The 57671-nt window shown below is 41.6% G+C and carries 56 protein-coding genes (2 of these 56 cut by a window edge); all 56 read right to left on the minus strand.

Going from position 1 to position 57671, the window contains the following annotated elements:
• Window positions 1-1961, minus strand: partial view of a DNA translocase FtsK gene (locus tag AC1DIV_RS12720; RefSeq protein WP_340875787.1) — the 5' portion only. Its footprint begins 367 nt before the window's first position; the window shows 1961 of its 2328 coding nt (coding positions 1-1961); it begins with the start codon at window positions 1959-1961; its stop codon lies beyond the left edge, outside the window.
• A 238-nt stretch (window positions 1962-2199) separates the two neighbouring features.
• Window positions 2200-2427, minus strand: coding sequence for a YlzJ-like family protein (locus AC1DIV_RS12725; RefSeq protein ID WP_340875786.1), 228 nt, complete (start codon window positions 2425-2427; stop codon window positions 2200-2202).
• Window positions 2424-3170, minus strand: coding sequence for a ClpP family protease (locus AC1DIV_RS12730; RefSeq protein WP_034313566.1), 747 nt, complete (start codon window positions 3168-3170; stop codon window positions 2424-2426). Before AC1DIV_RS12730 ends, AC1DIV_RS12725 begins: the two co-directional genes overlap by 4 nt.
• Before the next feature lie 122 nt (window positions 3171-3292).
• Complete coding sequence (locus AC1DIV_RS12735; protein ID WP_477576527.1) at window positions 3293-4963, minus strand: ribonuclease J; 1671 nt, start codon at window positions 4961-4963, stop codon at window positions 3293-3295.
• 280 nt (window positions 4964-5243) lie between these two features.
• Window positions 5244-6113 carry a 4-hydroxy-tetrahydrodipicolinate synthase gene (gene dapA, locus AC1DIV_RS12740; protein ID WP_048684746.1) on the minus strand — a complete coding sequence of 290 codons (870 nt, stop codon included), beginning with the start codon at window positions 6111-6113 and terminating at the stop codon, window positions 5244-5246.
• Between the two features lie 47 nt (window positions 6114-6160).
• Window positions 6161-7387, minus strand: coding sequence for an aspartate kinase (gene dapG, locus AC1DIV_RS12745; protein ID WP_063596245.1), 1227 nt, complete (start codon window positions 7385-7387; stop codon window positions 6161-6163).
• 97 nt (window positions 7388-7484) lie between these two features.
• Window positions 7485-8540, minus strand: a complete 1056-nt coding sequence (asd, locus tag AC1DIV_RS12750) for an aspartate-semialdehyde dehydrogenase (protein ID WP_053534389.1) — start codon at window positions 8538-8540, stop codon at window positions 7485-7487.
• A gap of 211 nt (window positions 8541-8751) precedes the next feature.
• Window positions 8752-9354: a dipicolinate synthase subunit B gene (locus tag AC1DIV_RS12755; protein ID WP_034313581.1), complete on the minus strand. Its 603-nt coding sequence runs from the start codon at window positions 9352-9354 to the stop codon at window positions 8752-8754.
• Entirely contained in the window at window positions 9351-10253 is a 903-nt protein-coding gene (dpaA, locus tag AC1DIV_RS12760) for a dipicolinic acid synthetase subunit A (protein WP_048684752.1), read from the minus strand. Before dpaA ends, AC1DIV_RS12755 begins: the two co-directional genes overlap by 4 nt.
• A gap of 228 nt (window positions 10254-10481) precedes the next feature.
• Window positions 10482-10751, minus strand: a complete 270-nt coding sequence (locus AC1DIV_RS12765; protein WP_048684753.1) for a YlmC/YmxH family sporulation protein — start codon at window positions 10749-10751, stop codon at window positions 10482-10484.
• Between the two features lie 158 nt (window positions 10752-10909).
• Window positions 10910-12136 (minus strand): M16 family metallopeptidase, encoded by a 1227-nt coding sequence (locus AC1DIV_RS12770; protein ID WP_034313588.1) that lies wholly within the window; start codon window positions 12134-12136, stop codon window positions 10910-10912.
• Window positions 12137-12182: 46 nt separating this feature from the next.
• The gene (locus AC1DIV_RS12775) at window positions 12183-13142 is read right to left on the minus strand and encodes a polysaccharide deacetylase family protein (RefSeq protein ID WP_340875781.1); all 960 of its coding nucleotides are present in this window, start codon (window positions 13140-13142) and stop codon (window positions 12183-12185) included.
• A 158-nt stretch (window positions 13143-13300) separates the two neighbouring features.
• Window positions 13301-15418, minus strand: coding sequence for a polyribonucleotide nucleotidyltransferase (gene pnp / locus AC1DIV_RS12780; RefSeq protein WP_034313594.1), 2118 nt, complete (start codon window positions 15416-15418; stop codon window positions 13301-13303).
• Between the two features lie 319 nt (window positions 15419-15737).
• Window positions 15738-16007 carry a 30S ribosomal protein S15 gene (rpsO, locus tag AC1DIV_RS12785; RefSeq protein WP_034313598.1) on the minus strand — a complete coding sequence of 90 codons (270 nt, stop codon included), beginning with the start codon at window positions 16005-16007 and terminating at the stop codon, window positions 15738-15740.
• Window positions 16008-16142: 135 nt separating this feature from the next.
• Window positions 16143-17093: a bifunctional riboflavin kinase/FAD synthetase gene (gene ribF / locus AC1DIV_RS12790; protein WP_251538995.1), complete on the minus strand. Its 951-nt coding sequence runs from the start codon at window positions 17091-17093 to the stop codon at window positions 16143-16145.
• Between the two features lie 33 nt (window positions 17094-17126).
• The gene (gene truB, locus AC1DIV_RS12795) at window positions 17127-18047 is read right to left on the minus strand and encodes a tRNA pseudouridine(55) synthase TruB (RefSeq protein ID WP_340875780.1); all 921 of its coding nucleotides are present in this window, start codon (window positions 18045-18047) and stop codon (window positions 17127-17129) included.
• A gap of 152 nt (window positions 18048-18199) precedes the next feature.
• Window positions 18200-18568, minus strand: coding sequence for a 30S ribosome-binding factor RbfA (rbfA, locus tag AC1DIV_RS12800; RefSeq protein ID WP_034313607.1), 369 nt, complete (start codon window positions 18566-18568; stop codon window positions 18200-18202).
• Window positions 18569-18585: 17 nt separating this feature from the next.
• A complete protein-coding gene (locus AC1DIV_RS12805; protein WP_034313609.1) occupies window positions 18586-18867 on the minus strand; it encodes a DUF503 domain-containing protein in 282 nt (93 codons plus the stop codon).
• Window positions 18864-21017 carry a translation initiation factor IF-2 gene (gene infB, locus AC1DIV_RS12810; protein ID WP_048684762.1) on the minus strand — a complete coding sequence of 718 codons (2154 nt, stop codon included), beginning with the start codon at window positions 21015-21017 and terminating at the stop codon, window positions 18864-18866. Before infB ends, AC1DIV_RS12805 begins: the two co-directional genes overlap by 4 nt.
• A gap of 19 nt (window positions 21018-21036) precedes the next feature.
• The gene (locus AC1DIV_RS12815; RefSeq protein ID WP_034313614.1) at window positions 21037-21342 is read right to left on the minus strand and encodes a YlxQ family RNA-binding protein; all 306 of its coding nucleotides are present in this window, start codon (window positions 21340-21342) and stop codon (window positions 21037-21039) included.
• A gap of 4 nt (window positions 21343-21346) precedes the next feature.
• A complete protein-coding gene (gene rnpM / locus AC1DIV_RS12820) occupies window positions 21347-21622 on the minus strand; it encodes an RNase P modulator RnpM (RefSeq protein ID WP_034313617.1) in 276 nt (91 codons plus the stop codon).
• A 16-nt stretch (window positions 21623-21638) separates the two neighbouring features.
• Window positions 21639-22769 carry a transcription termination factor NusA gene (nusA, locus tag AC1DIV_RS12825; RefSeq protein WP_048684764.1) on the minus strand — a complete coding sequence of 377 codons (1131 nt, stop codon included), beginning with the start codon at window positions 22767-22769 and terminating at the stop codon, window positions 21639-21641.
• 43 nt (window positions 22770-22812) lie between these two features.
• Window positions 22813-23286: a ribosome maturation factor RimP gene (rimP, locus tag AC1DIV_RS12830; protein ID WP_048684765.1), complete on the minus strand. Its 474-nt coding sequence runs from the start codon at window positions 23284-23286 to the stop codon at window positions 22813-22815.
• 192 nt (window positions 23287-23478) lie between these two features.
• The gene (locus tag AC1DIV_RS12835) at window positions 23479-27801 is read right to left on the minus strand and encodes a PolC-type DNA polymerase III (protein ID WP_063596249.1); all 4323 of its coding nucleotides are present in this window, start codon (window positions 27799-27801) and stop codon (window positions 23479-23481) included.
• Between the two features lie 165 nt (window positions 27802-27966).
• A complete protein-coding gene (locus AC1DIV_RS12840; protein WP_323598868.1) occupies window positions 27967-29667 on the minus strand; it encodes a proline--tRNA ligase in 1701 nt (566 codons plus the stop codon).
• A gap of 270 nt (window positions 29668-29937) precedes the next feature.
• On the minus strand, window positions 29938-31206 hold the full coding sequence (gene rseP, locus AC1DIV_RS12845; RefSeq protein ID WP_048684772.1) for an RIP metalloprotease RseP: 1269 nt from the start codon (window positions 31204-31206) through the stop codon (window positions 29938-29940).
• A gap of 7 nt (window positions 31207-31213) precedes the next feature.
• Complete coding sequence (gene dxr / locus AC1DIV_RS12850) at window positions 31214-32374, minus strand: 1-deoxy-D-xylulose-5-phosphate reductoisomerase (RefSeq protein WP_251538993.1); 1161 nt, start codon at window positions 32372-32374, stop codon at window positions 31214-31216.
• A gap of 43 nt (window positions 32375-32417) precedes the next feature.
• Window positions 32418-33215, minus strand: a complete 798-nt coding sequence (locus AC1DIV_RS12855; protein WP_063596537.1) for a phosphatidate cytidylyltransferase — start codon at window positions 33213-33215, stop codon at window positions 32418-32420.
• A 25-nt stretch (window positions 33216-33240) separates the two neighbouring features.
• Window positions 33241-34014: an isoprenyl transferase gene (locus tag AC1DIV_RS12860; RefSeq protein WP_477576529.1), complete on the minus strand. Its 774-nt coding sequence runs from the start codon at window positions 34012-34014 to the stop codon at window positions 33241-33243.
• A 400-nt stretch (window positions 34015-34414) separates the two neighbouring features.
• Complete coding sequence (gene frr, locus AC1DIV_RS12865) at window positions 34415-34972, minus strand: ribosome recycling factor (protein WP_048684777.1); 558 nt, start codon at window positions 34970-34972, stop codon at window positions 34415-34417.
• A 3-nt stretch (window positions 34973-34975) separates the two neighbouring features.
• Window positions 34976-35698 carry a UMP kinase gene (gene pyrH, locus AC1DIV_RS12870; RefSeq protein WP_034313639.1) on the minus strand — a complete coding sequence of 241 codons (723 nt, stop codon included), beginning with the start codon at window positions 35696-35698 and terminating at the stop codon, window positions 34976-34978.
• 125 nt (window positions 35699-35823) lie between these two features.
• Window positions 35824-36708, minus strand: coding sequence for a translation elongation factor Ts (tsf, locus tag AC1DIV_RS12875; protein ID WP_034313641.1), 885 nt, complete (start codon window positions 36706-36708; stop codon window positions 35824-35826).
• Window positions 36709-37016: 308 nt separating this feature from the next.
• Window positions 37017-37730: a 30S ribosomal protein S2 gene (gene rpsB, locus AC1DIV_RS12880; RefSeq protein ID WP_034313644.1), complete on the minus strand. Its 714-nt coding sequence runs from the start codon at window positions 37728-37730 to the stop codon at window positions 37017-37019.
• 154 nt (window positions 37731-37884) lie between these two features.
• Window positions 37885-38499: a DUF6115 domain-containing protein gene (locus tag AC1DIV_RS12885; protein WP_477576530.1), complete on the minus strand. Its 615-nt coding sequence runs from the start codon at window positions 38497-38499 to the stop codon at window positions 37885-37887.
• A gap of 261 nt (window positions 38500-38760) precedes the next feature.
• Window positions 38761-39525, minus strand: a complete 765-nt coding sequence (locus tag AC1DIV_RS12890; RefSeq protein WP_477576531.1) for a FliA/WhiG family RNA polymerase sigma factor — start codon at window positions 39523-39525, stop codon at window positions 38761-38763.
• A 122-nt stretch (window positions 39526-39647) separates the two neighbouring features.
• Window positions 39648-40151, minus strand: coding sequence for a chemotaxis protein CheD (locus AC1DIV_RS12895; protein ID WP_477576532.1), 504 nt, complete (start codon window positions 40149-40151; stop codon window positions 39648-39650).
• Entirely contained in the window at window positions 40144-40782 is a 639-nt protein-coding gene (locus AC1DIV_RS12900) for a chemotaxis protein CheC (protein WP_477576534.1), read from the minus strand. Before AC1DIV_RS12900 ends, AC1DIV_RS12895 begins: the two co-directional genes overlap by 8 nt.
• A gap of 4 nt (window positions 40783-40786) precedes the next feature.
• Complete coding sequence (locus AC1DIV_RS12905) at window positions 40787-41242, minus strand: chemotaxis protein CheW (protein ID WP_477576535.1); 456 nt, start codon at window positions 41240-41242, stop codon at window positions 40787-40789.
• Window positions 41243-41344: 102 nt separating this feature from the next.
• On the minus strand, window positions 41345-43387 hold the full coding sequence (locus AC1DIV_RS12910) for a chemotaxis protein CheW (protein ID WP_477576537.1): 2043 nt from the start codon (window positions 43385-43387) through the stop codon (window positions 41345-41347).
• A gap of 21 nt (window positions 43388-43408) precedes the next feature.
• Window positions 43409-44506, minus strand: a complete 1098-nt coding sequence (locus AC1DIV_RS12915) for a protein-glutamate methylesterase/protein-glutamine glutaminase (protein ID WP_477576539.1) — start codon at window positions 44504-44506, stop codon at window positions 43409-43411.
• Window positions 44507-44566: 60 nt separating this feature from the next.
• Window positions 44567-45376, minus strand: coding sequence for a MinD/ParA family protein (locus AC1DIV_RS12920; protein WP_477576541.1), 810 nt, complete (start codon window positions 45374-45376; stop codon window positions 44567-44569).
• Window positions 45360-46517, minus strand: coding sequence for a flagellar biosynthesis protein FlhF (flhF, locus tag AC1DIV_RS12925; RefSeq protein ID WP_477576542.1), 1158 nt, complete (start codon window positions 46515-46517; stop codon window positions 45360-45362). Before flhF ends, AC1DIV_RS12920 begins: the two co-directional genes overlap by 17 nt.
• Window positions 46514-48550 carry a flagellar biosynthesis protein FlhA gene (flhA, locus tag AC1DIV_RS12930; protein ID WP_249594959.1) on the minus strand — a complete coding sequence of 679 codons (2037 nt, stop codon included), beginning with the start codon at window positions 48548-48550 and terminating at the stop codon, window positions 46514-46516. Before flhA ends, flhF begins: the two co-directional genes overlap by 4 nt.
• A 41-nt stretch (window positions 48551-48591) precedes the next feature.
• Window positions 48592-49674, minus strand: coding sequence for a flagellar biosynthesis protein FlhB (flhB, locus tag AC1DIV_RS12935; RefSeq protein WP_252269211.1), 1083 nt, complete (start codon window positions 49672-49674; stop codon window positions 48592-48594).
• 1 nt (window position 49675) lies between these two features.
• Window positions 49676-50452: a flagellar biosynthetic protein FliR gene (fliR, locus tag AC1DIV_RS12940; RefSeq protein ID WP_252269209.1), complete on the minus strand. Its 777-nt coding sequence runs from the start codon at window positions 50450-50452 to the stop codon at window positions 49676-49678.
• A gap of 3 nt (window positions 50453-50455) precedes the next feature.
• Window positions 50456-50725, minus strand: coding sequence for a flagellar biosynthesis protein FliQ (gene fliQ, locus AC1DIV_RS12945; protein ID WP_048684818.1), 270 nt, complete (start codon window positions 50723-50725; stop codon window positions 50456-50458).
• A 13-nt stretch (window positions 50726-50738) separates the two neighbouring features.
• Window positions 50739-51404: a flagellar type III secretion system pore protein FliP gene (gene fliP, locus AC1DIV_RS12950; protein ID WP_323598857.1), complete on the minus strand. Its 666-nt coding sequence runs from the start codon at window positions 51402-51404 to the stop codon at window positions 50739-50741.
• Window positions 51401-52060 (minus strand): flagellar biosynthetic protein FliO, encoded by a 660-nt coding sequence (locus AC1DIV_RS12955; RefSeq protein ID WP_142953068.1) that lies wholly within the window; start codon window positions 52058-52060, stop codon window positions 51401-51403. The genes fliP and AC1DIV_RS12955 overlap by 4 nt, the downstream gene beginning before the upstream one ends.
• A gap of 15 nt (window positions 52061-52075) precedes the next feature.
• The gene (locus tag AC1DIV_RS12960; protein WP_048684828.1) at window positions 52076-52438 is read right to left on the minus strand and encodes a response regulator; all 363 of its coding nucleotides are present in this window, start codon (window positions 52436-52438) and stop codon (window positions 52076-52078) included.
• 17 nt (window positions 52439-52455) lie between these two features.
• Window positions 52456-53673: a flagellar motor switch phosphatase FliY gene (fliY, locus tag AC1DIV_RS12965; protein WP_318291408.1), complete on the minus strand. Its 1218-nt coding sequence runs from the start codon at window positions 53671-53673 to the stop codon at window positions 52456-52458.
• Window positions 53663-54661: a flagellar motor switch protein FliM gene (gene fliM / locus AC1DIV_RS12970; protein WP_477576544.1), complete on the minus strand. Its 999-nt coding sequence runs from the start codon at window positions 54659-54661 to the stop codon at window positions 53663-53665. Before fliM ends, fliY begins: the two co-directional genes overlap by 11 nt.
• A gap of 52 nt (window positions 54662-54713) precedes the next feature.
• Window positions 54714-55142, minus strand: coding sequence for a flagellar basal body-associated protein FliL (fliL, locus tag AC1DIV_RS12975; RefSeq protein ID WP_477576545.1), 429 nt, complete (start codon window positions 55140-55142; stop codon window positions 54714-54716).
• The gene (locus AC1DIV_RS12980; protein WP_207117682.1) at window positions 55139-55375 is read right to left on the minus strand and encodes a flagellar FlbD family protein; all 237 of its coding nucleotides are present in this window, start codon (window positions 55373-55375) and stop codon (window positions 55139-55141) included. Before AC1DIV_RS12980 ends, fliL begins: the two co-directional genes overlap by 4 nt.
• Before the next feature lie 26 nt (window positions 55376-55401).
• A complete protein-coding gene (locus tag AC1DIV_RS12985) occupies window positions 55402-56667 on the minus strand; it encodes a flagellar hook protein FlgE (RefSeq protein WP_477576546.1) in 1266 nt (421 codons plus the stop codon).
• Between the two features lie 71 nt (window positions 56668-56738).
• Window positions 56739-56888 (minus strand): hypothetical protein, encoded by a 150-nt coding sequence (locus tag AC1DIV_RS12990; RefSeq protein ID WP_340875756.1) that lies wholly within the window; start codon window positions 56886-56888, stop codon window positions 56739-56741.
• Window positions 56889-57051: 163 nt separating this feature from the next.
• Window positions 57052-57671: the 3' portion of a flagellar hook assembly protein FlgD gene (gene flgD / locus AC1DIV_RS12995; RefSeq protein WP_289349448.1), read on the minus strand. 16 nt of this gene lie beyond the right edge of the window; the window shows 620 of its 636 coding nt (coding positions 17-636); its start codon lies beyond the right edge, outside the window — the gene reads right to left on this strand; the stop codon is at window positions 57052-57054.

Raw genomic sequence — 57671 nt, forward strand, 5'->3', positions numbered from 1 at the left:
GAAGGCAGGAAGAGCATGTCACCCCGGCCTAACAGTTTTTCGGCCCCGCCCATGTCGAGGATCGTTCTCGAATCGGTCATTGATGAGACACTAAAAGCTATCCGAGATGGGATGTTCGCTTTAATGACCCCTGTAATTACATCTACGGATGGCCGCTGAGTGGCAATTATCAAGTGGATGCCAGCAGCACGAGCCATTTGTGCAAGCCTTGTGATGGCATCCTCTACATCGTTAGAAGCGACCATCATCAAATCTGCCAGCTCATCGACAATGACTACGATATAAGGCAAGAGCGGTTGTTTGGCGTCTTCTTCAATGTTATACCGGTTAATGTAATCATTGTAACCTTCAATATTTCGCGTACCGGAATGAGAAAATAGCTCGTAGCGCCTTTCCATTTCACTGACCACTTTTTGCAAAGCCTGTGCGGCTTTCTTTGGATTGGTCACTACAGGTGCAAGTAAGTGGGGAATTCCATTATAGACATTCAACTCGACCATTTTTGGATCGATCATCATCATTTTCACTTCATGCGGTTTTGCCCGCATCAGAATACTCGTGATAATCCCATTGATACAAACGGATTTCCCGCTGCCCGTAGCACCAGCCACTAGTAAATGCGGCATTTTATTGAGCTCCGCCTTAACCGCTTCACCGGAAATATTCCGCCCTAAGCCTATTTGCAGTTTTGCGTCAGGCTTGTCAACTTCTTTGGCCTCTAAAACTTCCCTTAATGAGACCATCGCCACTTCGGAGTTAGGCACTTCTATTCCGATTGCCGATTTTCCGGGAATCGGCGCTTCGATCCTAATATCCTTTGCGGCAAGTGCAAGGGCCAAGTCATCGGATAGGCTGACAATTTTACTTACCTTCACACCTACATCCGGATGTACTTCGTATTTGGTTACGGCTGGGCCTAAATGAACTTGAGTGACTCTCGCTTTCACTCCAAAGCTATGAAAGGTGCGCTCAAGTTTTGCCGCATTTTCATGAATCAATTGGTACTCTCCGCTTTGGTCGGTTTTTTTAGGCTGCAATAACAAGGAAAGAGGCGGTAAAAGATATTCTTTATTCTCCACTTCCGTAAAATTCATAGGCGGAACGGCATCATCCTGGTCCTCTGCATTTTCAGCTGCAGGTTCCGTAACAACGGGAATTACTTCGTTTTCGTCGCTATATGCTTTATCAGCAAAGCTGGAAATGATCCGTTCCGTCGCCATTTCCTGTGTTTCCTCTTCTAGAGGGGTCTGATCCGTTTCTTCCACCGGTTCGTTTTGCCGTTTCTTCTTTTTCACGGGATTCTTTTTCTTTTCTTTTTTGTCTTCATTCCACGTTTTCACATCATCTCTGAATGCGGACCATTGCTTTTTGAAAAAGCCGCCAAGACCCCTGAAAAACTTCCCGAGGGTTTCACCTAACGTTTTCCCGGTCAATAGGACGGCACCTACAATGATAAAGAGGAATGAAACGATTTTCGATCCAGCTTCGTCGAATAGAAAGTAAGAAGCTGCAAATAATATCGCTCCAATCATACCGCCCCCAAGGTCCTTTGAGCTGGCCTTGCCGGTCACTTCCATCCAAAATAGTTCCCATGTATTCGAAATGACGCTGGGCTTCGTAAATGGTCCTCCATCTGCAAGCATGTTAAACAGGGTCACATGACTTAGCAGGAGCATGCTCGCAACAAGGAAGTACATCCCGACCAATTGCCGTTTCAACAGGTACGGGACCTCTCTCTTTATCATCAAATAGAACCCAGCTGCAATTGCTCCCAACAAAAAGAGGATATACCATTCCCCCATGAAGAAGCGGATTAAAAAGACCGTCCCGTTTCCAACTGCTCCAAGCTTGGCAATGGCAATGATGGCCAAACCTATTATAGTGAGGCCAATCAATTCATATTTAAGCGTTAGTTTTAACTTCTCTGTACTATTCTTTTTTCTGCGTTTCTTCTTTGCCATAATATCACCTGATTCTTCATGAAACTATTCTAACTTTCCTATTCAACATCACTACATGATTTCCCTTCACAAAACAAACGTTCGCTACTGATTATACCAAATAAATATGGCCGTGTCCTTGATATATATACCATTCATTCTTTAGGCGGACATTTTTCCCATATAATGAATAAAGCAGCCAAGCGGCTGCTGATTTTCATTCCAGTATATCATAATTTACCTCAGTTAGTCGTTTTTACTAATGGTTCATATGTTCGAACACATTTATGACAGCTCCCGGCTGAATGTGTACATTCATATAATCTACAGGATCGGTGCTGACTATTCGATCAATGCGAAACGTACGGCCACCGTCATGTTCAACCATCACATGTACACCATTGTAGATCATTTCTATTAAATTTGCCGTCTTCTCATGGTGATGAGGGAAAATTATTTCTTCAGGAACGATCGTGTAAAGCGTCATTGCAGAAGCCCCTCCTCTTCCCCGGCAATTTTTGGCCTTCTTTCTTCCATGAAGCTATTTAGTTTTCTCATGGCCTGGCCCACTCCTCCTACATCATCGATCATACCGATTTCAACTGCCTCGGCCCCGATAACATTCGTACCGATATCACGGGTCAAGTTTCCTTTGGCAAACATTAAATCCTTAAAACTTTCTTCCGTAACGTTGGAGTGGCGCGTAACAAATTTAATGACTCTTTCCTGCATCTTATCCAAGTATTCAAAGGTTTGAGGCACGCCAATGACTAGCCCTGTCAAACGAATTGGATGAATCGTCATCGTTGCTGTTTCTGCTATATAGCTATGGTCACACGAAACCGCAATCGGCACACCGATCGAGTGCCCTCCCCCAAGTACAATCGAGACGGATGGCTTTGATAGGGAAGCCAGCATTTCTGCGATTGCCAGTCCCGCTTCGACATCTCCTCCGACTGTATTTAATATGACAAGCAGCCCCTCTATATTGGGATTTTGTTCAATTGCCACAATTTGCGGAATAACATGTTCATATTTGGTCGTTTTATTTTGAGGCGGCAGCTGCATATGTCCTTCAATTTGTCCAATGATCGTCAAACAATGGATTTTTGAGTCTTGAGATAGTTGCGGAACATTAGTAGCCCCCAGCTGCTGGATCTTTTCGATTAAAGTTGAATTCTTACCTTCCTGCTTGCCTTCATTTTCATTTGGTAATGGTGCATTATCCACTATGCCAACCCCTTTCTCTTTTAGCCTATAGCTTTATTATGTCTCGAGTCTCGGACTTCATTCTTCAAGATATAAGAGTCAGAAAAAAGAACCCCTGACTGTTCAAATCAGGGGTTCCTTTCTTAATATTCCATTATGATCGGTAAAATCATTGGGCGGCGTTTCGTTTTTTCATAGAAGAATTGGTTTAACGCATCACGCATTTCCTGCTTCAGCGTGGACCAATCAAAAGGCTGGCGCGACCCATTTTTCTTTACGATTTCACTTACTATTTCAGTTGCTTCCGCAATCATTTTTTCTGATTCGCGAACATATACGAAGCCCCTTGAAATGATTTCAGGGCCTGCTGCAATGCTTTTATCCTGACGGTTCAACGTGACGACTACAATCAAAATGCCATCTTGGGATAACAAGCGACGATCACGAAGAACGATATTACCTACATCTCCAACACCGCTGCCATCTATCAGGATATTTCCTGCAGAGACTTTGCCGGAAAGCCCCATTTTATTGCCCTTTAGTTCGATGACATCCCCTTTTTCGGCAATTATGATGTTTTCACGCTTAATTCCCGCAGCAACCCCAACTTTTTGATGGGCATATAAATGGCGGTATTCCCCATGTACAGGGATTAAGAATTTAGGATTCATCAAATTGATCATCATTTTAAGCTCTTCCTGGCTGCCATGCCCTGTTACGTGCACTTTATATTTATTGGCAGATACCACTTCAGCACCTACCCTGTATAGCAAATCGACGGTTTTGGATAAAATAAGTTCACCGCCCTGCAGGGGTGATGCACTGATCAAAACGGTGTCTCCCTTTTTGATCGTTACCTGCTTGTGGGTCTGCTTTGCCATTTTTTGAAGTGCTGCAATGGGTTCGCCCTGATGACCTGTCGATAACACGACTATTTCACGGTCGTCATACTGGCCAATTTCATTAATCGGGATTATCAGCTCTTCTTCGACCTTTAAGTAGCCAAGATTCAAGGCTGTTTCATAAACTCGTTGCAGGCTTTTTCCTACAACTGCCACTTTTCTGCGACTTGCTGCCGCTGCATTGAAAACATGTTGAATCCGGTTGATGTTCGAAGCGAAGCACGCAACGATGATCCTTCCGGAGGCAGCATGGAAAGCCTCTGTAATATCTTTGGCCACAACTGCTTCTGAAGTCGTATAACCTGGCCTCTCGGCACCGGTACTATCCGAAAGCAGGCATAGGACACCATCTTCACCGATACTGGCCATCTTACCGATTTCCGGTTTATATAGATCCGTTGCTGCCTGGTCGAATTTGAAATCCCCTGTATAAACGATTGCACCTTCACGAGTGTGGATCACGACTCCGACGGAATCGGGAATACTATGGTTAGTCCTGAAAAAGGACACGGCTGCTTGAGGGAAACTTAAAAGGGAATCCGAATCGATTTCAGTGAAAGTTGCCCTACCGTTAAAGCCATCTTCCTTTAATTTCGTTTTGATTAAAGCAAGTGTAAGCTTAGTTCCATAAACAGGAGCTGGTAAATATTTCAAGACATAAGCAAGCGCTCCCATATGGTCTTCATGACCATGGGTTATGAATATCCCCTGCACCCGTTCCTTATTATCCATCAAATAAGAAATATCTGGGATAACCGCATCGATTCCGAGCATTTCGTCTTCCGGCAGCATTAATCCTGCATCAAGAAGATAGATGTCCTCGTTCACCTCAACGACGTACATATTTTTACCAAGCTCCCCTTGTCCTCCAAGAGAAATCACTTTTATTCCATTATTTTTATCTTTACCCAATCGAATATCCTCCTTAAAAAATCCCGTTCATAATTTCCCAATGATTTCATTATAACCGATGTTCAAAAAACATGACAACACTTACCATTTTCAGAGGGACTTTTTCATATAATTCAAAAAAACAACCTATTATGTAAGAGATCCTTTGTACTTTTACCATTTTCGATTGATCATAATAAAATCCAATATTTTATCCCGAAATCGGAAAGTATATCCCGTTCATATACATCATTATGTAAAAACAAGCCAATCTTCAACGATCAGCTTGTTCCGTGTCTTTTTATTTTTTTAATACCTTGGTTAATGCCAGGCGTTCCTGCTCCGTCAATGGCACGATTGGAAGTCTCACCGATCCAACGTCAATTCCATATAACTGAAGCGCTGTTTTGACAGGTGCAGGGCTTGGCGCTGCAAACAAACCTTTTATAAGCGGTAACAGTTCCTGATGCAGCCGGGCTGCCTCTTTCAAGTTCCCACTGATGAAGGCCTCCACTATTTTCTGCAACTCCTTGCCAGCAACATGTGAAGCAACCGATACTACACCCACACCGCCAATCGCCAATACCGGTAGTGTTAAAGCATCGTCCCCGCTATATAATGCAAAATCTTCATCCGTGCCGGCTATGATTTGGGTCATAGCGTTTAAATCCCCGCTCGCTTCCTTAACGGCTACGATATTAGGAATTTTCGAAAGCCGGATGATCGTTTCCGGTTCAATGTTAACTGAAGCGCGCCCAGGGATATTATATACCATAACAGGGAGCGTCGTACTGGCTGCAATAGCCTTAAAATGCTGGTACAGACCTTCTTGATTCGTTTTACTATAATACGGGGCAACCAGCATAATCGCATCGGCGCCATTTTGTTCCGCCTTTTTTGTCAACTCGATGGAAGCATACGTATTGTTGCTTCCTGTACCCATGATGATGGGCACACGTTTTTCAACAACCTTAGAAACATGACGCAATAACGCGATTTTCTCCTCCGAAGATAAAGTTGGAGATTCCCCTGTCGTTCCCGACAGCACAAGCGAATCGGTTCCATTCGTTAATAAGTAATTAACCAATGAAGTCGTCTTTTGAAAATCAATATTTCCCTTGCTATCGAAAGGGGTGACCATCGCGGTTGATACTCTACCAAATATCATCATCTAACACCTCTTTAATTTTTAAAACATTTACTTAATAAAAACCCTGATTATTGGACTTCCCCTTCATGCAATTGAAATGCATAGTGCAGGGAATTAACGGCTTCTATTAAATCTTCTTCTTTTACGAGTACCCAAATTGTCGTATGGCTGTCCGCTGACTGGAGAATGGCAATTTCCTTTTCGGAAAGCGCTGTGACAATCTTCGCTGCAACACCCGGTACTCCATTGATGCCTGCACCGACTACCGATACTTTGGCACAATTCCTTTCAATGACCGGTTCATGACCAAGCTCGGCCAAAATCGAGAGGGCAAGTTCTGTCATCTCTTCCGATACGGTATAAACTACACCACTTGGATATATATTTATAAAGTCAACTGAAATGGAGGCATTGGCCATCGCTTTGAAAACTTCAGCCTGTAGATTATATTGATCCTTTTTCGCACGGACCTTGATTTGAGTGATCTTTGGTACATGGGCAATCCCGGTCACAAGCCTTTCACGTATGTCACTGCCCTGGCTTCCCTTATTCACGCTTGTAACAAGGGTTCCCAAACCTTCGCTGTATGTTGACCTTATCCGAATCGGGACTTTCGCCTGCATCGCAATTTCAACAGCTCTCGGATGAATGACCTTCGCCCCTTGGTATGCCATGTTGCAAACTTCCGTATATGAAACGATTGATAATGGACGAGCTTGATCGGCAATGCGCGGATCTGCCGTCATGATTCCTTCCACATCCGTAAAAATATCGACCCGTTCAGCTTGCAATGCGGCACCTAATGCAGCTGCTGAAGTATCACTTCCACCACGGCCGATGGTCGTGATGTCACCATTTTTAGCAGCTCCCTGGAAACCTGCTACAACGACAACATCCTTCACCTCAAGTTCTTTCATGAGTCGATCGCATTTCATTTCGATTATTTTCGCACTGGAATAGTCGGTATTCGTCATGAATCCTGCTTGAGCTCCAGTATAAGCAACCGCATCAATACCATGTTCCAAGAGCATGTTAGTAAATACTACAGATGATATCGTTTCTCCGACAGACATAAGTAAATCCTGTTCTCGTTTTGAAAGGCTGGCTTTGGCTCCATTTACAAGGGAAAGTAAGGTATCCGTTGCATAAGGATCCCCTTTTCTTCCCATTGCTGAAACCACAACCACCACTTTATAGCCTTCTTTAATCGCTTTTTCGATATGCCCCTTGGCAAATGAACGGCTTTCCTCATCACGAACGGATGTCCCACCGTATTTCTGGACGATAATTTTCATAATATGCACCCCAAATATAAGCCAGCTCCCCGATCCGGGAAGCTGACAAAAACTCTCTATCCTTTATTTTTCTGTCGAGTTCATTAAGAATAAATTATTACTTAACGGTAACCAAACCTAATTTCAAAAGGCTTTCAGCAATTTGAACGGAATTCCAAGCTGCACCTTTTAATAGATTATCGGAAACCACCCATAAATGGAAGCCTTTATCTTCATCCAAATCTTTGCGAATCCGACCGACGAATACATCATTCTTGCCGACGGATGAAGCAGGTGTTGGGTAAACTTGTTGTTCCGGTTCGTCTTCCAATACTATTCCAGGTGCCGTTCTCATTAAATCCTTGATTTGAGAAGCCGCTATGCCTTCTTTTTCAACTTCAATGTATACAGATTCCGAATGACCTGTTACAACAGGAAGCCTCACGCAAGTTGCAGCCACTGGAAGGTCTTGCATATGCATGATTTTCTTTGTTTCATTAATCATTTTCATCTCTTCGAATGTGTACCCATTATCTTGGAATTTATCGATTTGGGGAATGACGTTAAATGCGATTTGGTAATGCTTTTCGTCCCCTTTTACCGGTAATATTTTCGGATCGATTTCTTTTTCATCAAGCAAGTCGCGAGCCTGTTCCTTTAATTCATTTATCGCTGCTGCACCTGCACCAGAAACAGCCTGGTAGGTAGAAACAACAATTTTTGACAAGCCATATGTCTGGCGGATAGGCTCTAATGCCACAACCATTTGGATAGTTGAACAATTCGGGTTTGCAATGATCCCATTATGCTGCTTCAAGTCTTCCTCATTTACTTCAGGAACGACTAGCGGCACATTTTCATCCATGCGGAAAGCGCTCGTATTATCCACCACTATCGCACCGCGTTTCACTGCTTCTGGAGCCAATTCCTTAGACACGCTTCCTCCAGCACTGAATAAAGCGATATCGATGCCTTCAAAGCTTTCAGGTTTTGCTTCCTGCACTTCGATTTCTTCGCCCTTAAACGTAAGTTTGATGCCTGCGGAACGAGCCGATGATAAAAAGATGATTTTCTTAATCGGTAAGTCCCTTTGTTCGAGTGTTGAAATCATTTGTTGTCCTACTGCTCCAGTTGCTCCCACAACTGCAATACGCAATCCCTGTGTCTCAGTCATTTATACATACTCCTTTTCTATCTCTTAAATTAGTTATTTGTTGGATTTATTACTTCTTGTTCAGAATATCATTTATTTTATCACATTAACATTCCAAAGGGTCGGACTTTAACAAAATATTCTGGTAGTGGAGTGGTTTTTTATAACTTCAACCTACAAATTTATGCATATATGTCAGTCGTTGAAAGCTAGATCCGTGGCAAAAACTTGTTCAGGCTAAATCATCCTTGAACCTTTCGACGATGACAGGTTGAATCTGTTCCCTCTCCAGTGCCGATATGATCGTATCCCTTATCATGCTCATCCTTGCAACCATGGAACTTGGTTTGCCTGTGGGATTATCCTGGCCATATGGAACAAAATAAATATCTTTTGCTGCCATCAGTCTCATTAGATTGACACCATTTAACCCAAGTGCATCATTTGTTGATATCGCGACAACGACAGGACGGTGATTCCTCATCGTCGCTTTTGCAGCCATAAGTACAGGCGAATCGGTAAGAGCATTTGCCATTTTACTCATTGAGTTACCCGTTAAAGGAGCGATCACCATACAATCGAGTGGCAATTTAGGTCCTAAAGGCTCCGCTTTGACGATTGTATCAACGACGTGATTCCCCGTCAATTTTTCTATCCTTTCGACCCAGTCTTCACCCTTTCCAAAACGGGTTTCCGTGTTTTGAACAGTCGATGTTACGATTGGGATGACTTCCGCTCCTTCATTTACAAGTTTTTCTATTTCCGGAAACACTTCATCATATGTGCAATGTGATCCTGTTAATCCGAAACCAATCCGTTTACCTTTGAGACTCATATCATTTTCCCCTTCCTTTTCAAGAACTCGCCTTGAATCAATAGTCCCAGTGCATTCGCTAATATCTGACCAGCTGTTTTCGGGGCAACTATACCCGGCAGGCTCGGTGCCAACAGCGCCTTAATTCCCCTTTTTTCAGCGTAACGAAAATCCGTCCCCCCCGGTTTTGAAGCAAGGTCGATGATTAATGTATGAACGGGCATATTAGCGATGACTTTTGCGGTAATTATCGGAAAAGGGATCGTATTGATACATATATCAACATTTTTCATTTCTGCAGCAAGATCATTTAAATGAAAAGGGGCTAATGCCATTTCACTGATCCTCGCTATATCTTCGCTTTTTCTTGCCCCCACCTTTACTTTTGCTCCAAGTGCCTGGAATGACCGGGCTACACTCATACCGACCCTTCCCAGTCCTAGAACGGCTACATTCGATCCATGGATAGTAAAATCCGTATGTTGAATGGCCATCATGATCGCACCCTCAACAGTGGGAATCGAATTATAAATAGCGACATCATCACGTTCGAACAATAGAACAAGCTTTCGATCCACTTTCTTGAATATCTCATCGAGGTAATCGTTACTGATTCCTGCATAAAAAGTACAATGTTCCGGGGTATTTTTTATCATTTCTTCAGTCAAAACAACCTCTTCACTGGAAAAGATCGTTTCTACTTTCCCATCTGAATCCGTACCCCGGACAGGTAAAATAACTGAATCTAATTCCTTGAAGTTTATATCTTCCATTTTTTCCTTAACCGCTCCGGTAAAAGCATGGTCGAGCTGTTCAAAACCTACCAATAATAGCTTTGCATCAAGCTCTGTCAGTTTACGGACAACTTCAAGCTGACGCGCATCTCCACCAATTACAGCGATTTGCATGCCTGTAAGCATTAAAACCGTCACCTTCTTTATATAAAAGATCCTAAACATTCCTTGCCTCGTGATACAATTCCTTCAGGAAGCAATTCGGTTTTTGCTACATTCTCTAGTTACCCTGCCATCTTATGTTTTTACTTAAAAAACGGTGATAAGAAAAGAAAAAACGCCATAGCTATTGCCAGCTAAGGCGTTTTCGAGAGTGTATTTCGAGAAGTTCCAAGGAGTATGAAGCGAGCGTCATTATCCGTCCATATGCTCTCCGTCTTTAAGTGAAAGTCCTTCCTGAAAATCAATGATGACCATATCCGCACCGATTTTTTTTATATGTTCCCATGGCACTCTTATTTCACTGCCATTCCTTAAAAGGCCGAACCATTTGACAGATGGAATGATCAACGAGGTAATTTGTCCAGTTTCATCTATTTCCAAATCCGTCTGACCAAGGATTCCTAATCTTTCCGCCCTATTCACATCGACTATTTCCTTACCGCTCAGTTCGCTCAACCTCAATTTTGGTTCCCCCTTTTTCGTCTTCTATTCAATCTATATCCGAAAAAGGTGAACTTAGAAGGCATTTAACCAAATATTGTCCATAACTCTGGACCCTCCCGCACTCAAAGAAAAAAAGCCTGACCTCCCAATAAAGGAAGGTTCAGACTTGTTCGTTATTATTTGTCCCAATTTTCCAGCGGGCTCACTAATGACAAGGAATGTTCCGTAAAGATCTGATTTGCCAATTCATTGACGGTATCCTCAGTCACTTCGTCGATCTTGATGATGATATCATCAAGGGAACGGTGCTCACCCAACATAAGCTCATTTTTTCCATTCCGGCTCATGCGGCTATTCGTGCTTTCAAGGCTGAGCATCAAGCTTCCTTTAAGTTGCTCTTTGCTATTCCTTAATTCCTTTTCCGTAATGCCATCCCTTTTTAAAGTATCCAATGTTTCCTGAATGGTTTCATACAGGCTGTCAAGCTGATTTGTGCCTGTCCCCCCATATACTGTCACCATACCGCTATCTTGATAGCTGGAATGATAAGAGTAAACGGAATAGGCAAGGCCGCGTTGCTCCCTGACGTCCTGGAATAGACGGCTGCTCATGCTTCCCCCAAGGATATTATTCAAGGTAATCAGGCTGTATGTTTTATCATTGCCGATTTCCAATCCGTTGTAACCAAGGCATAAGTGGGCTTGTTCCGTATCTTTTTTACGGGTGATCCTATTTTCGTGGAAGGAAGGTTTGACCAATTCAAGACGTTCTTCCCCTCCTTGATACGAGCCAAAGTAGCTTTCGACTTCATTGATCAATTTTTCATCCACATTCCCAGCAATGGACACGACTACCTTATCGGGTGTATACATGTCATGGACGTATTTTTTTAATGTATCACTATTGAAGGTTTCAAGCGTATTTTCCGTCCCTAGTATTGGATAACCAAGGGGGTGATTTTCATATACCGCCTTGCTTAAGAGGTCATGGACAATGTCATCTGGTGTGTCTTCGTACATTTTGATTTCTTCATAGACGACATTTTTTTCTTTTTTCAATTCTTCCCCATCAAATGTTGAATTGAAGAACATATCAGCCAGGATTTCAAGCGCATAGCTTGCATGGTTATCCATTACTTTAGCATAATAGCATGTATATTCTTTTGAAGTGAATGCATTCACCTGTCCACCGATACTATCGAACGATTCGGCAATTTCACGCGCATTTCTCTTAGTTGTCCCTTTAAAGAACATATGCTCCAGAAAATGTGAAACCCCATTCAATTCTGGCGTTTCATTCCTTGAACCTGTTTTGATCCATACTCCAATTGCCGCTGAACGTACAGTTGGAATATTTTCCAATACAATTCTAACTCCATTTTGACACGTGTATTTCTTAATCAACTAACATTCCTCCCAATCATTCTATGCTGCCATCGTTACCAATACATTATGGATTCGATCGCTCTTCATCTACAGCTTCCGAAACGGTAACTACATCTAAATCTTTCTTTTTTATTTCAATTATTAACGTTTCCAATGATTTTGCAGTAGATTCAGTCGGATGCATCAATATAAATGCTCCAGGGTGTACCTTAGAAAGCACTCTTTGTTGAAGGACTTCAGGGCTTGGCTTTTGCCAGTCGATCGTATCCACACTCCACATGGCGGTCTCCATACCGAAAGAATCCGCGATTTTGACCGTTTCATCCCGGTAGCTTCCACTTGGTGGTGCGAACCATTTCATTTTCAAACCTGTCACAGCTTCAATGACTTCATTCGTTTTTCGAATTTCCTCACGTGTAGCTTGTGCGGATATGTTTTTCATATCTGGATGTGAATAAGAATGATTTCCAATTTCGTGCCCGCCATCCTTAATCATCTTGGCCAATTCTGGATTTTTCTTGGTCCAATTACCTTCAAGGAAAAATGTGGCCTTGACATTATTCTTTTTTAACACGGCCAACATATCTTGTAGGTATTCATTCCCCCAGGCCACATTGATTAAAAATGATACCACTGGCTTTTCGGGATGGGCCCGGTAAATGGGAGCCGGATCCAGATCCTCCATATGTATCTTTGCAGGGACCTGCTGAAATACCAGCTTATTCTTATCGAACACGCCCTCCTTCTTCATGGCTTTATACGAATCATCAATATTTACCTTCAGGCCATTATATGCAGGAACGGTTTTCCAAACAGAATCTATTCGTGCATCCTGTGGTGCAATCTCATATTTTTTTGTTGATTCTTTTATTTGTAAAAGAAGCTCGTCTTCTTGCTTCATAGAAGCAACTGAATCATCGGTTAATTGGGTCAAATAAATTTGTGTATATGGATTTTGCACTAATAACCATGATATACCTGCAATGGCACTTATCGCAACTATCTGCTTCCATTTATTATTCATTTTTTACGCCCCCTTCATACCAAAATGTATGAAGAAAACGGACAAGGTAGAACATGTCATCCTTTTGACGCCATTCTCCCCATGGATATTCCAATACCTTTAAACAAAAAAAAGCATGCAGATTCACAAGGAATCGCATGCCGGATTTATATTTTTCATTACGATTGAGAAGGGTTGGCTGCCTCTTTTTGCTCTTTCAAGACTGCTTTACGGGAAAGGTTAACCCTTCCTTGCTTATCGATCTCAGTGACTTTGACCAATAATTCATCGCCAAGTGAAACGACATCTTCCACTTTTCCGACTCTTTCTTCAGCCAGTTCAGAAATATGTACCAAACCGTCTTTACCATTGAAGATTTCAACGAAGGCACCGAACTTTTCGATACGTTTAACTTTACCTAAGTATAGTTCGCCCACTACGACTTCACGTACGATATCTTCAATGATTTTCTTCGCTTTTTGAATCATTGGTTCATCAGTAGAAGATATGAATACCGTTCCATCTTGTTCGATGTCGATTTTCACGCCAGTTTCTTCAATGATTTTGTTGATATGTTTTCCGCTCGGTCCAATGACATCACGGATCTTATCCGGATTTATGGACATTGTAACGATTTTTGGAGCATATTTGGATAACTGCTCACGCGGTTGATTGATCGTTGACATCATTGATTCCAAAATGTGCATCCGGCCATGTTTGGCTTGAAGTAAAGCTTCTTCAAGAATCTCTCTTGAAAGTCCTTCAATCTTAATATCCATTTGTAGGGCAGTAACACCTTTTGAAGTCCCTGCGACTTTAAAGTCCATGTCTCCCAGATGATCTTCCATACCTTGAATATCCGTTAAGATTGTATAGTGCTCACCTGATTTGACTAGTCCCATGGCAATACCGGCAACTGGAGCTTTCAATGGAACTCCGGCATCCATCATTGCCAAAGTGCTTGCACAGATACTTGCTTGTGATGTTGATCCGTTCGATTCAAGGACTTCAGATACAAGTCTGATTGTATATGGGAAGTCTTTATCGTTAGGAATGACAGGCTCCAATGCTCTTTCACCAAGTGCACCGTGACCGATTTCACGGCGTCCTGCCCCACGGATAGGACCAGTTTCACCTACACTGAAATGCGGGAAATTATAGTGATGCATAAAACGTTTTGACTCTTCGGTCCCAAGTCCGTCCAGAATCTGCACATCACCAAGTGCACCTAATGTACAGATGGATAGCGCTTGGGTTTGTCCGCGTGTGAACAATCCGGAACCATGTGTACGGGGCAGAATGGTGACTTCAGATGATAATGGTCTGATTTCGTCAGGATTACGGCCATCCGGGCGCACTTTTTCTTCCGTGATCAAACGGCGGACTTCGGATTTAACCAATTTATTAAGGATTTCTTTAATTTGCTTTAATTTTTCTTCATCAGTTTCTTCTTCATAATGAACCAGCACACGATCTTTTACTGCTTTGATCGCGTCTTCACGAGCATGTTTTTCCTGAACTTGTACAGCTTTGTTCAAGTCAGCTTCACATAGGCCTTTCACTTCTGCTTCCAGTTCCGCATCCACTTGGTATAAAGTTACCTGCATTTTTTCCTTGCCGATTTCAGCAACGATTTTCTCTTGGAATGCAATGATCTTCTTAATTTCATCATGTCCGAACATGATTGCTTCAAGCATCGTTTCCTCTGGTACTTCATTCGCTCCGGCTTCAACCATGTTGATGGCATCTTTAGTGCCGGCAACCGTCAGATTGATGTCACTTTTAGCTAGTTGGTCAACAGTAGGGTTAATAATGAATTCATTATTGATTCTCCCCACTACAACTCCAGCAATCGGACCTTCAAACGGAATATCGGAAACTGAAAGTGCAAGGGAAGAACCTAGCATGGCTGCCATTTCCGTAGAGCAATCTTGATCGACACTCATGACCATGCTGATGATCTGAACATCGTTCCTGAAGCCATCGGCGAAAAGCGGACGGATTGGACGATCGATTAAACGGCTTGCAAGAATTGCCCTTTCACTCGGTCGTCCTTCACGTTTGATGAAGCCTCCCGGAATTTTACCGACTGCATAAAGTCTTTCTTCATAGTTGACTGTCAAAGGGAAGAAGTCAACATTTCTAGGTTCCTTCGAAGCTGTCGCAGTACTTAATACAGCAGTTTCTCCATAACGGACTAAAACTGCCCCGTTCGCTTGTTTGGCTAATTGCCCTATCTCTACCGTTACATTACGGCCGGCCCAGTCAAATGAATACGTATGTTTTTCCTGTCCCATTTATTAAACCCCTCTCTGAATCTTCACTTAGAGGCTTAGTTTACCTAAACCTGTATTGGATTAAATCATTTATATGTGAAAGTAACTGAACTCGAGTTAAAACCAAACTATTCCTATTATGCACGAAAAAAACAAGCATTAACAGTAAAATGAATAAAAATTTCATTCATTTGATTATGTATATCCTGATCATTTATAAATGGAAAAGGACCCGGCTCCTGCCGAGTCCCAAGGACGAAGGCCCAGCCTTAAGTAGAACACGTCCAAATCATTTGATTAACACCAAAAAAGCGGGAAATTTCCCGCCTTCCTGAAAAAATTATCTACGTAGACCTAATTTGTTAATTAGTGTACGGTAACGAGTAACGTCTTTGTTACGTAGGTAAGTTAAAAGATTACGACGTTTACCTACCATTTTTAGAAGACCGCGACGTGAATGGTGGTCTTTTTTGTGTGTGCGTAAGTGATCGTTCAAGTTGTTGATTTCTTCTGTTAATACTGCGATTTGAACTTCTGGAGATCCAGTGTCAGTATCGTGAGTTCTGAATTCTGCGATAAGTTCGTTTTTGCGTACTTGTGTAATTGCCATGTTATTATTCCTCCTAAAATTCTGTAAAATCACCTATTACCGAGCCAGCGTCGGAGTCTCGACTAGCCAAGCAATGGTTATTTTCATACATACAATAGAATACATGTTTTTCATCAAAATTGCAAGTCTTGTCTTTTATGCTTCAAGCTTTGCAAAATAGGCTATTGCATTTTGCTTATCCGTTTCGATCTGAGCGACCAATGCTTCAAGTCCGGAAAATTTCTGCTCACTCCGAAGTCTTGTATGCCATTCAACCGAAACCTGGTCGCCATAAATATCTCCCGAGAACTCCAAGGCATGGACCTCTACAGTGGGATATTTAGGTTTTTCTTCGTGGAACGTAGGTTTGTATCCGACATTGCAAACCCCATTATACCATTTACCGCTTATTTTGATCCTGACTGCATACACGCCTGCAGCAGGGAAGATATAATCGTCACTTACTTCAATATTAGCGGTGGGGAAACCCAACTTCCTGCCCCGCTTTTCACCGTGAACGACATGACCTTTTGTTAAATAGCGTCGTCCAGCCAAATGATAAAAGTCGGAAAAGTTGCCATTACCGAGAGTTTCCCTGATTCTCGTCGAGCTAACCTTTTCATCTTCAAGTGTCTGTTTTGCAACGACTGTCTGCGAAAATCTGCCCTGTGCGTAAACAGGCAAATCTTCCATCGACCCTTGACCATAGCGACCGTATGAATAATCAAAGCCTGCAACTACATGACGGACATTCAGCCCGGCAATGTATTCGTCAACGAACCGTTCCGGCAGTACCGAAGCAAATTCCTTGCTGAAATGGACAATGAATAAATAATCGATCCCCATCGACTCTATGATATCCACCTTATCTTCAAGTGGAGTGATATAGCGGATATTTTCCGTTTTCCTACCCAGTACTGCAGAAGGGTGCGGGTCAAATGTCATGACTGCTGACTTAAGATTCATTTCATCGGCTTTTTGCTTGGCGGCTTGAATGACAATTTGATGGCCTTTATGTATGCCATCAAAAAATCCAAGCGCCATTACAAGCTCGGGAAAATCATCCGTATTAAATTGATGAGGATGCTCTATTGCGATCACTTTCACCTTTCAATCTCCTCTTTCCGGCGGTAAAACGGTCTATAATTCTTGTGCCAATACTTTTACAGGTTTAATTAATCCCTCTTTTGTCGGATGTATTTGATAAATGGCAATGGCCTTATCTGCTGGATCGACCATCACAAATGGCATTCCTTTTTCAACAACAACATCCTTTGTTTGTTCCAATACCGCGCCGTTAAGTACTTTCTTTGCTACTTTATCACTAATCGGAAATTTGGGCAAATGAAATAATCCCCGCTCCAAAGGCAACAGAAATTCATCCGTTTGACCATTTTCCATGAACTCTTCCACTTCAGAAAATGTGAAACAGTCCTCCTGCTTAAAACCTGCTGATTCAATACGCGTCAAGTCTGACATATGAGCAGGAAAACCCAGTTCTTCACCCATCATGACTGCAAGTGTCCGAATATACGTTCCTTTGCTGCAATTTACACGAAAACGAAAAGATATGGTTTCCCCTTTAAATTCAGAACGATCATCGAGAAGGGTAATATCATAGATGGTGACCTCCCTTGTCGGCCTCTCCACATCTATCCCTGCACGGGCATATTCATATAATTTCTTCCCGTTTACCTTTACCGCTGAAAACATCGGCGGCGTCTGTTCAATTTTTCCAGTCAATGATTCAAGCACTTCCAGAATCCGTTTACGCTGAATCACTTGATCAATCTTTTTCTCTTCGACTTTTTCGCCGCTTGCGTCTTCAGTTGTCGTTGAAAAACCAAGGGTCACTTCCCCTTCATAAGCTTTACCGGCTTCTGTCAGATATTCGGCTATCTTTGTTGCCCTGCCAATACAAATAGGTAAAACCCCTGTTACATCAGGATCTAAAGTACCTGTGTGCCCAACCTTTTTTGTCTTTAATATCTTTCTTAATTTAAAAACACAATCATGGGATGTTAATCCCTTGGGTTTCCATAATGGAAGAATACCGTTCACGCTTTCACCTCATCTTTTATAAAACACCTTAAACGATTATGAATACTTTCCCGAAAGGTGTTTTTCCTTTTTTCATATTCGGTTTCAAAAAAAAGAGACCGACTTCAAGAAGTGCAAAGCACTTATTGAGTCGGCCTCCTTTTACTGCTTGCTTATTCCTCGTCTTTTTCAGCCGGTTTATCCTCTGAATTGATTTGGGAAATCAACGACTCGATACGATTACCATAATCGACCGATTCATCAAATTCAAAAAACAGCTCAGGGGTTTTGCGCAGGCGGATTCGCTGCCCAATTTCTGAACGCATGAATCCTTTTGCCTTAGCTAGACCTTGCAGGGTTTTCTCCCTTTGTTCCTGGTCACCCAAAACGGAAATATAAACTGTTGCCTGTTGTAAATCGCCTGTAACCGCGACATCCGTCACTGTAACAAATCCGATTCTTGGATCTTTAATTTTTCGGCCGATAATTTCACTCAGCTCTTTTTTCATTTGTTCGCCAACACGATTTGAACGAAGGCTCATAATATCACCTCGATAGCCTAAAGCCAGTCTATATCTGTTATTGTTCGCTCTAGTTCCGGAAAAGAATCTAGAAATTTAAGGGCATTTTGAAGTTCCCGTTCAGTAGCCTTCCTTGAGGATGTTACGGTTACGATTGAAATCTTTGTCCGCTGCCATAAATCCTGAAAATCGGTCTCTGCTACAGAAATATTGAACTTCTGCTTAAGCCGTGTCATGACACGCTGAAGCACGGCCCTTTTTTCTTTTAAAGAATGGGTGTCATGGATGATGCATTCACATTGGACGGAGCCAACGATCATTTACGTTCGATCTCTTCCATTACATACGCTTCAATTACATCGCCTTCTTTAAGGTCGTTGTAATTTTTAATCGTAATACCGCACTCATAGTTCGTTGCCACTTCTTTAACATCATCTTTAAAACGTTTCAATGCATCAATTTCACCTTCGTAAATGACGACACCTTCACGAATTAAGCGAATTCCGCTATCACGTGTAATTTTTCCTTCTGTAACGTAAGAACCGGCAATCGTGCCTACCTTGGATACTTTGAAAGTCGTACGAACCTCAGCCTGACCGATAATTTTTTCTTCGAATTCAGGGTCAAGCATCCCTTTCATAGCCGACTCGATCTCTTCGATCGCTTTATAGATGATGCGGTGTAGACGGACATCAACATTTTCTGATTCAGCTGCACGCTTCGCATTCACGTCAGGACGGACGTTAAATCCGATGACGATTGCATTCGAAGCTGTAGCAAGGATGATGTCAGACTCTGTAATGGCACCAACGCCTATGTGAATGATTTTCACTTTAGCGCCTTCCACCTCTATTTTATTCAGGGAAGCGGCTACTGCTTCCGCAGAACCTTGAACATCAGCTTTTAGAATGATGTTCAATTCTTTAATTTCCCCTTCTTTCATTTGTTCGAACAAAGTATCTAGGGTTACACGGGATTTCTCATTACGTTGTGAAGCAAGTTGTCTCTGTGCACGCACTTCCCCAACTTGACGGGCCGTTTTCTCATCTTCAAAGACGATGAAACGATCGCCGGCTTGCGGCACTTCGTTCAATCCAGTGATTTCAACCGGTGTTGAAGGACCTGCATCCTTAACACGGCGTCCAAGATCGTTGACCATCGCACGAACACGTCCGAATGTATTACCGATAACAATCGGATCCCCGATTTTCAACGTTCCGTTTTGAACAAGCAATGTGGCAACCGATCCGCGCCCTTTATCCAGGCGTGCTTCGATAACCGTTCCATTTGCTTTACGAGCTGGATTCGCTTTATACTCCTCCACTTCACTGACAAGAAGAATCATTTCAAGCAAGCTATCGATACCCTCACCGTTCTTAGCTGAAATTGGTACGAAAATTGTGTCTCCGCCCCATGCTTCAGAAACTAAACCATGTTCTGTCAATTCTTGCATGACACGGTCCGGATTGGCAGCTTCTTTATCCATCTTATTGACAGCGACGATAATTGGAACTTCTGCCGCTTTAGCATGGTTGATCGCTTCAATCGTTTGAGGCATAACGCCATCATCCGCAGCGACGACAAGAATGGTGATATCGGTAACTTGTGCACCGCGGGCACGCATTGTTGTAAACGCAGCATGACCTGGTGTATCAAGGAATGTTATTTTCTTATCGTTAACTTTAACTTGATAAGCACCGATATGCTGAGTGATTCCGCCCGCTTCGCCTTCAGTGACTTTTGTATGGCGTATAGAATCAAGCAATGTCGTTTTACCATGGTCAACGTGCCCCATGATCGTCACGACAGCCGGACGTTCAATCAAATCTTCAGAAGCATCCTCAGTTACAAGTGATTCAAGGTCTGTTAGATCGACACGAATCTCTTCTTCGGCCACTACACCGTATTCCGCACAAATCAATTCAATTGCATCTTTATCCAAAGTTTGGTTGATTGTTGCCATAACACCAAGCATAAAGAGCTTTTTAATGATTTCAGAAGGTTCACGGTGAAGTTTTTTTCCAAGTTCCATAACCGTCAAAGACTCATAAAACGTAATTTTCTCTGGAAGTTCTCTTTCTTTACGTTTTGTAACAGGTGCCTGAGGCGCTTGTTGTCTTTGTTTATTATTTTTATTCTTGTTATTGCGACCCTTGTTGAACTGGCCGCCAGTTGGTTTTTTCGTCCCTACAGGTTTAACTGGTGGTTTCTTCTTCAGTTTTTCTTTATTGACAGTGCTCTTTTCATCCGCTTCGGCTTCGTACTTCGCAACCGTAGCGTTAGCTTTTGGCTCTTGGCTTTTATCTTCGTTTTTAGGTTTGATTGAATCGTTTAATTTATTTACAGTTGAATCGTCTAATGCTGTCATATGGTTTGTTACCTCTATATTCATTTCTTTAAGTTTATTTATTACATCCTTGCTTGAAACGTTCTTTTGTTTTGCATATTCATATACACGCAATTTTGTCATACGTTCACCCCCGTAAAATTTAATCGAGCAGCGTTCGGAGTTTTTGTGCAAAACCTTCATCCAGAACTGCGACGGCAACTCTAGCATCCTTACCTATCGCATGGCCGAGCAATGACCTGCTTTCGACTCTTTTTAAAGGAACCTGATAAAATGCGCACTTATCAGATATTTTTTTTTCAGTGTTTTTTGAAGCGTCCGCGGATAAAATAACAACTTTGGCATTACCGCTTCTAATCTCTTTAACCACTAATTCTTCACCCGAAATTAGCTTGCGTGCTCGATTGGCCAAACCTAATAGAGACATCCATTGTTGTTGTTGGGTCATGGTGTTAGTTTTTCTCCTTATTCACTAATTCGAGCAATTGTTCATAAAGGGAAGAATCGATTTGGGTACTAAGGTGATTAGCCAGCACATTTTTCTTTTTGGCCAGCTCGATAACATCCCGATCAAGAGTCAAATAAGCTCCCCTTCCAGATTTCTTACCGGTCGGATCCAGGCTGACTTCCCCTTCTTTAGATCGAACGATGCGAATGAGTTCTTTCTTCGGCTTCATTTCGCCTGTTGCCACACATTTACGCATCGGGATTTTTTTTCGGTTATTCATCTTTTTTCACCTCGAATTACTCGTTATCCTCTTCGAAATCTGTTTCCTCTTCAGTAACATAACTATCTCTGCTCAAAAGGAATTCCTGTTCTTCCACAGGATATATACCAGCTTCGCGGGCTTCCGTTTCACTCTTGATATCAATTTTCCAGCCTGTAAGCTTGGCAGCTAAACGGGCATTTTGTCCACGCTTACCAATTGCCAGGGAGAGTTGATAATCCGGAACGATTACAGTCGTCGCCTTTTCCTCTTCTTTAACAATGACCTCAAGTACTTTTGAAGGGCTTAAAGCATTCGCAACGAAAATGACCGGGTTCTCCGACCATTTGACGATATCGATCTTTTCACCTTTCAATTCGTTGACGATGGCCTGAACACGCTGGCCTTTTTGGCCTACACAGGAACCGACAGGATCGACTTCTTCGTTATCGGAGTGCACGGAGATTTTTGAACGGTCGCCTGCTTCGCGGGCAACTGACTTGATCTCGACTGTCCCATCGAAAATTTCAGGCACTTCGATTTCGAATAAACGTTTTAAAAGGCCAGGATGTGAACGGGATACAAAAATTTGCGGACCCTTGGAAGTCTTTTCAACTTTAGTGATGAAAACTTTAATGCGGTCATGCGGTTTATATTGTTCATTCGGCATTTGCTCATTCACCGGGAGCAAAGCCTCGATTTTACCTAAGCTCACATAAATGAATCGGGAATCCTGGCGTTGAACGATACCAGTCATGATATCCTCTTCACGATCGATGAATTCGGCATAAATGATGCCCCGTTCCGCTTCACGCACCCTTTGAGTGACGACTTGTTTTGCTGTTTGTGCAGCAATACGGCCGAAATCCTTAGGTGTTACTTCCATTTCGACAACATCCTCTAACTGATAGTTGGGATCAATTGCTCTTGCTTCTTCAACAGAAATTTCCAGACGCGAATCGAACACTTCGTCAACAACGTCTTTTCTGGCAAATACACGCATTGTTCCTTTACCAAGATTCAAGTCGATACGTACATTTTGTGCTTGGTTAAAGTTACGGCGATATGCCGATATAAGGGCAGATTCAATCGCGTCGATCAAAACCTCCCTGGAAATTCCTTTTTCGTTTTCTAAAATATAGAGAGCATCCAATAACTCATTGCCCATGGTGATCCCCCTTACGGATATTTAAATTAATGATTTGCTTGACTTAAGCGAAGGTAATCGCCAATCTTGCTTTGGCTACCTTTTCGAATGGTATGACGATCGTTTTCTTTCTTGTCTTGATTCTGACTTCGAGTGTCACTTCTTCACCATCGAAACTGGTTAAGATTCCTTCGAATTCTTTTTCATCTAAAATGGGCTCGTATGTTTTTATGTAAACATTTTTACCGATAGCATTAAGGAAATCCTTCTCTTTTTTCAGAGGCCTTTCAGCTCCGGGTGATGAAACTTCGAGAAAATAATTTTGTGGAATCGGATCAACCTCATCAAGCTTTTCACTGAGTTTTTCACTCACATTTCCGCAATCATCAATATCTACGCCTGTTTCTTTATCAATGTACACTCGAAGGAACCAGCTTTTACCTTCCTTCACATACTCCACTTCGACTAATTCAAGCTGCAATTCTTCTAGAATTGGTAATGCTAATTCCTCTACGACTTCCGTTACCTTTTTACTCATTTGTTTCCTCCATACGTGCGTTGTATGCGCTTGGTTTCGGATTCAAAATAAATGGTCATTACAACACGAAAGAGTGGGTTTCCCCACTCTTGCCATTGGTTCCTCTTAGTATTTCCAATAAAAATATACCATAATCAAGATATTTATGCAAATATCATGTCTGTTTCTTCCTTTTTGAAATCCGTTTCCTCTTTAAAATAAAGATAACTGATTTTGTTCAGGCAATGACTCCAGACAGCCTTGTTTATCAAGGTATTCAAGGATGGTCTTCGAAACCTTACCCCGCTGTTGAAGGTCTTCTTTGGAGAGGAATTCACCATTTCCCCTCGCGTTGACGATATTGATCGCCGCATTCGTTCCAAGACCTGGAATCGAATTGAAAGGCGGAATCAAAGTATTTCCTTCAATTAGGAATTGATCTGCACTGGATTTGTACAAGTCCACTTTAGCGAATGAATATCCTCGTTCACACATTTCCAAAGCTAGTTCAAGAACCGTCAATGTATTCTTTTCCTTTGTGGATGCATCCAATCCCTTAACCATGATTTCTTCCATTTTTGCTTTGATCGCTTGCGATCCCCGTGTCATGGCGTCGATTTCAAAATCATCGGCACGTACTGTGAAATAGGCCGCATAATATAATAAGGGCAGATGCACTTTAAAATAGGCAATCCGGACAGCCATTAAGACGTAAGCTGCAGCATGGGCTTTCGGGAACATGTATTTAATCTTCTTACATGAATCGATATACCATTCCGGCACCTCATTTTTCCTCATTTCCTCTTCGAATTCCTCCGAGAGCCCTTTCCCTTTACGTACAGATTCCATGATTTTAAACGCCAGGGAAGGATCGAGACCTTGATAGATCAGATAGACCATAATATCATCCCGGCAGCCAATAACCTCACTTAGTGTACAGATCCGGTTGTGGATCAGTTCCTGTGCATTGCTCAGCCATACATCCGTACCGTGGGAAAGGCCTGAAATCTGAACAAGCTCGGAAAAAGTAGTAGGTTTCGTATCTTCAAGCATCTGCCGGACAAAACGCGTACCAAATTCCGGGATGCCTAGCGTACCCGTTTTACACATGATCTGTTCTTCGGTAACCCCTAAAGATTCAGTACTGCTGAATATTTTCATTACTTCCGGATCATCGGTAGGAACGGTCTTTGGATCGATGCCACTTAAATCTTGAAGCATCCGGATTACAGTCGGATCATCGTGTCCAAGTATATCAAGTTTCAAAATATTATCGTGAATGGAATGGAAATCAAAGTGAGTTGTTTTCCACTCTGAATTCCGGTCATCCGCAGGGAACTGAATTGGTGTGAAATCATAGATATCCATATAATCCGGAACGACGATGATTCCGCCCGGGTGCTGTCCAGTCGTCCTTTTCACACCAGTACAACCGGCAACAAGGCGATCGGTCTCGGCTCCGCGCATATGGATGTTATTATCAGAGGAATACCCTTTTACATATCCATAAGCCGTTTTTTCAGCAACCGTACCAATCGTTCCTGCACGATATACATATTCTTCACCGAATAAGACCTTCGTATAGTTATGGGCCTTCGGCTGATATTCACCGGAGAAGTTCAAGTCGATATCCGGAACCTTATCCCCTTTAAATCCAAGGAAAGTTTCAAACGGGATATCATGCCCGTCTTTTGTATAAGCGATGCCACAATCGGGACAGTCTTTATCGGGCAGGTCAAACCCGGAACCTACAGAACCGTCATTGAAGAATTCGGATTTCTTGCACTCAGGACATACATAATGCGGCGGAAGAGGGTTCACCTCTGTAATTTCAGTCATGGTGGCAACGAAAGATGATCCAACCGATCCCCTTGAGCCAACTAGATAACCATCATTCAATGATTTTTTAACAAGCTTGTGGGAAATTAAATAAATAACGGCAAAACCGTGGCCGATGATGCTTTTCAATTCTTTCTCAAGACGGGCTTCCACGATTTCCGGCAGGTTTTCCCCATAAATCTTCCTTGCCATGCCATAACTCATTTCACGCATCTCTTCATCTGCACCTTCAATTTTAGGTGTGTATAATTCATCCTTGATTGGCTTGATTTCTTCAATCATATCAGCGATTTTATTCGTGTTGGTTACCACGACCTCTTTGGCTTTCTCGGAACCGAGGAAGGAGAATTCCCGCAGCATTTCATCTGTTGTCCGAAAATGTACGTCAGGAAGCTTATGACGATTCAGCGGGTTCGCGCCGCCTTGTGAATTCACAAGGATTTTACGGTAAATTTTATCATTCGGATCCAAATAATGCACATTTCCCGTGGCTACGACTGGCTTGTCCAGCTTTTCACCAAGCTTGACGATATTGGAGATGATCGTTTCTAATGATTTATCATCCCGTACATATTCAAGCTCAATCAAATGCTGATACACTTCCTTCGGATGGATTTCAAGATAATCGTAGAATTCAGCGATATCGACGACTTCCTCAAAACCCTTCTGCATCATCCCTTCAAAAACTTCCCCTTTATCACATCCCGATCCGACCAGGATTCCTTCACGATACTTTTTAAGTTGTGAGCGCGGTAATCGGGGCACACGATAGAAATAATCGATGTGTGATATTGAAATTAATTTAAAAAGGTTTTTTAACCCCGCCTGTGTTTGCGCGATCAACGTACAATGGGACGGCCGGGAACGCTGGTAAGCATTTCCTTTACCCATATTGTCATTAAGTTGATCATGATGGGTAATCTCCTTTTCCATTGCATCCTTCAGCATCTTCAGCATAAGGTAACCTGTTGCTTCGGCGTCATAAATGGCCCTATGATGCTGGGTCAGATCAATATCGAACTTTTTACATAATGTATTTAACCGGTGATTTTTAAACTCCGGATATAAGAAACGGGCAAGTTCCAATGTATCAAGCACTGGATTGGAAGCTTTAGGATAACCCAAGTTTTTATAACCTATATTCAAAAACCCCATATCGAAGGCCGCGTTGTGGGCAACCAGAATCGCATCGCCCGCCCAGTCCTTGAACTTTTCCAGCACTTCCGAGACTTCTGGAGCATTTTCTACAAGATCATCAGTGATTCCAGTCAATTCTATCGTCGTATTGGATAGTGGGTGATGCGGATTAGCAAATGACTCGAATCGATCAATGATGTCACCGTCACGGATTTTCACTGCAGCAAATTCAATGATCGTATCATAAACGGCTGACAGACCCGTCGTCTCTACGTCAAACACAACATAGGTGGCATCTGCCAAAGCGATATGGGCCTCATTATAAACGATGGGTACACCATCATTTACAAGATTCACTTCGACGCCATAAAGGATTTTGATACCATTCTTTTTCCCGGCACTATAAGCTTCAGGGAATGATTGTGCTCCCGCATGATCTGTAATGGCAACAGCCTTATGCCCCCACTTTGCAGCCTGGGCAACAAGCGCTGAAGTAGGTGTCACTGCATCCATCGAGCTCATTGGGGTATGCATATGCAGTTCTACACGCTTTTCTCCTTCTGGGGCCTTATCCTGCCGTCCTTGTTTAGAAATTTCATTTATATCATTTGCGATCATTACAAGGTCACGTACGAATGTATCATTTTGGATGCTCCCTTGGGCACGTACCCACATCCCTTTTTTCACTCGGGCAAGTATGGCAGCATCTTCTTTATCACGCGAAAACATTTTGACCAATATCGAGCTCGTATAATCCGTGACTTTAAATGTCAGCAGGCTTCGTCCGCTTCGCAACTCACGCACTTCTGCATCAAATACGAATCCTTCGATAGCAATCCTGCGCTCTTCATCGATAATTTGTTCGATTCTGCGGAAATCCGCATCTTCTTTAATCGTATAGCCAATTTTAACCGGTCCTTCGTAGACGCCATCGTCGCCGCCTTTTTCCGATTCTTTCTTCTGCATTTCCACTAGCGCAGCAAGTCCTTTTTCCGCGTCTTCCTTTTGTTTCTCTTCCAAAAACTTTTGGTAATCAGGATTCGACACCGTTTCCTTCACTTCCGCTTCAAGTGTCAACGGAGGAAAACCGAATGTTTGGTAGATATTCGAAATGATGCCGGAGTATTTTCGTTTCAGCTGACCAGCTTCCGTATCATTTCGGGCGCTTACGATAAGCTTATATCCATTTACCGTTGGCACTTGTTCATTCAGGAGCGATAACAGTGCTGGAGACATGCCTTCAAGCTCGCCAATGCAGTTTTTCCAATACTCTTTTACCAATTGTTCGGTCACTTGCGGATTGGCCACATTCAAGTTGAATGTGACCTTTGCAATATGGGAAAACGTACTTGCTAGATGAGTAGCAAGTCTTGTATGAACACTGCAAGGAATCAATGCAGGTATATTAAAGGCAAAATGCCATGTTTTGGACTCCCTCTCGATTGAGAGTTTATCAATTTCGGCACCTATGAAATAATTTACAAAGGCATCCTCGGTCAAGTCCATTTGCTGGAGCAAGAGTTGAAATCTCTCTCTACCGCTATTTGGATTTTGATCCATTCCCTCTCTCCCCTATCTACTATCTCTTTAGATATTATTCACTATCATTTTCTTTTTGATATCAGAGGCTATTATAACATATCATGAATGTTTCACTAGTATCCAAATCCATGAAAAGGAAAGGCATCATCCTATTGAATGATGCCTAGTTCCCCCATTTTTAAATTATCCCAGTATTTCGTGAAGCTTTTGAGTTAGTTCAGCTCTTTCAAGTTCAAGAACCTCACCCGTTTTACGGATTTTCACTTCGACAATTCCGTCGGATGCCTTTTTACCAACAGTCACCCTGACAGGAAGACCGATCAAGTCGGAGTCTGCGAATTTTACGCCCGCACGTTCTTGACGATCATCCATTAGAACTTCCATGCCTTGTCCCTTTAAATCTTTATATAATTCTTCTGCCAGGGCAGCCTGAGCCTCATCCTTCATATTGATTGGAATCAAATGGACTTGATATGGCGCTAAATTCTTTGGCCAGACCAATCCTTTTTCATCGTTGAATTGTTCAGCGACAGCTGCAAGTGTACGGGAAACCCCAATACCATAACATCCCATGATCATTGGCTGCGACCGTCCATTCTCATCCAGGAATGTCGCATTCATAGCTTCGGAATATTTTGTTCCCAGCTTGAATACGTGGCCTACCTCAATTCCTTTGGCAAATTTAATTTTTCCGTTTCCGTCGGGCGATGGGTCACCCTCTTGGATGAAACGAAGATCTATATAATTGGCCACGTTAAAATCACGAGCGGGATTGACGTTCACATAATGGTGGTCTTCCTCATTTGCACCACAAACTCCATTAACCATGGCTTCGACGGCAAGATCCGCAATCACTTCCACATCAGAAGTGACATTTATTGGTCCAAGAGATCCAATTGCACATCCCAAGACTTCCTTCGTCTCATTTGGATCGACCAAATCAACGATTGAAGCGTTATAGAAGTTCTTCAGCTTGATATCATTGACTTCATGATCTCCTCGTACCAAAACTAGCACATACTTTTCATCCACTTTAAACAATAATGATTTTATTAGTTTCGCTGCATCGGTATTCAGGAATGCAGCAACTTCTTCTATCGATTTTTGACCCGGTGTATGAATTTTTTCAAGTGCAATTTGTTCTTCGCCGCTTTTTTCATATTTTACATTCACAGGTGCCATTTCAATATTGGCTGCATAATCGGAAGTATCCGAATAAGCGATGGTATCCTCCCCTATTTCAGACAGGACCATGAATTCATGTGTATCCTTACCACCCATTGCCCCAGAATCGGCAATGACCGCACGGAAGTTCAACCCACAACGGCTAAATATATTCGAATATGCCGCAAATAAATTTTTATATACAGCATCCAGGCTTTCTTGATTAGCATGGAAAGAATAAGCATCCTTCATGATGAACTCACGTCCACGCAGCAATCCGAAACGCGGTCTTTTTTCATCACGGAATTTGGTTTGGATTTGGTAAACCGTCAATGGAAGACGCTTATAGGATTTCACCTCATCGCGAACTAAACTGGTTATCACTTCTTCATGCGTGGCACCAAGCGCAAATTCACGGTTGTTGCGATCCTTAAGCCGCATCAGCTCTGGACCATAAGTATACCAGCGTCCAGATTCCTGCCAGAATTCGGCTTGTTGTAAAGCCGGCATCAACAGTTCCACTGCACCAGCATTTTCCAGTTCTTCCCGAACGATCGCCTCAACCTTTTGAAGCACCTTTTTTCCAAGCGGCATAAAACTATAAACCCCGCTGGAATTTTGTCTCATAAATCCTGCACGCAATAGCAGCTGATGACTTTTGATTTCAGCATCTGCAGGCACTTCCCTCAATGTAGGGATCAACGTCATACTTTGTTTCATATTTGCACCTCTTCAATATTTCCTTTAAATTACTTGCAGCTTCGGTAAATTTTGATACCGCAACATTTTAATACGGTCATTTCATACAAAAAAGACTTTCCGGTCATTCAGAAAAGCTAATTTAATATACTCATTCTCGATTATACTTACGATTTCCCTAGAAAACAAACAATTTCCCCAAAACGATTAAAAAACTAGGCAATCCCTTCAGATAAGAAAACGGCCAACAGATAATTCTGCTGGCCAGTTTTTGCATTATCCAAACATGTCTTACAGGAAGAATCGCTGGATGTCATTCCAGGTAACGACAATCATCAATAACATCAGCAAAGCAAAGCCGATGAAGTGGACCATCCCTTCTTTTTGACGGTCAATTGGTTTCCCTCTTAAGAATTCGACCACAAAGAATAACAGTCTTCCTCCATCCAATGCCGGCAGCGGAAGCAGGTTCATGATTCCCAGGTTAATGCTGAGCAGCCCTGCCCATTTCATTAACGTGAATAAACCTTGTTTCGCCACTTCCTCAGTTGATTTATATATGCCTACAGGACCAGATAAACTGTCGATCGTAAATCCTCCCGTTACAAGATCACCAAGGATGATGAAGATTTGTTTTGTCCAAAAATACGTTTCTGTAAAACCATATTGTATAGCTTTAATCGGTGCTTTTTCAACCGGAGGGTAAACACCGATAATCCCGATTTTCTTCCCTTCCCGTTCCACTTCTTGTGGAACAACCGGTACTTCTAATGTTTTCCCGTCCCTGTCAACGACGAACTCGATCTCTTGCCCAGGGTTCTTTTGAATGCTTTCCTGAACATCTCCCCAAGTGGAGACTTCCGTCCCTTCTATGGATTGAATGACATCTCCCGATTTTAAACCGGCATTTACAGCCGAACCATCCGGAGTCAACTCACCAAGTTTCGCTTCATCCACCACGACACCTTGAAACAGGCCGATAAGCACAAAAATGACAAAAGCCAAAACGAAATTCATTGCCGGACCAGCTACAATCGTCAGAAAACGATGCCCAAGCGATTTTGAGGCAAATTGCCGGTCAAAAGGAGCAATCTGGTTCTCTACACCATTTTCAACGATCACAGCTTCTTTATTGATGGTAAACGTTTTTAGTGTATCTTCCTCGCCCTCTTCATAACCAGTAAGGATCAGTTTATGGTCAAGGTCGATCACTTCAACTTCCACAAGACGAATATCAGGATATTTATCTTTATTGTTCAAAATGATTTTTGTAACATTCTCATCATTATCGAACATTAACCCCACCCGATAGCCGGGTTTCAATTCTATATTTTCTGCATCTTCACCGGCCATACGCACGTAACCGCCAAGAGGAAGCAATCGGATGGTATAAACGGTTTCCTTCTTTTTATATGTGAATACTTTTGGCCCGAAACCGATTGCGAACTCACGGCATAAGATTCCTGCTCGCTTTGCAAACACTAAGTGCCCAAGCTCATGGAAAAATACTAGAGCTCCAAAAATGATGATGAACGCTATAATCGTTTCTAAAGTCTGCATGTTCCGGTCACCTATCTTTCACTAAAGATTCTATATACTGCCTTGTCATATTATCGACTTCCTGAATCGTTTCTAAATCTGGAAGGGCTATGACGGAATGCTGATTCAGCGCTTTTTCAATCAATGTCTCAATTTCAAGGAAGGTTACCTTTCCAGATAAGAATGCAGAGACTGCGGCTTCATTGGCGGCATTTAACACAGTAGTCATCGTTCCGCCCATTTTACCTGCTTTATAAGCGAATTGCAAACAAGGATATCTGGTGAAATCCATATCCCTAAAATGCAGTTTGCCTGCTTCAGCAAGGTTCAATCTTTTGCGACCTGCCAGCGGAATACGGTCTGGATAAGTAAGTGCATATTGTATCGGCACCCGCATATCCGGTGTCCCCAGTTGTGCTATCACGCTGGAGTCATGAAACTCAACCATGGAATGGATGATGCTCTCCTTATGTAGCAATACATCAATTTTATCGTAGGGAAGATCGAATAGCCAATGGGCCTCAATCACTTCCAAACCTTTATTCATCATTGATGCTGAATCGATCGTGATTTTAGCTCCCATTGACCAGTTCGGATGGTTCAGTGCCTCTTCCACCGTTACATCCTTCAATTCTTCCCTGGTCCGATCTCGAAAACTGCCTCCTGAAGCAGTAATGACAAGACGTTCTATATTTTTTTCCTTTTCACCTTGCAGTGCCTGAAAAATAGCGGAATGCTCACTGTCAACCGGCAGCAATCTGACCCCCGCTTTTTTTGCTTCACTTATGACCAAATGACCTGCCGTCACCAACGTCTCCTTGTTGGCGATTGCAATATCCTTTTTAGCCTTTATTGCTTGAAGTGTCGGATAAAGACCCACGCTTCCGATGACGGCATTGACCAATATCGTCGCCTGACCATAAACAGCAACAGCAGTCAATCCCTCATCCCCATACATGAACTCGATATCTTTGCGGTTGGAGAATTCACATTTCAAAACATGATAATCTTCTTCCGTCTGGACTGAAACCAGTTTCGGTTCAAACTCTTGTATATAAGTCCTGACCAATTCTATATTCTTTCCAGCAGAAAGCGCCACGATCTTGAATTGATCTGGATGGGACCTAACTACATCCGCTGTTTGTTGACCAATCGATCCTGTCGCGCCCAAAAGGCTGATATTTTTCAAATTGTTCATCTCCTAATTCATATAACGCTTGCCTATATTTATATTATAAAACATGCAATAAATGCAAAATCGGTAAAATGAAGATCACACTATCTAGCCTGTCCAAAATTCCACCATGTCCCGGGAGAAGCTTCCCTGAATCCTTTACGCCATAATGACGTTTATACGCCGATTGGACGAGATCACCCAATTGGCCGAATACCCCAATGATTAATGAAATCAATAATAATTGTAATAACGTGTAATCAAGGCTGGAGAAGGCGTAAAATAGAACACCCACCACCATCGCGGATATTAACCCGCCGATAAATCCTTCCACCGTCTTGTTTGGACTTATTTCCGGCCACAGCTTTCTTTTACCAAGCGATTTACCAATGAAGTAGGCTCCGGAATCAGTTGCCCAGATCGTAAATAGGGTAAGCAGGATATAAATCAGCCCCAACCCCAAAGAGTCACGTGTTTCAAATAGGAAGTAGAAACCTATGCCCAAGTATAGGATTGAAATCACTAGAAAGCCTGCGTCATCAAAGGTAAAACGGTTTTTTGAAACGACTGTATAAAGTAACAGCAGTAAAACCCCGATTAAGAATACTTGAACTTTATCATAATTAATTTCTGCCAAAAAAGCGGTATGCTCATTAGGCAATAAAAGCACCCACAATAATATGTGAGAAAGAATTGCTTCAAAAGAAAGTACACGTAACTTTTTCATTTTCATCAGTTCATATAAACCAATTGAACCTAACAGATAAACCGTCAGTAAAAAGGGAGTGCCCCCTAAAATGACTAGTGGAATGAAGATAGCGGCAACTACGACCGCCGTAATAATTCGTTGTTTCATTATTCCATTTTCCTCGCCTTCTACATTAAACGCCACCGAATCTTCGTGAACGCTTTTGATACTCCTCAACTGCCTGCAATAAATGCTCTTCACTAAAATCCGGCCACAGCACTTCAGTAAACCACAGCTCCGTATAAGCAGACTGCCAAAGCATGAAATTACTTAAACGGATTTCACCGCTTGTACGGATCAGTAAATCAGGATCCGACAAATGTTTGGTCATCAGGTAACTGGATAACATTTCCTCCGTTACATTTTCCTTTATTATACCATTCTTAGCATCTTGAATGATGCTATTCACTGCAGAGACAATCTCCCCACGGCTTCCATAGTTCAGGGCAAAATTCAGAATCATCCCATCATTGTCTTTCGTGTCTTCCATTGCCCGTTTAACGGCACTTTGAGTATGTGACGGAATGAGTGACAAGTCCCCAATCGTTTCAACTCTAACATTTTCGGAAATGAGCTCGGGTAAAAAAGTCCCAAGAAATTCCTGGGGCAGCTTCATCAAAAAGTCGACTTCACTTTTCGGACGTTTCCAATTTTCAGTGGAAAACGCATAGACCGTCAAAGTTTTGACCCCTAATTTATTGGCAACTTTCGTAATTCTACGAACGGTTTTCATTCCTTCATGATGACCCGCCACACGTGGCAATGCACGCTTTTTGGCCCAACGGCCGTTCCCATCCATAATGATGGCGATATGCTGAGGAACATCAAACTGTTTAATATGCTGAATCCTATTTGTTACATCGGAAGAAGCATCTTTTTTAACGAAACGCTTCCAAAGTGAATACATATGTTAGTCCCCCATCAGGTTGTACTTATCTCTCTACAAAGGCAAAGTTTTTCGTGCACTATGTATATCAAGCTTTCTGCCACTTAAAAAGAATCTATATTATAATATCAAAAAAAAACTGGTTCTCATATTATTATTATGAAAATTATTTCTTCATTAGAAGCTTGAAAGGGAGAAATCATTCCTTATTTTTTTCTAAAACCGATTATGACTGCCATGAAAAATGCAAAAAAAGGACCACCTCCAACGTTTGCATGCAACATACTAACTCAAGGAGTAATCATTATCGGAGAAACCTTATTATAACAGTTTTCTCCTTTAAGCACACCTATATGTTAGCACCAAGACATGACCCAGTATGGATTCGGCCCTCTTTATTTAATCAATACTTCAATGGAAATTATACTTCCAAAATTTCTTTTTCTTTATCTTTTGTAATTTCATCGATTCTCGTGATATTGCCATCTGTCATCTTTTGGATGTCATCAGCATAGCCACGTAAATCATCTTCAGTGATTTCACCACTTTTTTCAAGCTTTTTCAAATCATCATTAGCATCGCGACGCACATTACGGACAGCTATTTTCGCCTCTTCCGCTTCTTTTTTCACAACTTTCACAAGCTCTTTTCTGCGCTCTTCAGTTAACGCCGGGATGGCTATCCTGATGACCGATCCATCATTAGAAGGATTTAAGCCTAAGTCTGATTTCAAAATCGCCTTTTCGATTTCACCCAATACCGTTTTATCATATGGTTGAATGACTAATAGTCTAGCTTCCGGGACAGAAATACCAGCCACCTGATTAACTGGTGTCGGCGAACCATAATAATCAATCGAGATTCTATCAAGCAATGAGGCATTTGCCCTTCCGGCACGGATGCTTGCTAATTCACGTGTGTACGCTCCAATGGCTTTTTCCATTTTCGTTTTCGCATTCGAAATAACTTGTTTCGGCATCTTTTATTTCCCCCTTACAATAGTTCCAAGCGTTTCGCCTAAAACGGCCCGTTTAATATTACCTTTTTCCATGATCGAGAAGACGATCAATGGAATATCGTTGTCCATGCATAGTGAGGACGCAGTTGAATCCATTACTTCTAACCCTTCTTTAATCACATCAAGATAGGAAAGTTTATCATACTTCACTGCATTTTTGTCTTTAACCGGATCTGCATTGTATACGCCATCCACATTATTCTTCGCCATCAAGATGACATCAGCTTCAATTTCTGCAGCACGCAGGGCGGCAGTGGTATCCGTTGAGAAGTATGGATTACCTGTACCAGCTGCAAAAATCACCACTCTCTTTTTCTCTAGATGCCTGATTGCACGGCGTCTAATGTATGGTTCTGCGACTTGTCTCATCTCAATGGAAGTTTGCACGCGCGTTTCAATTCCAAGCTGATCAAGGCTGTCTTGTAATGCCAATGAGTTCATGACTGTAGCCAACATCCCCATATAATCGGCATTAGCACGATCCATGCCCATTTCACTGCCTATTTTCCCGCGCCAGATGTTTCCGCCACCGACAACAACAGCCACTTCCACATCAAGCTCAGCCACTTCCTTGACTTGTTCAGCAATGGATTTAATCACTGCAGGGTTAATTCCAAATCCTTCTTCACCGGCTAATGCTTCACCACTTAGTTTTAGAACGACACGTTTATATTTAGCGTTACTCATGAGAACCTCCAACTATGTAATCTTTTCATTCGTTCATCATGCTTTCTTGCAATACTGCCAAAAATTCATGACATTTCAAAAAATAGGGAACACAAGAGTGTTCCCCATTATTAATTATCTGACAATTAGTCTTTTTTAACTTGGTTCATTACTTCTTCAGCGAAGTTTTCTTGACGTTTTTCAAGACCTTCCCCTACTTCATAACGAACGAATGATTGGATTTTTCCACCTTTTGATTCAACGAATTGTCCCACTTTTTGATCAGGGTTCTTAACGAAAGCTTGTTCGTTAACACAGATTTCTTCGTAGAATTTATTGATACGTCCTTCAACCATTTTCGCAACGATTTTTTCAGGTTTTCCTTCATTAAGAGCTTGCTGCGTAAGAACTTCGCGTTCGCGTTCTAATTCGCTAGCATCCACTTGGTCGCGAGAGATATATTTAGGGTTAATTGCAGCGATATGCATTGAAACGCTTTTAGCTGCCTCTTCGTCAGTTGTACCTTCAAGAACTGATAGTACGCTGATGCGTCCACCCATGTGAAGGTATGCACCAAATGCATCGTTATCTGTTTTAGAAACGACTTGGAAACGGCGAAGAGTTAATTTTTCCCCAATTTTAGCAACAGCAGCATTGATATGATCTGCAACTTTTGCTCCATTTTCCATTGTTTGCTCAAGAGCAGCTTCAACGCTTTCAGGTTTGTTCGCAAGAAGGAACCCAGCCAATTCCTTAACAAGAATTTGGAAGCCTTCGTTTTTAGCAACGAAATCAGTTTCAGAGTTCACTTCAAGAATAACCGCTTGGTTTCCTTCAACAACGATTGAAGTTAAACCTTCAGCAGCGATACGGTCGCCTTTATTAGCAGCTTTTGCAATTCCTTTTTCACGTAGGAAATCGATTGCCTTTTCCATATCGCCTTCAGTTTGTACAAGTGCCTTTTTGCAGTCCATCATACCGGCACCAGTTTTTTCACGCAATTCTTTAACTAATTGTGCAGTGATTGCCATAATATATATCCTCCTCAAATTAAATGCAGTTTATTCAATCTTTACCCATTATTGCCAAAAAATACTTGTTATCATCAAAGAAAATAACGAGCTTTGACAATATTTTCGAAAAACATCCACATTTTCAGTCAATATGACGGAACTAAACCAGCAGATGATTTTCATCCCTTAAAAATCGCCCATACCTTTTAAAAATGACATTCCGTACAGTGATTTTATGTATGTTTATTTAGTGCAAAAAAAAGGGATAAAAGGCATTATCCTCTTATCACCTTTTTTCTTACTGAATAAGCAACCTTTTTTACTTATTAAGCAGTAGTTGTTTCAGTTGCTGTTTCTTCGCCTTGTTTAGCTTCTAAGATAGCATCTGCCATTTTACCTGTTAATAATTTAACAGCACGGATTGCATCGTCATTCGCAGGAATAACTACATCGATTTCATCCGGATCACAGTTTGTATCAACGATACCAACAAGTGGAATGTGTAATTTGTGTGCTTCCGCAACAGCAATACGCTCTTTGCGTGGGTCGATAACGAAGATCGCATCTGGAAGAGTCTTCATATCTTTAATACCGCCTAAGAATTTCTCTAAGCGATCCCATTCTTTTTTAAGTTGGATAACTTCTTTTTTAGGAAGGACTTCGAAAGTTCCGTTTTCTTCCATTTTTTCGATATCTTTAAGACGAGCGATACGTTTTTGGATTGTTTCAAAGTTTGTTAAAGTTCCACCTAACCAACGTTGGTTTACATAGTACATACCAGAACGGATAGCTTCTTCTTTAACAGATTCTTGAGCTTGTTTTTTAGTTCCGACGAAAAGAACAGTACCGCCGTTAGCAGCTAGTTCTTTCACGAAGTTATAAGCTTCTTCAACCTTTTTAACTGTTTTTTGAAGGTCGATGATGTAGATGCCGTTACGCTCAGTGAAGATATATTTCTTCATTTTTGGGTTCCAGCGACGTGTTTGGTGTCCGAAATGCACACCAGCTTCAAGCAATTGTTTCATAGAAATGACTGACATTTTAGTTCCTCCTAAATGGTTTTGTTTTTCCTCCGCACCGATCATTTTCATACAGAAACTGTCGTAACAGCACCATCTGCAAGAATCACGGGGCGTGTGTATTAACACCATTTCATAATATATCATAATGACTCTGCACAATCAAGAGATAAGTTTATCTATTCATGCGAAACTTTAGTAATAGCTCTATCTCCGTTTGACCGCGACCTAACTTTTTGGCGATTTCAACCACTGAATGTCCTTGATCCGCTAACATATCCACTTTTTCATTTAATGACCGTTCATTTAACGAAGCCTGCAGCATGTCCGAAAATTCCATGGCAGCCGATGCAAGTTCCAATTTGTCCTCGACTTTTACGGGTAAAGCATTGGCCTCATTTTCTTCAGGCATTATTTTATAAGCGTTAATCGCCTGCTTTTTAGCGGCGGCACGACTTCCCGCTTTATACTCTAGCAGAATGTTTTGTTCTTGTTTTTCTTGTTTTTCTTGTTTTTCTTCCTTAGTTTCTTTGATTGAACCATGTTCTTGTCCTTTTTGTCCATGCTCAGGATTCATCGCCACCGAATTGTTGATTGCCTTTACCAGTGTCTCGTTGTCCTCCTTTATCTCCATTAAATAACCAGACAAAAGTTGTTCCATTTCTCCAATGACGGCTTTTTGGTCTTTTTCCAACTTACTTAAACGATTTTGCCGAAGATATAAAACGATGATGGCAAAAATGGTGAATATGTTCAATATAAACAACAGAAATATAAAAAATGCTGACATGCTGCCTCCTAATTAACCGGAATAGTCAATCCTGTTACCTTTAGCGGATGGGGATCTTTTTTCACTGTTGTTTTTTTCTTGATTACTTTCCCTATGCTCTTCTTGACAACGTACAGTTCGAAGATTCTGTGATTTCGAAATATTTATTGATGAAGGTATCCCTAAAAATCCTATCAAGTTGATTTATAGGGCTTTCTTCAATCAATAGGAATCTCTTATGCCTTCCAGACTCCATAGCCTCTTCAATGAAAAATATCTTCATTAAATCTTTTGATCTTGCATCGTGTTTCTTAATTTATAAATCGCTTTCGAGTGAATTTGGGATATCCGTGACGTAGATAAACTCATCACTTGTCCGATTTCGGTTAACGTCAGTTCTTCTTTATAAAAAAGCTGTAAAACCAATTGTTCTTTTTCATTTAGGGTTTCAATGACTTTGGCTAATTCCTCATACAATTCATCCCTTAACACATGTTCCTCAGGTAAATCCGCCTTTTCATCTTTAATATGAAAATTCACGCTTTCTTTATCGTCCTCTTGGGGATTTTCATCCATAGATAGTACATTGGCAAAGAAATTCTTATTTAATGCAGCATATACTTCATCTTCCGGAATATTCAATTCAGCGGCAATTTCATTTGGCGAAAGGTTCCTCATGTATTGCTGCTCCAGCTTCTCTATTGCAGATTCAATTTTCTTGGCTTTATCTCTTGCACTCCGTGGAAGCCAATCCTCTTTTCTTAATCCATCTAAAATGGCACCACGAATTCTAAATGATGCATATGTGTCAAACTTGAGGTCACGCTTCGTATCAAAACGTTCCAGGGCATCGAATAACCCCATCATCCCTAAACTCCTTATATCATCCCGGCTCACATTTTTAGGAAGACTTACTGAAATACGTTGAACATGGTACGATACGAGAGGTATGTATTTCTTTACCAAAATGTCCCCGGCTAGCGGATCTCTGCAATCCACCCAATTTTTCCAACATAACTGCTCTTCTTCGATGGTCAGATGAGACATTGGACATCCTCCTAACATTGTTATACGATTTGTGATCAATACGGCCCTTAAAGCCATACATGCAATAATAATTCGGTTGCAAATACATCTGTCTTTTGGTTTTTAAAGAGTCAAATCCGATCCTATATGTTTTTAGTCCCTTTTGTAACGGTCCGTATATTTAGCAGACAATCATTTAAATTGAATTCAATCGTTCTTCCGCTATTTCCGCCAACATCTTCGGCAACGATTCTAATCCGCAAGTCAGATAACCCTTTCCGGACAGCTTCCACATTCCGGGGTCCGATTCTCATTAAATCCCCTCCGGAGGCAAATTGAAACATTTGTGCTCCGCCAGCCAGCTTCGCTTTTAGGAATGGCATTCTTGCGCCTTCTTTTACTAATACCTGCACTAATTCGTTTATCGCCGTATCTGCAAATTTGGCAACGTTGATCTGTCCCGATTTAGCGAGTGAAGAGTCTGGAAGCATGATATGGGCCAAACCTGCAATTTCTTTTTTTTCATCATAAATCACAACACCGACACACGATCCCAAACCTGAAGTACGAATCGTATAGGGAGGTTTTATTATATTCATATCATCTATTCCAACCTTAACAACCTGGACCTTTACCGATTCAGTCATTAGGTGAGACTCCTAAGGCGGAAAAAATGATATCAAAAAATTCGGGATCAGGTAATAAAAAGAAATGACCACTAACCGAGTCAGCAAAAAGCTGGTCCTTTTCAAGTACAGTTTCAATGACGATGGCTGCGTCACTTACTTGAGATAATTCCAATAACCCATAACTGATCGTTGCCCCTGCCATATCGATGCTCAAGGAAGGAACGGATGGATAGATATTCAATCGGGTAAAATCAGAAAGGGCAGAGAGATAGGATCCCGATAAAGTATTCCCTAATTCCTGAAGGCAAGAGAGTGCCAATTCAGTATAGGGTGCGGATTCCATCAAAAAGGTTTCATCACCAGTCATCCTACGAATCAAGTATTGGGCTACAGGTAGTGAAAGGATAAAAAACATACTTCCTGAAGCATCACCTTCTATTCTAAGAAAAACGCTGGCCACGACGTGATCGGCCCCGCCAGCCATTTCCATCATTTCATCAAAGGAAACGATTCGGACATTAGGAACATTCATATCAATTTTCCTATTAAGGATGGCAGAAAGTGCAGTTGCTGCGTTTCCTGCACCTATATTACCGATTTCCTTCAAAATATCGAGCTGAAGAGTGTTGATTTTCTCAATGAACGACATATGATTATCCTTCTCTTAACATATTTTCAGTCATTTCAAGACTTAAGGCCTTCTCCAAATTAATCAGGACAAGCAGTCGCTTTTCAATTTTAGCCACTCCGCTAATGTATTCTGAAGCCAAATGTCCCACAACTTCAGGCTGAGGTTCGATACTCTCCACTGGAATATCCAAAACATCATTGGCAGAGTCCACTATTAACCCCACCTCCATATCATCCAGAATGACGATGATAATCCTTGTTGATTCATCGTATTCCACCTCTTCAAAATCAAAACGAACCCGTAAATCAATAATTGGAGTGATTACCCCCCTTAAATTTATGACTCCCTTAACGAATTTTAAAGCCTTTGGAACCCTGGTAATATACAGTAGCTTTTCAATGCCGCTGACCTTATCCACTGGAATTGCATATTCCTTATCCTTTATTTGAAATACGATTACTTTCATATCCTCCGACATCTATTCCCCTCCTTTAATAAACTAATGATGATTGTGAAGTCTTGACGAAATCTGCATCGACACGGTCGAACCATCTCAATACCTGCACGATTCATCTATCATTCAATGAATCAATGTGTTGCAATCTATGATTAATGCAACTTGACCATCACCAAGTATCGTAGCCCCGGATATGGCAAATGCACTGGTTAAATAATTGCCCAATGATTTCAGAACGATTTCCAGTTGCCCGATAAATGAATCTACAACTAATCCCGCTAATTTATCACCTTTTCTTACAATGACCACAGAGAGGGACTCTTCTTCTTCCTGATTGATAGGAACTTCAAATATATCTTTCAAGAACAGAAGCGGCAGAACCTTACCCCTGAAGTCAATGACTTGTTGATTATGGGCATTCATGATATCTGCTTTTTTTATGATTGCTGTTTCTATGATGGAAGAAAGCGGTATGGCATATTTTTCGTTTTGGATGGCAACCAGCATGACAGAAATTATGGACAATGTAAGCGGAAGCTGAATAAGGAAGATGGATCCTTCATTTTCTTTGGAATCGATCGTCACAGATCCACCAAGGGACTCAATGGTATTTTTAACTACATCCAGCCCCACACCGCGTCCCGATACATCTGAAATGATTTCCGCTGTCGAGAAACCAGACGCGAATATCAATTCATAGATTTGCTTATCCGTTAGGGTGGCGGCAGTTTCCTTAGTTAATATCCCATTGGATAGCGCCTTGTTCAAGACTCGATCTTTATTGATTCCTGCGCCGTCATCCTCGATTTCAATGAAAACATGATTACCGCTGTGATATGCTTTTAACAGGATTTTCCCTTCTTCATTCTTCCCTTTCGCCCAACGTTCTTCAGGTGTTTCAATTCCATGATCCATGGCGTTCCTTATCAAATGTACGAGAGGATCACCGATTTCATCAATGACTGTACGATCAAGTTCCGTTTCGGCACCGTTGATTTCCAAATTGACTTTCTTGTTTAAGTCCCTTGCCAATTGACGTACCATTTTAGGAAAACGATTGAATACAGTTTCCACGGGCACCATCCGCATATTCAATACGATTGTTTGTAAATCACTGGTTATACGGGACATTCTTTCTACTGTTTCATGCAATTCTTGATTATCCAAATCACTTGAAATTTGATCAAGCCTGCCTCTATCGATTACTAGTTCCTCGAATAAGTTCATCAATATATCAAGCCGCTCAATGTTCACTCGAATGGTCTTGCTTGATGCCGTCTTAACGGGTGCCTGTTTTTTCTTATCATCATATTCCGTTGGAAGCTCGGCATTATTTGTCTCTTGTTTTGGGATTTCAGTAACTTTATAATCTTTAGAATGGGCGGCATACCGCAAATGTTCAAGATTAAGTGCATTTACAACAACTTGATTCACTTCTGAAACCTTCATGATTTTATTCTTTATCTCATCACTCGATTCCCTTGTTACCACCGTGATGGTAAATCGCTGATCGAATTGCTCTTCTTCCAAAAGTTCGACGGGTGGGTGTGACTTGATTACTTCACAGGACTTTTCAAGCACCTCAAAAACCATATACACCCTGGCAGCTTTTAAAAGACAGTCCTCACGCAACCCTATCGAAATTTCGAAGCTGCTGAATCCCTGATCCTTTGATTGCTGTAGTACTGTCCATTCAAATTCATCGTACTCTACAACAGTCATTTCCTCCTTTTCAAGGACGGCAGAAGCTGCTGCCACTTCTGCAATGGTTGAAGAAACGGGCGACTCGCCTTTTCCAATCATTTCCAGCTGATGGACAACCCCCATCACATTTCTTTTTCCATCTCCACCTTCAGCAATGGACATGACCATCGCTTCTAAATCATCTACCGCTAAAAATATCACGTCAAACAATTCAGGCGAAAGAACGATTTGACTGTTTCGGATCGCATCCAAAACATTCTCCATTTTATGAGTTAAATTGGCTAGATCCTCATAACCCATAGTTGCCGACATCCCTTTTAAGGTATGGGCGGAACGAAAGATTTCGTTTACAATCGAGAGGTCTTCCGGGTTCTTTTCGAGTACCAGCAACTGTTCGCTGCATGTTTGAAGATGTTCTTTACTTTCTTCAATAAATACCTCTAAATACTGATTCATATCCATACAATCTCACACCTCCACGTGTTAACAATAGCTTATTACCGCTCTAGCTATTTTTTCTACATCCTCTATGCTATCTATTAACTTGGTATTGATTGCCGCCTTAGGCATACCAAAAACGATTGAAGTCTCCTGTGATTCGGCTATCGCTTTTAAAGGACCCTTTTTTTTCAGCTTGGTAAGCCCCTTTGACCCATCCATCCCCATCCCGGTCATAATAACGGCTATTTTCGCATAATCATTCATTTCACTCACCGATTCAATTAGCACATCAACCGACGGGCGATGTCCATTACGCAATTCGGATTGATCCAAAAGGATTGCCCAGCTCATTCCGACTTTCCTCACTTTCAAGTGATAACCTCCAGGTGCGATGTAGGCGACACCTTTTTGAATCAGTTCTCCCTCTTCAGCTTCCTTCACTTTAATCTTGCATAACGAATTCAGGCGTGTTGCCAAGGATTTTGTGAAACCGGGGGGCATATGCTGGACAATGAGTATAGGAGCATCAATGTCTTCTGGAAGTCCTGTCAAGACAGTCTGCAGAGCTCTCGGGCCTCCTGTTGATGTACCGATAACTATTATTTTTTTGTATCCATAGAACCATTTTCTTCGATTTTTTTCATTTATTGACGATACTACTGATTCTATTTTACTATATTTTTCCCAAACGGATGGGCTTCTTTCAATATTTCTCGCATTTTTTTCTAGTATGTGAACATTTGCCCTGCTGGCAGCCATAACTTTTTCATGGAGTTCTTTCTTGATTTTATGTAAGTCCAATGAAATGGCTCCCGAAGGTTTAGCCACAAAATCAAAGGCTCCGCTGTTCATCGCGGCCAATGTATTTTCCGTTCCTTTTTTTGTTGTGCTTGATAACATGACTACAGCGGTTGGACATTCATTCATGATCCGGTTTAATGCTTCCAACCCGTCCATAATCGGCATTTCCACATCCAAAGTCACGACATCGGGTTTTAAAGTCTTTATTTTTTCTATGGCATCTATTCCATCCCTGGCAGTCCCGATGATTTCCATCCTGCTATCTTCTGCCAAAAACTCTGAGATTAACTTTCTCATAAATGCAGAATCGTCCACTATCAGCACTTTTACTTTATCCATAGAAGGAGACTCCCAAAAAATATCTCTTTATATTTTGGAGGAAACGGCTTTTTTGCAAAGTCAATTCTTCCCCAAATGAATGATTTGCATATCTCGAAGCAATGTCCACGATGGCTTTGGATACATCGGCTTCAGAATCGAAAAGGAGAAAGGGCATTTGTTTGGCAACAGATTTGGGTACATTCTATCATCTGGCAAGTAACCTAGAGCTACAGCTTCCAGACCTAAAAATTTCACTAGCGCATTTTGTAGCCGCTTAATCGTTTCATTGCCGTCTTTACTCGAGAAAACACGATTGCAAACTAGGAAGAATGGAATCTCTTTGTTTACTGAATGAATATATTTCATTGCGGAATATGCATCCATGATGGAAGTAGGTTCAGGCGTCGTGATAACGACCAATTCATCCACACATAACAGGAATTTCATGGAATCCTCAGTGATGCCTGCACCCATATCAAATAAGATATAATCGTAATTTGCCAGCAATAAACTGAATTCTTCATTAAAGCGGGTATACTTATCTTCATTAAGTGAAAAGAGATTCGTCATCCCTGTTCCTCCTGTAATGATTGAAATATTTCCCGGTCCTGACATAATGATATCCTTCAACCTACATTCTTTTTCAAAAAAATCAATAATACTGCAGGGCGAGTGTTCACCGATCAAAATATCAATATTCCCCATACCGATATCCATGTCGAACAACAGTACCTTTTTCCCTCTTCGGGATAAGGCAATGGAAAAATTCAAAGAAAAGTTTGATTTTCCCACTCCACCTTTACCGCTTAAAACGGCAATCGTTTTGGCCATTGATTGATTTTGGCGGGCTTCCAATCTTCTTCGTAAATTCTCAGCTTGATCTTTCATATTTTTTAGCCCCAAAAGCCATTTTCATTAGCTGTGATGATGTAGCTATTTCAATATCGTCCGGTACATTCTGTCCATCTGTTATATAGGCGGCTCCTAATTTATGAGTGTGTATAAAATTGAATACAGGCCCGAAAGTGGAAGTTTCGTCCGCTTTTGTAAAAATGACCTGTTTAAGCGGTATGGCATCAAACTGTCGATAAATATCTTCCATATCCTTCTGTTTAGAAGTCAATGACAGCACTAAATAGGTTTCCATCTCATCTGTAAAATGGATGATTTCATTAAGATCCTTAACATATTGCGCGTTACGGAAATTCCTTCCGGCCGTATCAATAAAAACAAAATCATAATGGGAGAAGCGTTCAGCCGCCCTTTTGAAGTCTTCCAGATTATAAGCCACTTCTATGGGAACGTTTAAGATCTTGGCATATGTCTTAAGTTGATCTATTGCAGCAATCCTGTAGGTATCCATCGTAATGAAAGCCACCTTTTTATCATGCTTCAACATGGTTTCTGCAGCCACTTTTGCCAGGGTCGTCGTCTTTCCTACACCTGTCGGGCCAACAAAATTAATATACTTTTTTTGCAGCCCGGTTTTTCCATTATCGACCTTTTCCAAAATCCCGAACATGGCTTCTTCCAACCAAACTTGAACCTCTTCATCAGTGGATTGTTGTTTAAAAACGAACCATTTTTCAAGAAGTTTATCCATGATTTTGGACCGAAGTGAACGATCCACTTCCTGCCCGGTTAGGTATTCATGCATTTTCTGCAGTTTCCCCGGATATTTTCGATCAGGAGAATAGACTTGCAAGCTCTTTATCATATCTTTCAAACCTTCGATTTCTTTTAATAAGGCAGCACTTTCCCTATTGCCTTCATTAGATTCAAGGGCATGACTTGCCATTTCCAGCTTTGATGGCAACTTCTTCGATTTTTGTTTGGTTACGGTTTGGTTAGACTGGGACATGGGGTCCATTGCTGCAATGACTTCAATATTCCTCTTCTTGAATAACCCTAAGAAACCACCAGTATATACAGCCTTTGAACTTAAGATTACCGCATCACTGCCTAGTTCCTCCCTTATTCGCTTCATTGCCTCGTTCATTGTTGGTGCCAAATATTTCTTTACTTTCAATCGAAATTCACCACCCCTACACTTTGTACTTCTACATTCGATTCGAGTTCATTGTATGAAAGAATCGGTACATTAGGAAAATAACGTTCAGTTAATTGCCGGGCATACATCCTTACTGCTGGAGAGCAGAGTAAAATCGGTTGGTGATCCATTAGGGTCAGCTCTTCCAATTTGGCTGCAATTGCCTCCAATATGGATTGCGATAGAGTTGGATCCAATGATAAAAAATTACCATGTTCGGTTTGCTGTACACCATCCGCGATGGTCTTCTCCACTTTCCCCGATAATGTTATGACTTTAATTCTATTTTCATCCGTAATAAAAGAATTCGTTATTTGTCTGGCTAAATTCTGCCTGACATACTCAGTAAGCAAATCTGTGTCAGTCGATAACTTGCCATAATCAGCAAGTGTTTCGAAAATGATCGGTAAGTTCCTTATTGAAACTTTTTCCTTCAATAATTTTGCCAATACCTTTTGTACATCTCCTATAGACAAAGGATTCGGAGTGACTTCCTCCACCAGTATAGGTGCCGATTCGTGAAGATGATCGATCAATTGTTTCGTTTCCTGCCTCCCCAATAATTCCTGCGCATTGGCCTTTATGACTTCCGTCAAATGAGTGGATACAACGCTTGGCGGGTCCACAACTGTATAACCCAACAACTCGGCATGTTCTTTCATGTCATCCGTGATCCACTTGGCTGGTAAACCGAAAGACGGTTCTATTGTATCGATTCCTTCTATTGAATCATCCTCCATCCCCGGACTCATGGCCAAGAAATGATTAAGGAGCAATTCCCCCTTTGCCATGACGCTTCCTTTAATCTTCAGCCGATACTCATTGGGATTCAACTGAATGTTATCACGTATTCTGACAACCGGGATCACGAGCCCCAATTCAATTGCAAGCTGCCTGCGGATCATGACGACCCTGTCCAGTAGGTCTCCCCCTTGATTGGCATCCGCAAGCGGAATCAATCCATATCCAAACTCAAATTCGATTGGGTCGACACTTAAAAGGTTAACGACGCTTTCTGGACTTTTCATTTCATCGGTTTCCAACACTTCTTCCATTTCTTGGATTTCACTTTCGTCCTGCTTTGGTATCCTTGAAATTGTATACCCACCAACGACTAATAAAGCAGCAATCGGAATGGTGAATAAGTCGGAAATGGGAGTGAATAACCCTAAAAGGAAAATGGTTGCTGCTGTTAGGTAAAGCATTTTGGGAAATTGAAATAACTGTTCAACAATGTCCGCTCCGAGGTTTCCATTCGAGGCAGCCCGGGTTACAACTATTCCCGTAGCTGTAGAAATCAATAAAGCTGGTACCTGACTCACGATACCGTCACCAACCGATAACATGGAAAAATGGACGGCTGCCTCTCCAAAGCTCATGTCCAATTGCATGACGCCAATGATCATACCGAAAATCAAGTTAATGATGACAATGATGATGCCCGCTATGGCGTCCCCTTTAACAAACTTACTCGCTCCATCCATGGATCCATAAAAGTCTGCTTCGTTACTAATTTTTTCCCTTCTGGCACGAGCTTCGTTTTCGGAGATCATCCCAGCATTTAAATCTGCATCAATGGCCATCTGTTTCCCTGGCATCGCATCCAGCGTAAACCTTGCAGCCACCTCCGAAACCCGTTCGGAACCTTTCGTGATCACGATGAAATTGATGATGACCAAAATGATGAATACAACTAATCCTACAAGCACGTTACCGCCGACTACAAATGAACCAAAGGTTTCTACAACTCCCCCAGCATCACCATAGGTCAAAATGGCACGAGTCGTGGAAACATTCAACCCCAGCCTGAACAACGTCAGTAAAAGGAGCAAGGAAGGAAAGATTGAAAATTCGAGAGGCTCTTTCATATTCATCGTAGTCAATAGAACCAGCAACGCAAGAGAGATATTTAATAGGAGTAAAATACTTAACAACCAGGTTGGCAATGGAATGACCAACATGGCAACGATCATGATGACGCTCGATATAACAACTAAATCTCTTGCTCGCATGTTTTTTTCTCTCCTAACTAGCGGGTTACCCTATTACTTCTTTACAGTTTACCTTTGGTTTTATATACAAAGGCCAGTATTTCAGCGACCGCCTTAAAGAACTCTTCAGGTATCGCCTGGCCTAATTCAGCTTGATCATATAAAGACCTGGCCAAAGGCCGATTTTCCACCATGATCACATCGTTTTCTTTAGCAATGAATTTAATTTTCTGCGCAACAAAATCAACGCCCTTTGCCACTACATACGGAGCCTCAGCTTTTTCTTGATCATATTTTAAAGCAATGGCAAAATGCGTCGGGTTGGTGATGACCACATCCGCATCGGGAATTTCCTGCATCATTCTTTGAGCGGCCATCTGCCTCTGCTTTTGCTTTATCTTGGATTTGATGAGCGGGTCCCCTTCGGAATTTTTATACTCATCCTTAATATCCTGTTTGGACATCCGGATGTTTTTTTCAAAGTCATATTTTTGATACAAATAGTCTAATAGAGCAATGAACAATAAGGCCACAGCGGCATAAAATCCAACTTTTATCGTAATATCCGCCAATGTTGCCATTGCTTCTTCCACAGAAATCTGTGATAAGATCATAATCTCATCCATGCGCTGCCATAGTACATAAGAGGCAACAAAACCAACAAATGCTATTTTAAGAATGGATTTCAATAATTCAACAATGGCCCTCATTGAAAAAATACGCTTGAATCCTTTAATGGGATCCAATTTTTCAAGTTTGAACTGAATGGATTCAGTCGAAAACAAAAATCCGACTTGCATGACATTAGCCAATATCCCAGCCACTAACGCTGCTGCGAAAACGGGTCCTAGGATAAGGCCCATCTCCTTTAAAACCTCAATCATGATAATTTGCATATTTTCCTCGTTGAATCCAGTCAAGGTAAAATGTTGCAGATGTTCTTTCATGAGACCGAGCAGATGATTATACATGTACGGCCCCATAAGCAATAATACTGAAAACACTGCAAGTAAATTCACAGAGGTATTTACATCCTGACTCTTTGCCACCTGACCTTTTTTCTTCGAATCCTGACGTTTTTTGGGAGTCGCCTTTTCGGTCTTCTCACCTGCGAAAAACTGCAAATCCAACTGAAACCTCTCCACATCAAACGCCTCCAATCAACTGCATTAGATGACGCATGGTCAAAAGCAAGAAATTGAAGAGTTGGGTGACAACTGTCATCATCATCCCCATTACCAGTATGATAACCGCTAAGCCGGCAATGATTTTCACTGGAATACCGACAACGAACACATTTAATTGAGGGACTGTCCTGGCAAGGATCCCCAGCGTGACATCCACTAAGAAAATACTTCCCACTACAGGTATGGACATTTGAAAAGCAATCATGAAAGCTTTGCTGAAAGCTCTGGCCAAATATTCTATCAGTGCATGATCTCCGAATGGTACAAATAATTGGTCAATCGGGATGAACTGATAACTATAAAAAATTCCATCCAAAAGCAAATGATGTCCGTTAGTGCTCAATAGGAATAATAAAGCGATCGTATAAAGGTATTGTCCCATCAACGGGCTTTGTGCCCCCGTTTGGGGGTCGATGACATTCGCTATTGAAAAACCCATTTGAAAATCAATCAATCCGCCAGCGACTTGAACGGCCGACAAAATCATATACGCTGTAAACCCAATGAAAAGGCCAACAAGCGCTTCCTTCATGATCAATAAATAAAATGTCACATCCAATTCCAGAACCGGAGCATCGATGGTGTAGTACATGATCCAGGCAAGAAAGATTCCAAGCCCGACCCGATGTTGTACCGGTATAGAACGGTACGAAAAAATCGGCATGGCCACGAAAAACGTAGTAACCCGGACTACAATTAATAAAAAGGCGGGAAAGTGCGGAAATAATTCCTCCATGCCCTACCCTACAAATCGATTCAGATTGCCGAATATTTCATTTGCATATGATAATAGGTGGCTCAGCATCCATGGAGCCAATAAAATGAGTCCCAATAAGACTGCGACGATTTTCGGAACAAATGCCAAGGTTTGTTCCTGAATCTGTGTAGTCGCCTGAAAGATGCTTACTACTAGTCCTACAATAAGAGCGATTACCATCAATGGACCGGCAATTATCAATACCATATAAATTCCTTTTTCTGCTATATCAATAACAAAATCTGCACTCATTTTTCTCACCTGCTTAAAAACTCTGTAATAAAGACTTCACCACTAAATACCATCCATCAACAAGAATGAAAAGGAGGATTTTAAATGGCAGGGAAATCATGACTGGCGGCAACATCATCATCCCCATCGACATCAGAACACTTGCAACGACCATATCAATAACCAAAAAGGGAATGAAAATCATGAAGCCAATTTGAAAAGCTGTTTTGATTTCACTGATTGCAAAAGCAGGTACAAAGGCAGTCAAAGGAATGTCCTGTATCGTTTCAGGCTTATCCACCTTGGCATAATCCAAAAATAACGCCAAATCCTTTTGCCTTGTATGGGCACTCATGAATTCCTTGAATGGTATCGAGGCCTGTACATATGCCTCTTCTAAATCTATCTCTTCATTAAATAATGGGGTTAATGCCTTTTCATTCACTTCCTGTAAAGTCGGTGCCATTATGAAAAATGTCATGAAAAGTGCCAAGCCGACCAACACCTGATTCGGCGGCATCTGCTGTGTAGCTAGCGATGTTCTCACAAAGCTCAGGACAATGATGATTCTTGTAAAACAGGTCATCAAGATCAATATGCTTGGAGCCAGCGATAAGACAGTCATCAGAAGAACAAGTTTGACGGAAGTAGAGACATTAGTGGGATCACTGTTATTAAAAAACTCCATGAACTCATTCATTCATTGTCTCTTCCTTTCCTATCTAGCTCCTTTAACAGCTTTTTCCTGCTATCAGACATTTGATCAAGTTGACTTTTGAACTCTGCAGAGAAACTAGCGGTTTCTGAACCGCTTTTCTTCAACCACTTATTTTTCAACTTCATGGCAAGTTCCCCAGGCTGGATCATTTGATCGATCTTATCGTTGTGATCTTTCAAAAGCTGTTCATATTCCTCGGGATCATCTATTTCTTTCAAAAGCTGAATATTTTCGCCGACCCCGATCACCAATATTCGCCCGCCGACCTTAACAAGCTGAACAGAACGGTTTGCACCAAGGGCCGTACCGCCTAAATTCTCCACTGAATTTGCCTTTTGATACGATTTACTTTTTTTATTAATGAACTTTAATAGGATATATAGAAGGGCCACTACAAAAATAGTAGCAAATATCATCCTCAGAAACTCCCAAACGGTTATCCCCACTTTGTCAGAATTCGTTGCCTGTTTGGTAGATTTCGAGTCTATTGATTCACCTTTATCCACCTTTAAATCATCTGGCTGTTCATAAACATCCTTCACTGTTTTTTCAAGATCTTCCGCATGGGCCTGTATGGCCCCAGAGAAGAATACTGCTATCATCAGTGAGAACTGAAGCCATTTTTTAATTAATACCAATATGAAGACACCTTCTTAACTTAATGCTTTATTTATGGCTTCCAAAACACGGTCTGCCTGGAATGGCTTCACGATAAAGTCTTTTGCACCCGCCTGGATCGCATCGATGACCATGGCTTGCTGCCCCATCGCTGAACACATGATGACCTTAGCTTGAGGATTTATCTTTTTAATTTCCTTTAACGCTGTAATACCATCCATTTCGGGCATGGTAATATCCATGGTTACAAGATCAGGATGGGTTTCTTTATATTTATCCACTGCTTGGGCGCCATCTGCTGCTTCCCCGACTATTTCAAAACCATTTTTAGAAAGGATATCCTTTATCATCATTCTCATAAATGCTGCATCGTCCACAATTAAAATTTTATTAGCCATTATTTTCGTCCCCCAAATTATTTTATTTTATTTAATCGTTCACTTTGGCTCATGATATCTGTAACACGCACTCCAAAGTTTTCATCAATCACCACTACCTCACCTTTTGCTATCAAGCGGCTGTTTACCAGGATATCCACTGGCTCTCCTGCTAATTTATCCAATTCGATGATCGATCCGGAGGAAAGCTCCAAAATATCCTTTACGGAGCGTTTCGTTCTTCCAAGTTCCACAGTCACTTGCAAGGGGATATCCATCAGCATGCTGAGATTTTTCGTTTCAGGCTCCTGAAGCTGATAAGGCTGGAAACTAGTGAAACTGGCAGGCTGAACATTCACCGGCTGTCCTGTTGGTACGGATGAAACTCCAAAATGTTGTGGTACATTCGGTATTTGGTTCATGGGTTGGGTTTGATGACCGCCTTGTCCATAAGTTTCATTTACCGATCGATCAGTCCGGTTATCCTGGAATGGTGCCGGCTCCTGAGTCGGAATGTTCATTTCTGGATCACTCAGTGCTTTTTGCGTATTCATATCGGCAGGTTGGCTTTCGCCCGTCCCATTTAATAATTCAGAAACTAACCCTTTAGCAAACTCTAACGGCAACAATTGCATAATGCTGGAGTCAATTAAGTTACCGACACGGAGGCGGAACGAGATTTTTGCAAATAAATCTTCGTCAGGTATCGCATTTTCACCAACACCATTTAAAAAGTTAAGTAAATCTACGCTAGGTGGTGAAATATCCACTTTTTTACTGAAAATGGTCGACATGGATGTCGCAGCAGAACCCATCATTTGGTTCATGGCTTCCTGGACAGCACTCAATTGAATTTCCCCAAGAAGGTCAGAAGGATTCCCCCCATCTCCGCCAAGCATCAAATCTGCAATGATAGCTGCATCGCTCTGCTTGATTACCAGCATATTTATACCTGAAAAACCTTCTGTATATTGCACTTGAATCGCTACATACGGATGCGGGAATTCTTCCGCGATCTGTCCCCTTTCAATTAAAGTAACCGTCGGGGTGGTGATATCTACTTTCTGATTCAACAACGTGGATAGAGCAGTGGCCGAACTTCCGAAGGAGATATTACCAATTTCACCGAGGGTGTCGAGTTCCATCATTGATAAATAATCATCAATCGAAAGAGGGAACACCTCATCCTCTATATCACTTGTACCTTTTAAAAGGGCATCTATCTCGTCTTGTGAAAGCATTCCATCACTTACCATCTTCGTCTCCCCCTTTCAAAATATCAAGAATCTGGATAGCATGTTTTTTTCCTACTTTTCCTGGCTGCCCGCTGTATTTCGGGATCCCTCCAATGGTAATCGTCAAAGGTTCATCGATTGACTTATTTAAATCGATGACATCGCCAACCTCAAGCAGCAAAAAATCCTCGATGGTGATGTCCGTGGAACCAAGTTCGGATATAATGGGAAGATCTGCGTTTCGGATACGCTTTTCCAAAATCATGATTTCCTCCGGCATTTTTTCCTTTTGGGAATTTTCCATCCAATAATGAGCGGACAACTTTGGTATGATCGGTTCCAATACGACGTGAGGAATGCAAACATTAATCATTCCGCTCGTTTCTCCGATTTGTGTATTCAAGGAAATGACCACAACTGTATCGTTGGGCGAAACCAGCTGCAGGAATTGTGGATTCACCTCGAACTCAGTCATCACCGGGTCTATGTCAACAATCGTTCCCCAAGCCTCCTGTAAATTCTCAAAAGCCTTCTCGAATAAATTCGACATGATTTTCGTTTCTATTTCCGTTAAACTATCCACCTTATTCACGCTTATGCCCCGCCCGCCCAAAACGCGATCCATCATGGAATATGCGATATTCGGGTTGACCTCAATAATGATTCGGCCATCCAAAGGCGGCACCTCAAAAACATTAATGATAGTCATTTTCGGAATCGATCGGATAAATTCTTCGTATGGTATTTGATCTGCAGAAGCAACGGATATTTGGACATATGTTCTGAGCTGAGCAGAAAAGTATGTGGTCAGCAGCCTGGCAAAGTTCTCGTGTATCCTAGTCAAACTCCGGATTTGATCCTTTGAAAACCGAAGCGCCCTTTTAAAGTCGTAAACTTTCACTCTTTTTTCTACTTCTTCTTTTTTTAAATCATCTGCATCCATTTCCCCTGTGGAAATGGCCGATAACAAAGCATCGATTTCATTTTGCGATAATATTTCCCCGGACATTAACACTCACCTCCAAAGCTTCCCCTTCTAATTTAATTAAGCAAGGATGTTCTTATTGCAGAATCGAGGAAGTTATATAAACCTTTTCAACTTTTCCTTCTTCCATTAATTCATTCATTCTAGTCCTTAAAGCTTCCTGAAGCTTTTCCTTGCCTTTTTTACCGGTTAACTCTTCCGCTTTCATTTCGGATAGTTCGGTAATGATGATATTTTTCACTTGAAAATTTCTTTTTTCCAACTCTTCTTTTGCTTTTTTATTTTCTGTTTGAACCATAAATGAGATTTTAATATAATCATTGCCGGCAAGATTCGTAGTAATTTCAGGAACCTCCACTGATGATTCCACAATTTCGTCAATGCTAGGTTTATCTTCGGCAGATGTGGGATCAGATAACTTTGTCACAACCACGACCGCTATGACACCAACAAGCGTTATAGCCACGAGTATAATCAACATAATAGTCAATAGGTTTTTTTTCATGAACTTTCCTCCACATCCTTACGAAAACCGAGAACATTAACGGTACGATAAAATTGTATGATAGCTGCAACCAGTTCCTCTTCCTTCTCTAGCACAACGATTTTCTTACCATTTGTAAAAGTAATGGTCGTATCTGGCAATGACTCGACTGTGTCTATGTACAATGCATTTATATGAAAGCATTTGCCATTGAGCCTTCTGACTTTGATAATGATATTTAGGAGCCAGAGCAAAAGACCTGGCTCCTCCCTCCCTTAACCTATCGTTTTAAGTTAACTAATTCCTGTAAAATTTCATCCGACGTCGTAATGATCCTGGAATTCGACTGGAAACCACGTTGAGCAACGATCATTTCAGTAAATTCTTCGGATAAATCCACATTGGACATTTCCAATGAACCTGATGCAATCACACCGCGCCCCTCACCTGCGATATTGATGTTTGCAGTACCTGAATTGATTGATTCCTGAAAAGTATTACCACCCGTTTTCGTCAAGCCTGATGCATTGGAAAACTTGGCAACGGCCAGTTGGCCTAAGGTTGTGATAAGTCCATTGGAATAAACGCCATTTATTTCCCCTGATGAACCAATATTAAAACTTTCCAGTTTACCTTCTTTATTACCGTCCGGATTGACAAGAGCAGTAGTGGAACCTTTAACTTGAGTGAGGTTCGAGAAATCAAAATCCAAATTAACTTTTTGAACGCTTTCATCAAATGCTGTATCCGAGTCATCCTCATTGCCGCTTGAAATGTTAATGGTTTGACCTGCCTGGGTTTTATCTGCTGCCACAATCTGACCATTAGCATCGAAATTCACTGAAGTGAACGGCTTTGGTTTAGTTGCTGAGGTATCCCCCAAAGCAGCAGGTTCTTCATCAAATAGCTCCCATTTATCATCACCGTTTTTTTGGAAATAGATAGTTGCCGTTTGTTCTTTTCCCTTTTCATCCACAACTTTCATTTGCTGGCTAAATACGGTCCCATCAATTGCATCAGAAGCTAGATTTCCACTTACTGATATTTTAGTAGTGGTAATGGCAGGTAAAATCGCATTGACGTTAACAGCAACGTCGTCAATCGTTTTTGATCGTTTCCCGTTTTCATCAATCTTGTATGCCTGTACTTTCAAACCATTCGCGTTTACAAGCGTACCATTATCATCCAGATAAAAGTTACCTGCACGTGTATATGAAAGAGAATCACCTTGCTTGACGACAAAATAGCCATCCCCGGATATCCCTAAATCAAGATCGCGGCCGGTGGTTTGCAGGCTTGACTGTGTATGGATCGTATCGATTGTAGCAATCGTGGAGCCCAATCCAATTTGTTTGGAATTGGTTCCGCCTTTATTGGCTGTTGCTGCACTTGCACCAGATACCGTTTGGTTCATCGCATCACTGAATGTCACACGGCTTTTTTTGAAACCATATGTATTGACATTGGCAACGTTATTACCGATAACATCCAATTTTGTTTGTAAGTTTTTTAATCCGCTTATTCCCGAATACATTGAACGAAGCATGTAAAGCTCCCCTTTCATATAACGACTGCTTCCGTCATTCCGCAGTCCAGGCTTCCTTTTCCAAGTCCAGCCTATTTATCTATAATTATGGTTCCATTGATTTTCGTGAAAATTTGTGATGTTGCTTCATCTCTGTCCATGACCGTGATGACCTTGTTGTTTTCCGTGCTTACTATGAGTGCCGCATTAGCTGTAATAAAAAGAGCTTCGGTTACCCCCATCTTGTTGGCCTCTTTGGCTTTATGGGCTATTTTGTCCCAAGTTTGCGGAAATGCTGTCGAAAACCTTGTGGGATCATCTGCCTTTGCCTAAACTGTAATTGGGTTTGTGACATCAGCTCAGCGGAATCTGCTTGAATACCAAGTTTATTCATATTCCTGCCCCTTAAGCTTCAGCGATTTTTATCAATTGCCCTGATGATAACTTGGTTTTGTTTTCATCATCCACTTCAATTTGCAGCTTGCCATTACTCATGGATACCGAGATTACAACAGCGGACGACTCTCCATTTTTTTCGTCCATCCAGGAAACGCGCTTGCCTATTAATTCACTTGCCGCCGTCAGGCTATTCGCCGTGGAACTTGTTTGTTTCATTGCTGAAATATTTGCGGGTTCAAGCTTTGTGCCATCTTCTAAAAGAAAATAAACACCATCCCCCTTATATTGGATGGATTTAACGATGCCTGTCCCTTCTTCTATCGCAAGGTCGTCATCTCCCTCATCCAATTTGTGCCAAGTTACTTCCTTTCCTACAAAAGAGTTATAGTCCATTAAACTATTTTGTTGATTGATCCCAATTATTTCTTCCAATTGGGCTCCCATATTCATCATCTGTTCCAGAGAAGAAAAAGTGGCCATTTGGGCGATGAATTCCGTATTATCCATCGGACTTGAAGGATCTTGGTTTTGAAGCTGGGTAAGCAACAATTTCAAGAAATCATCTTTTCCCAATGCATCCCCGGCTTTTCTGTTTTCAGTTTGAGATTTTGGTAATAATAGCGACG

It is taken from the genome of Peribacillus sp. 05N428 (assembly GCF_056397085.1).

Excerpts from the sequence above, each read along its gene's own strand:
- AC1DIV_RS12725 (WP_340875786.1), bottom strand. The coding sequence starts at position 2,427 with ATGACGCTTTACACGATCGTTCCTGAAGAAATAATTTTCCCTCATCAC.
- dapA (WP_048684746.1), bottom strand. The coding sequence starts at position 6,113 with ATGATGATATTTGGTAGAGTATCAACCGCGATGGTCACCCCTTTCGAT.
- dapG (WP_063596245.1), bottom strand. The coding sequence starts at position 7,387 with ATGAAAATTATCGTCCAGAAATACGGTGGGACATCCGTTCGTGATGAG.
- asd (WP_053534389.1), bottom strand. The coding sequence starts at position 8,540 with ATGACTGAGACACAGGGATTGCGTATTGCAGTTGTGGGAGCAACTGGA.
- AC1DIV_RS12755 (WP_034313581.1), bottom strand. The coding sequence starts at position 9,354 with ATGAGTCTCAAAGGTAAACGGATTGGTTTCGGATTAACAGGATCACAT.
- dpaA (WP_048684752.1), bottom strand. The coding sequence starts at position 10,253 with ATGCTTACAGGCATGCAAATCGCTGTAATTGGTGGAGATGCGCGTCAG.
- AC1DIV_RS12775 (WP_340875781.1), bottom strand. The coding sequence starts at position 13,142 with ATGAATAATAAATGGAAGCAGATAGTTGCGATAAGTGCCATTGCAGGT.
- pnp (WP_034313594.1), bottom strand. The coding sequence starts at position 15,418 with ATGGGACAGGAAAAACATACGTATTCATTTGACTGGGCCGGCCGTAAT.
- rpsO (WP_034313598.1), bottom strand. The coding sequence starts at position 16,007 with ATGGCAATTACACAAGTACGCAAAAACGAACTTATCGCAGAATTCAGA.
- rbfA (WP_034313607.1), bottom strand. The coding sequence starts at position 18,568 with ATGAGCCTTCGTTCAAATCGTGTTGGCGAACAAATGAAAAAAGAGCTG.
- AC1DIV_RS12805 (WP_034313609.1), bottom strand. The coding sequence starts at position 18,867 with ATGATCGTTGGCTCCGTCCAATGTGAATGCATCATCCATGACACCCAT.
- infB (WP_048684762.1), bottom strand. The coding sequence starts at position 21,017 with ATGACAAAATTGCGTGTATATGAATATGCAAAACAAAAGAACGTTTCA.
- AC1DIV_RS12815 (WP_034313614.1), bottom strand. The coding sequence starts at position 21,342 with ATGACCCAACAACAACAATGGATGTCTCTATTAGGTTTGGCCAATCGA.
- rnpM (WP_034313617.1), bottom strand. The coding sequence starts at position 21,622 with ATGAATAACCGAAAAAAAATCCCGATGCGTAAATGTGTGGCAACAGGC.
- nusA (WP_048684764.1), bottom strand. The coding sequence starts at position 22,769 with ATGGGCAATGAGTTATTGGATGCTCTCTATATTTTAGAAAACGAAAAA.
- rimP (WP_048684765.1), bottom strand. The coding sequence starts at position 23,286 with ATGAGTAAAAAGGTAACGGAAGTCGTAGAGGAATTAGCATTACCAATT.
- AC1DIV_RS12835 (WP_063596249.1), bottom strand. The coding sequence starts at position 27,801 with ATGGATCAAAATCCAAATAGCGGTAGAGAGAGATTTCAACTCTTGCTC.
- AC1DIV_RS12840 (WP_323598868.1), bottom strand. The coding sequence starts at position 29,667 with ATGAAACAAAGTATGACGTTGATCCCTACATTGAGGGAAGTGCCTGCA.
- rseP (WP_048684772.1), bottom strand. The coding sequence starts at position 31,206 with ATGCAGACTTTAGAAACGATTATAGCGTTCATCATCATTTTTGGAGCT.
- AC1DIV_RS12855 (WP_063596537.1), bottom strand. The coding sequence starts at position 33,215 with ATGAAACAACGAATTATTACGGCGGTCGTAGTTGCCGCTATCTTCATT.
- AC1DIV_RS12860 (WP_477576529.1), bottom strand. The coding sequence starts at position 34,014 with ATGTATTCACTTTGGAAGCGTTTCGTTAAAAAAGATGCTTCTTCCGAT.
- frr (WP_048684777.1), bottom strand. The coding sequence starts at position 34,972 with ATGCCGAAACAAGTTATTTCGAATGCGAAAACGAAAATGGAAAAAGCC.
- pyrH (WP_034313639.1), bottom strand. The coding sequence starts at position 35,698 with ATGAGTAACGCTAAATATAAACGTGTCGTTCTAAAACTAAGTGGTGAA.
- tsf (WP_034313641.1), bottom strand. The coding sequence starts at position 36,708 with ATGGCAATCACTGCACAATTAGTTAAAGAATTGCGTGAAAAAACTGGT.
- rpsB (WP_034313644.1), bottom strand. The coding sequence starts at position 37,730 with ATGTCAGTCATTTCTATGAAACAATTGCTTGAAGCTGGTGTGCATTTC.
- AC1DIV_RS12885 (WP_477576530.1), bottom strand. The coding sequence starts at position 38,499 with ATGTCAGCATTTTTTATATTTCTGTTGTTTATATTGAACATATTCACC.
- AC1DIV_RS12890 (WP_477576531.1), bottom strand. The coding sequence starts at position 39,525 with ATGTCTCATCTGACCATCGAAGAAGAGCAGTTATGTTGGAAAAATTGG.
- AC1DIV_RS12895 (WP_477576532.1), bottom strand. The coding sequence starts at position 40,151 with ATGACTGAATCGGTAAAGGTCCAGGTTGTTAAGGTTGGAATAGATGAT.
- AC1DIV_RS12900 (WP_477576534.1), bottom strand. The coding sequence starts at position 40,782 with ATGTCGTTCATTGAGAAAATCAACACTCTTCAGCTCGATATTTTGAAG.
- AC1DIV_RS12905 (WP_477576535.1), bottom strand. The coding sequence starts at position 41,242 with ATGTCGGAGGATATGAAAGTAATCGTATTTCAAATAAAGGATAAGGAA.
- AC1DIV_RS12910 (WP_477576537.1), bottom strand. The coding sequence starts at position 43,387 with ATGGATATGAATCAGTATTTAGAGGTATTTATTGAAGAAAGTAAAGAA.
- AC1DIV_RS12915 (WP_477576539.1), bottom strand. The coding sequence starts at position 44,506 with ATGGATAAAGTAAAAGTGCTGATAGTGGACGATTCTGCATTTATGAGA.
- AC1DIV_RS12920 (WP_477576541.1), bottom strand. The coding sequence starts at position 45,376 with ATGAAAGATCAAGCTGAGAATTTACGAAGAAGATTGGAAGCCCGCCAA.
- flhA (WP_249594959.1), bottom strand. The coding sequence starts at position 48,550 with ATGCGAGCAAGAGATTTAGTTGTTATATCGAGCGTCATCATGATCGTT.
- fliR (WP_252269209.1), bottom strand. The coding sequence starts at position 50,452 with ATGGAGGAATTATTTCCGCACTTTCCCGCCTTTTTATTAATTGTAGTC.
- fliQ (WP_048684818.1), bottom strand. The coding sequence starts at position 50,725 with ATGAGTGCAGATTTTGTTATTGATATAGCAGAAAAAGGAATTTATATG.
- fliP (WP_323598857.1), bottom strand. The coding sequence starts at position 51,404 with ATGAATGAGTTCATGGAGTTTTTTAATAACAGTGATCCCACTAATGTC.
- AC1DIV_RS12960 (WP_048684828.1), bottom strand. The coding sequence starts at position 52,438 with ATGGCTAATAAAATTTTAATTGTGGACGATGCAGCATTTATGAGAATG.
- fliY (WP_318291408.1), bottom strand. The coding sequence starts at position 53,673 with ATGGTAAGTGATGGAATGCTTTCACAAGACGAGATAGATGCCCTTTTA.
- fliM (WP_477576544.1), bottom strand. The coding sequence starts at position 54,661 with ATGTCCGGGGAAATATTATCGCAAAATGAAATCGATGCTTTGTTATCG.
- fliL (WP_477576545.1), bottom strand. The coding sequence starts at position 55,142 with ATGAAAAAAAACCTATTGACTATTATGTTGATTATACTCGTGGCTATA.
- AC1DIV_RS12985 (WP_477576546.1), bottom strand. The coding sequence starts at position 56,667 with ATGCTTCGTTCAATGTATTCGGGAATAAGCGGATTAAAAAACTTACAA.
- AC1DIV_RS12990 (WP_340875756.1), bottom strand. The coding sequence starts at position 56,888 with ATGGGGGTAACCGAAGCTCTTTTTATTACAGCTAATGCGGCACTCATA.